The following is a 57,671-nucleotide window of genomic DNA, read 5'->3' as shown; positions in this document are numbered from 1 at the left end:
GGTACTTCTGGTCCTTTACTCTGCTTACGGATAAAACGCTTCACCATACGGTCTTCCAGCGAGTGGAAACTGATCACTGACAAGCGACCCTCTGGAGCCAGTACGTTCAATGCACCATGTAGTGCTGTATCAATTTCTTCCAGCTCACTGTTGATGTAAATACGGATAGCCTGGAAACTACGGGTAGCCGGGTGCTTGTGCTTATCACGGAACGGCGAGACTTCAGCAATCAGTTTTGCCAGCTGAAGAGTGCGAGTCAGCGGTTCATTCTCTTCATTTTCACGATAAGCCACGATGCCACGGGCGATACGCTTAGCAAAGCGCTCTTCACCAAACTCTTTCAGCACCCAGGCGATATCATCGGCATCCGCTTCAGCCAGCCATTCAGCCGCTGATACGCCGGATGTCGGATCCATACGCATATCCAGCGGACCGTCACGCATAAAGCTGAAGCCGCGCTCTGCATCATCCAGCTGAGGCGACGATACGCCCAGATCCAGTAAAACACCATCAACACGACCAATCAGATCGCGTTCTTCCATGTATTTTTCCATACCAGAAAAAGGACCGTGGATGATAGTAAAACGCGGATCATCGATTTTCTGTGCTTCGGCAATAGCCTGCGGGTCGCGGTCGATACTGTACAGACGGCCATTTTCACCCAGTTGTGACAAGATTAAACGGCTGTGGCCACCTCGTCCGAAAGTACCATCAATATAGATACCATCAGGTTTGATCGCCAGACCATCAACAGATTCGTGGAGCAGAACGGAAACGTGCTCAAATTGTTCAGACATAGAAATAAATTCAGCTGTTATGTAGCTCACCAGGAACGCACAGTTGCAAATGCAGCCCCGGTTGAAAAAGTGTGTATTTAAAGGAGGAGATTGCCTGCCAACGAAAGGCTTTAAGCAATAAAGCACACATGTTTATCGTTACTAAACAGCTTATCCCGCAAAATCCCACCGCAAAGTGTACGTATGAGACAAAAAAGTTGTCAAGCAGGAGGTCTGCTTTCTGACAAACAAATGATATTGCCGGGCGCAGATTTAGTTTTGATATTAAAAAGATACGACAATAGTAATTAAATTTCCGCTGTTTTAGTCAAATCTCTGTCATACCAATATCCAGAAATAACCGTTGTGTACTTTTTCAATATCGATAAAAACCTTCATGTGTTTACATTGATATTTAATTCACCATCTGATTTTACCAACTTCACAATATGGAAATGCAGGCATTTCCTTTTTGATGATTGTGTCGATACAGTCTCGGTTTGAACAAAAAACGCACTATATTCTCTGGCACCTAATACTGAGGAATATGCTATCGGGTGTCCATGATAAGTCGCAGAGCAATGCTTCAATCAGGTGATAGCCACGCATCAATCTTAATAATAACAAATAGTGCACCACAAACTGTCAGTCCATCCTCCTCTTTTCGATAGCAATCTTCAGACATCGCCACGTCATTCAGTCAAACCATAACAGGAGTATATGGTGAAGCTCACAATAAGAAATAAAGCTATCTTGGCAACAGTCATTGCCGCCTTGGTGATCATTACCACGATGGGAACCTATTCCTACCATTCAAGCTGGAACATTCTTATCGACAAAACCTTCCACCGCGAACTGCCTGCAGTAATGGGAGAAGTAAGTAATGATTTACATGCCCAGCTCACCGTACCGGTTACCGCCTCGCAAACTCTCGCCGTTTCACCTCTTTTCACTCAATACACAAGCCAAGCTGCAACAGAGGAGATTGCCGCCTTCCTGGCTGATGTAAAGCAGGAGTTCGGCGCGATTAGCGCTTACTTTGTCTCTGCCGATGACCATACCTACTATTATCCTGAAGGTGTACTAAAAATCATGAACCCAGCGAATGCCAGCGAACAGTGGTTCTATCAATTCATTCGCTCAAATAAGCCCTTCGAGCTGACCATTGATACCGAAGGGGCAACAGGGATACCGACCCTGTTTGTCAATTATGCCGTGCTCAGTAATGGCCGCCGGATCGGAGTAGCTGGCATAGGGCTGACACTCGACAGTATTGCAGAGCTGATCAGCCAGTACCGAATTGGTGACAGCGGTATTGTCTTTCTGGTCGACGGACAAGGCATCATCAAAGCCCACCCGCAAAAACAGTTTATTGGACAATCACTCGCAGATTTGGGGATCCGCGATTACCAGTCCCTGCTTAACACTAACACCCCAACGGTGCTGGAAATCGATATCGAAGGCAATCCACAGGTCATTGGTGCCAAAGCGATGCCATCTATCGGCTGGACACTGATCAGCCAGGTACCCAGAAAAGAAGTAATGGCTTATCTGGACAGCTTCAGCCTGAATATGATCCTGATGGCACTGGCTATTGCGGCTGTTTTCATTCCCGTTGTAGCCTGGTCTACCAACAAGCTGCTCTCACCTTTTGCCCGGGTGGCGCAACTACTGGAAAATATCGGCCGCGGCGGTGGTGACCTAACCCAGAGGCTGGATGATGCGCGACATGATGAAGTCGGCCAGATAGCCAAAGGTTACAACCAGTTCGTTGAATACCTTAGTGGCCTACTACAGAACGTCTCTGAGACAGGTAAGGAGATCTCAGACTCCATTGAGAACGTCAATCAACTGGCCAGTTCAATGGAGCAGGAAATCAAGAACCAGACCAGCCAGATTGAACAGGTTGCAACAGCTGTCCACGAAATGGGGGCCAGCTCAGATGAAGTCGCACAAAGTGCTGACGGTGCTGCTGCCAGTGCAAAATCTGCCACTCAAGCCATTGAAACCGGTCATCAGTCAGTGACAGCAACTCTGGCCAGCGTCGAGAATATGAATCAACAGCTGAGCAGTACTAACGAGGTTGTCACTCAACTGGTTCATGATGCCGGCTCTATCGACACAGTTCTTGACGTGATCAGCAGCGTTTCAGAGCAAACCAACCTGCTGGCGCTCAATGCCGCGATTGAAGCCGCACGAGCCGGTGAGCAGGGACGCGGGTTTGCTGTGGTGGCAGATGAAGTCAGAACCCTGGCGTCGCGAAGCAAGGAGTCGACCGAGGAAATTCGCCAAATCATAGAGAAACTGCAACAGCGCACGGATGCTGTCGTCAATGCACTGACCACCAGCCTCGAACTGGGTAAAAGCTGCCAAAATGAAGCCACCCAGTCAGAACACCAGCTCACAGCCATTTCCGTTAGCGTCAATGAAATGAATGCCATCAACATGCAGATCGCCTCTGCGACCAGCCAGCAATCCAATGTGGTGAATGAAATATCCCCTCACGTTGCCAGCATTGCTGACATTGCTCATCAGAGTGACAACATGGTTGAACAGACTGCAAGTGACTGTAACCAGCTAAAACAAAAAGCTGATCAGCTAACCAGTCTGGTTAGCCAGTTTAAGTTTTGATGTTCAGAAATAACATTCAAAGAAGAAAGGATTAAAACAAAAACGGCCTCACACGAATGTGAGGCCGTTTTCTTGAAAGTGGTGAGTTGGCCGATAAGCCGGGTTCTGTCCCGCTTGCGCGGTGGTAACCATTCCTCTAGGCCTGCAATCGCTCACAGGCTCAAGCAACCTACCCGTCCCCAACGCGGGCCACGCCATTAGGGACCTATTTGGTCTTGCTCCGGGTGGAGTTTACCGTGCCACGAACTATTACTAGCCGCGCGGTGCGCTCTTACCGCACCCTTTCACCCTTACCTGTGCCATTCCGAAGAACGGCCATCGGCGGTTTACTCTCTGCTGCACTGGTCGTAGGCTTTCGCCCCCCAGACGTTATCTGGCACCCTGCCCTGTGGAGCCCGGACTTTCCTCCCCCTCGTCAGTCTCCCAAAGGACATCAACGAGGCAGCGGTTACCTGGCCAACTCAGGCGACGGATTGTATAGGACTTGGTTCACAGTTACCAGTGAAAATTCCTACAACATTCCGATACGCCTGAAAATAAAGCAATTGCGCATAAGTCTGGAAGGCTGACACCAACGCAAGAGCTTGCTCAAAACCTCAATTTAATCGAGATTCTCAAGTCCCCACTTATACAGCGCATTCTTCTTGACACCGTGGATCTCTGCTGCCAGTGCCGAGGCCTTTTTCAGCGGCAGCTCCTTTGTCAGCAGCGCGACAGTACGCAACGCATCTGCAGGCAACTCATCTTTCTGAGCTCGGTGACCGGCCACAAGCAGCACCATCTCTCCCCGGATGCGATTACTGTCCTCACCCAGCCATTCAATCAGTTCACCCAGAGGTGCGCCATGAATAGTTTCATAGGTTTTGGTCAGCTCGCGAGCCAGCACCACCTGACGTTCGGCACCAAGCACTTCCAGCATATCAGCCAGTGAATCCATGATACGGTGCGGAGACTCATAAAAGATCATCGTGCGTTCATCATTAGCCAGTTCCTGGAAACGATCTTTACGCCCTTTGCTCTTCGGCGGCAGGAACCCTTCGAAACTAAAGCGGTCTGATGGAAGGCCAGCACCACTCAATGCAGTAATTACTGCACAAGGGCCAGGAAGAGGAACAACTTTGACACCCGCCTGACGGCAACGGTTAACAAGATGGTATCCTGGATCGCTGATCAGCGGCGTACCCGCATCAGACACCAAAGCGATGCTGGTACCTGCTAACAGCTTCTCGATCAAATAATCAGCTTTTTGCTGCTCATTGTGATCGTGGAGCGCAAAGGTGCGGGTTGAGATAGAGAAATGTGTCAACAAGCGTGATGTATGGCGTGTATCTTCTGCGGCAATTAAATCCACATTAGCTAATACATCCAATGCGCGCTGCGTGATGTCAGCTAAATTGCCGATTGGTGTCGGAACGATGTACAAAGTTGCGACATCTACCGCGCATGAATTGGTCTCACTCATTTGTCTAAGATCTCATCTGCAATTAATATAGAGAGTAATTTGTCACAGTTGAATAAAATCAATGCTCAATTTTACCCATAAGCGTAAAAGTGTATCACGACTGTTAGCGCCTGTAGCCCTCGCTTTGATATTAGCGGGCTGTTCTACGCCTACCCAACAACAAGTTGTGAGCGCTGATATTACCGCTGCCGCCACCGACAGCGCTGCAAATTATCTGCTCAAAGCCGAGTCGAGTGAAGGCACTCAAAGCATCGATTGGCACATTCTTGCCCTCAAGGCAATGATCAAGGAAGGTCAATGGATACAGGCTGAGCAACAAGCCAACCGTCTGGGACGAATGACAATGAACCCGCTCCAGATGGCGGAATGGCAACTTGCCCGCGCAACTCTGCGCTACCAGCAGGGACAGCCTCAACCGGCTCTGGAAACCCTGAACTTCCAGCCATGGTGGACCCTAGCTGACAGTCAGTATAAACGCTACCACATGCTGCGTGCCGAACTCCTGAGCCAAACAGGTCAGTCTTTCCTGGCTGCCCGCGAACGAACCGCGCTGGATCAGTTCCTGGCAAACGAACAAAAAGCGGCCAACTGGCAAAACCTGTGGCGTGATATCGCTCAGTACAACAATAACCAGTTACAGTCTGCAACTTTAGACAGTGATGAAACCGTGCTTCGTGGCTGGGTTCAATTGGGCATTCTGAAAAACACCTATTCCCAGCGTCCGGGTAAACTCAAGGCGATGGTCGAGGAATGGCTGAGCCAGAACCCTTATCATCCAGCCAACCAGTACCTGCCAGCCGAGCTGCAGGCCATCATGGAGCTGGAAATCCCCCAGCTGAATAATGTCGCCCTACTGCTGCCACTGAGCGGACGTTTCGAAAACTCAGGCAAAGCGGTCAGAGATGGCTTCATCAATGCCATGCTGGATGATACCGGCCGCGATGCCGACACCGAGCTGACTATCTATGACACCGAGGCCGAACCAATCAGCGCGATCCTCGGCAAACTGGAACAAGATGGTATTGAGCTGGTGATTGGCCCGCTACGCAAAGAAAAAATCACTGAATTCCAGCGCAGCAACGGCACCAATATCGCGATGCTGGCCCTCAATGAGCCGGAGCAACTGTCGATGACTCAGGCCAACGCCTGTTATTTCTCATTGTCGCCGGAACAGGAAGCCGAACAGGCAGCCCAACACCTGTTTGCCAAAGGCCATCAATACCCAATGGTATTGGCTCCGGGAAATGACTTCGGCCAGCGTGTGAGCAGTGCTTTCATCGAACAATGGCAGCAACTGACCGGTAAATCTCCGGCAATCAGCAGCTTCAGTTCCCGTAAGCAGATCCAACAGCAAATTGCGACAGTATTCGGCCTGACTGAAAGCCAGTCCCGCATCAATCAAATGAAACAGGTGCTGGGTATTGATTTGGAAGCCCAGCCACGCAGCCGCCGTGACACGGATGCCGTTTACCTGATTGCCAATAAGACAGAGCTGACCCTGCTTAAGCCATTTATTGAAGTAGCTATCAACCCGGATATCCAACCGCCTAAGTTGTATGCCAGCTCACGCAGCAATCCTGACAGCAGCAACTTAAATGAATTACGCGGTATTGAATTCAGCGATATCCCGCTGCTGGTTGATGCCAACCATAACTTCATGGCGCGATATAATGAGCTGTGGCCAAACGCCCAGAACAAAGATATCCGCCTCCATGCCTTCGGGATGGATGCCTATAAGATGATTGCCGAACTACCGCAAATGCGCGTCGTCGACAATTACTCAACCTCGGGCAAAACCGGTCGCCTGAGTATTGATGATGAATGTGTGATTCAACGTCAGCTCAGCTGGGCTATTTTCTCCGGCAATGGTATTGAACCCGTTCAATAAACGCCGGCAGGGGCAAGCCTATGAGGCCATGGCGGAGCAATTTCTGCACCGCCATGGCCTTGTTCCTGTTTGCCGTAACTTCCAGTGCCGAGGCGGCGAGCTCGACCTGATCATGCGTGATGGCCGCTGTTGGGTATTTGTCGAAGTAAAATTTCGCCAGCGTAACCATTACGGTTCTGCCGCCGAAGCGGTAAACTGGCACAAACTACAGAAGCTGAAGCGAGCTGCTCTGTTTTGGCTTCAGAAACAAGGCCTTTCGGCCGAACACACTGAATTTAGGTTTGATGTCGTAGCCATTGAGGGACACGAGCACCAAATTGAGTGGTTAACCAATGTCTTAGTTGAAGGTTGAACCATGCTAGAAAGCATCAAAGAAAGCTTTACAGAAAGTATTCAAACCCAGATTGCAGCCGCAGAAGCCCTGCCGGATGCAATCTCTCAGGCTGCCCAGCTGATGGTACAGAGCCTGCTTAACGGCAATAAGATCCTTTGCTGCGGTAACGGTGGTTCTGCGGCTAATGCCCAGCACTTTGCTTCCTGCCTGATTAATCGTTTTGAAACCGAGCGTCCGAGCCTGCCAGCTCTGGCTCTGACAGCAGATACCGCGACCCTGACGGCCATCGCTAACGACTATCACAACGATGAAATCTTTTCTAAGCAGGTCCGCGCGCTGGGCCAGAAAGGCGATATCCTGTTTGTTCTGTCAACCAGCGGCAACAGTAAAAACATCATCAAAGCAATAGAAGCGGCCCTGACCCGCGACATGACCATTGTCGCCCTGACCGGTAAAGACGGCGGTGAAATGGCAGGACTGCTGGGCATACAGGACGTCGAAATCCGTATCCCGTCTCAGCGCACAGCCCGCATTCAGGAAGGTCACCTACTAACGGTCCACTGCCTGTGTGACCTGATTGATAAAGTCCTGTTCCCGCATCACGAAGGATAATGATGAAACTCTACCGTGTTTTGCTTGTTGCCCTGCTACTGATTCTTCAAGGCTGTTCAATGCTGTCCCCGTCGGATCCACGTACGGCTAAGCAGCAATGGCTTGATCAGCAAATCGAGATGGAAGTCGGTGGCATTGCCAATAAACCACCTTTCCTGCAGCAATCCCGTATCAATGCTTTTGCTCTCGAAGGTAAGGTGCTGCTGGTCGGCCAGGCAGTTGATCAAGCTACCCGACAACAGCTGGTGGACAAAGTCCGCACATTGGCAAATGTAGAAACGGTTTATGATCAAGTTCAGATCCGCCCACTGCCACAACTTAGCGAAGTCAGTAAAGACAGCTGGATCACCACCAAAGTAAAATCACAGCTGATTGGCAGCAAGAAGCTCACCGATGTTTCGGTTTCAGTCGTCACGGAAGCACAGGAAGTTTTCCTGCTCGGTTATGTTACCCGTGAACAAGGAAATATTGCCGCCGAGATCGCACGAAACGTCTCAGGGGTGAAGAAAGTAGTGAAGGTATTCGAGTATCCGCAATCACAATAACCATGCGAATAGCAAGCAAGATAAACCTGTTAGAGAATTGCAGCCCAAAAAGAAAAACGCAGCCGGATGGGCTGCGTTTTTTTATTTCACGACACGAAGGCTTGGTCGGCCACGAGGACGCGGCGGCTCATCATCTGGGCCGTTGTCATCATCGTTATCAACAACATCAGCGACCGGAGATAATGGCTCACCAGTCACTTCAGAAAGACCACCCATGCTCTCTTCTTCATCATCGATCACTTCGATGTCTGCCATATCAGCAGCATAAGCCGGCTCCGGCTCAAACATAGTTCCAGCACCGTTTTCACGGGCATAGATTGCCAATACCGCATAAAGAGGAACAATTACCGAGTGCGGGCGACCGCTGAAACGAGCGTTGAAGCTGATAGCCTCATTACCCAGTTCCAGGTTTCCAACCGCACGAGGAGCAATGTTCAGCACGATCTGGCCGTCGCTGACAAACTCCATCGGTACTTTCACGCCCGGTAGTGTTGCATCCACCACTAGATGAGGGGTCAGGTCGTTGTCGACCAGCCAATCATAAAATGCGCGCACCAGATAAGGACGGCGCGGCGTCATTTTGTCCATATCCATTCTTATTGACCAGCAAGGCGCATTTCGCGCTCAGCTTCTGTCAGTGAAGCCAGGAATGAATCACGCTCGAAAACACGAGTCATGTATGCTTTCACTTCTTTTGCACCAGCACCGGTCAGTTCGATACCCATTTCAGGCAGGCGCCATAATAGCGGTGCCAGGTAACAGTCAACCAGGCTGAACTCTTCGCTCATGAAGTATGGGAACTCAGCAAATACAGGCGCCAGCGCCAGCAGCTCGTCACGTAGTTGTTTACGTGCCTTGTCTGCTTCTTCTGCAGTGCCGTTATTAACTTTCTCTGCCAATGTGTACCAATTACGCTCAACACGGTACATCATCAGGCGGCTGTTACCACGGGCAACAGGGTAAACTGGCATTAGAGGTGGGTGAGGGAAACGCTCATCCAAGTATTCCATAATAATGCTAGACTGGTACAGAGCAAGTTCACGGTCAACCAGAGTTGGAACCGTATGGTACGGGTTTAGATCTTTTAGGTCTTCAGGCAGGTTATTTGGATCAACCAGCTCGATTTCAACACTAACACCCTTTTCTGCAAGTACAATACGCACCTGATGGCTGTAGATGTCCGAGGCATCAGAATACAGAGTCATCACAGAGCGTTTATTGGCAGCAACAGCCATTAACCCCTCCAGTATACTTAAATACACAAAAAGCAACGGGGGCTTGGGCCCCCATTGCGAGATACTAACCCACTAGATTACCCGATCAGTGGACATCACGCCAATACTCTTTCTTCAACAGTAATGTTAGTACAAAGAATATGACGATAAAGCCCATCACCCAAAGACCCAGACGCTGACGTTCCAGCTTCACAGGCTCGGCTGAATATTCTAGGAAGTTAACCAGATCGCGAACTACTTCATCATACTCTTCTTCATTGAGCTCACCTGTCCCATCCGACCTGATACCGACATATTCCTGCACTTCTTCCCCGTCAACCAAGCGGGTTTCATACACTTTAGCCGGTACTCCCTGAAGCTCTTCCAGTACATGCGGCATACCCACACTCGGGAATACCACGTTGTTTACGCCAAATGGCCTGCTTGGGTCGGCATAGAAGGAGCGCAGATAGGTATAAAGCCAGTCAGTTCCACGAACCCGGGCCACCAGAGTCAGATCCGGAGCCGGCGCACCGAATGACGTTGCCGCATAATCCGTTGAAATCGCATTAGTCATCAGATCCCCGATCTTGGCATTGGGGTCAAAGATCATGTGCTCCTTCATCAGATCTGCCGGGATACCCAAGTCAGTAGCCACCCGCTCATAACGTTGGTACTGGGTAGCATGGCAGCCAAAACAATAGTTCATGAAAGTCTTGGCACCGCGCTGCAGCGAAGCTTTATCCGACAAGTCGTTATTGGCCTCATCCAGCGGTACCGATACGCCCGCCGCCATAGTCAGAGAAGGCAGCAGTGCAAATAGCATTACAATCCACTTCTTCATTTGAATGTCACCCTCTCTGGTAGCGGTTTGGTTGCTTCATTCTTGCTATAGAAGAACAGCAGCACAAAGAACATGAAATAACCGAAGCTGAAAATCCGCGCCAATATGGTATAGGTTGGCGTGGCCGGCAACGCGCCCAGAATTCCTAATGCAATAAAACAAACAGTGAACTGAACAATATTGATCAAGTGAATTTTGCTGCGATAACGGTAAGAGCGAACCTTACAGCGATCCAACCAAGGCAGCAGGAATAGCACTACAATCGAGGCTCCCATCGCTATAACACCGAGCAACTTATCCGGCACTGCACGCAAGATGGCGTAAAACGGGGTGAAGTACCATACCGGCGCAATATGCTCAGGCGTCTTCAGCGGGTTAGCTGCTTCAAAGTTAGGTGGCTCAAGGAAGTAACCGCCCATTTCCGGATTGAAGAAAATGACATAGCTGAACAAGAAGGCGAAGACAGCTATACCGACCATATCCTTCACCGTACCGTACGGATGGAACGGGATGGAATCGATAATGTCGTACTTCTTGCTGTAATACTTATGGAATGGGAACTGGGTTTTGTAGCCCTCCCCCTTAGTACCTTTTGGTAGCTTGGTTTCGATACCGTCCGGGTTGTTCGAGCCCACTTCATGCAAAGCCAGAACGTGCAACACCACCAGCAGCAACAGCACAATCGGCAGGGCGATCACGTGCAGGGCAAAGAAACGGTTCAGGGTTGCACCGGAGATCACATAGTCACCACGGATCCAAAGGGTCAGATCATCGCCGATCACCGGAATTGCACCGAACAGAGAAATGATTACCTGTGCCCCCCAGTACGACATCTGTCCCCACGGCAGCAGGTAGCCCATAAAGGCTTCAGCCATCAGCACCAGGAAGATCAGCATACCGAACAGCCACAGCAGTTCGCGCGGCTTCTGGTATGAGCCATAGATCAGGCCACGAAACATGTGCAGATACACAACAACGAAAAATGCCGATGCGCCAGTAGAATGCATATAACGCAATAACCAGCCGTATTCGACATCACGCATGATGTATTCAATTGAGGCAAACGCCCCGTCACCCGACGGCACATAGTTCATGGTCAGCCAGATCCCGGTAAGGATCTGATTCACCAGTACCAGCATGGCCAGAGAGCCAAACAGATACCAGAAGTTAAAATTCTTCGGCATCGGGTATTCAGATAAGTGCTTCCGATAAGCGTTCATCATCGGAAGACGCTTTTCAATCCATCCGAGTAAAGCTTCCATTAGGCTGTCTCCTCATCTACACCGACCAGAATGGTGTTGTCATCCAGGAACGTGTGAGGTGGAACCACCAGGTTCAGTGGCGCAGGAACCCCGGCAAAAACGCGGCCGGCCATATCGAATTTGGAACCATGGCACGGGCAGAAGAAACCGGCTGTAATGCCGCTCACCTGCTCGTTGAAGGTATCTGGCAGATAGGTAGGGGAACAGCCGAGATGGGTACAGATCCCCACAGCCAAAAAGATCTCAGGCTTAACCGAACGATATGGATTCTGGGCATATTCCGGTTGCTGCGGCTCCTCCGAGGCAGGATCCCGAAGCTGACTGTCATGACCATCCAGTTCACTCAAAACGGCTTCACTTCGACGTACGACCCAGACAGGTTTACCACGCCACTCGACGCGAACCATCTGGCCATCTTCCAACTTACTGATATCAACTTCGACTGGGGCACCGGCAGCCTTCGCCCTGGCGCTCGGATTCCATGATTTGATAAAAGGCACGGCCACAGCGACTGCACCCAGGCCTCCGACAACTGAAGTCGTGGCAGTCAGGAAGCGGCGTCGACCATTACTTACAGGCGCATTGCTCATCCAACATTCTCCCATGTGCTCCCGCTCTGGAATTATTATTATGTCCCTTGGCGTCCCTGGAGCTTACGGCTAACTTTCAATGAAAGAAACAACAGGTTAGGTCAATCAAAAACTGCTGCTTATCGCGCCAAATGATAAATAAAACCCCACATTTTGACAAGATAAAGCTACTTTTCTTTAACAAATGTGAGAGGTATGTTCTTTTTGTTTCAACTTTGAGTCACATTTCAAAAAGACAGGGAAAAGCAGGATTAGGAAGAGAAGAAATAAGGATAACAAACTCGGCATGTTGTTATCAGCAGGACAAAAAAAAGCCCAACCCGAAGGTTGAGCTTTTCTGTACACAGTATCCAGAATAAATTCTGGCAGCGTAAATTAACGCTTAGAGAACTGTGGACGACGACGTGCTTTACGTAGACCAACTTTCTTACGTTCAACGCGACGTGCGTCACGAGTAACGTAGCCAGCTGCACGTAGAGCAGGACGTAGAGTTTCATCGTACTCCATTAGAGCGCGAGTGATACCGTGACGGATAGCGCCAGACTGACCAGTGATACCACCACCTTTAACAGTGATGTACAGGTCAAGTTTTTCAGTCATTTCAACTAGCTCAAGAGGCTGACGAACAACCATGCGAGCAGTTTCGCGACCGAAGTACTCTTCGATGCTGCGCTTGTTGATTACGATGTTACCAGTACCCGGCTTAATGAAAACACGAGCAGCTGAGCTTTTGCGACGGCCAGTGCCGTAGTATTGATTCTCTGCCATTGTCATCTTCCCCAATTAGATGTCTAGAACTTTAGGCTGCTGTGCAGCGTGGTTGTGCTCAGTACCTGCGTAAACTTTCAGCTTACGGTACATAGCACGGCCTAGAGGACCCTTAGGAAGCATGCCTTTAACAGCAGTTTCGATAACCATTTCTGGTTTCTTAGCGATCAGCTTGTCGAAGCTGATAGACTTCAGACCACCAATGTAGCCAGTGTGGCGGTGGTACATCTTGTCAGTACGCTTAGCGCCAGTTACCGCAACTTTCTCAGCGTTGATAACTACGATGTAGTCACCAGTGTCAACGTGCGGAGTGTATTCCGGCTTGTGCTTACCACGTAGACGAGATGCGATTTCAGTTGCTAGACGACCAAGAGTTTTACCTTCAGCGTCAACAACGTACCAGTCACGTTTTACAGTTTCTGGTTTAGCAACGAAAGTTTTCATGCTAATTCTTACCCAAAATTAATTAGTTTCACTTCACTGGAGCAAATTGCTCCATTCTGTACAGAGCCCAGTCATCACCCCTTCGAGTGGTTGGCACTCCCGGCTTTTGCCGTTACAGGTACGGTGGGTCGCAAGATTATAGGGAAGGGTGGAGAAAAAATCACCTTTTTTTCAAAAAAAATTGAGATTTTTTCTCTTTATCGTAATTTGCCAGGAAAGTGGTGTTTTTTCATGACTCTTGAAGCCACAAACTGGCCCTTTTCTCACCAGAAAATCTATGCCAGATGAGGGCGAGCCAAGTAATCATGACTTTGCATTTCGATAAGCCGTGAGCAACAGCGCTTGAATTCAAACTCCAGCCGCCCTCCTTGGTATAGCTCGGCCACTTCTGACTCTGCCGACATGATCAGTTTGACGTTGCGTTCGTAGAATTCATCAACCATGGCAATAAAGCGCCGCGCCGCATCATCGTCTTTCTCCCCCATCCTGCTCACACCGGAAACCAGCACGGTATGGTAAATCCGGGCAATTTCCATGTAGTCATTCTGACTGCGAGCCGTACGGCACAAGGTATGAAAACTGAAATGTACCACACCGTCAGCCTCATGGCGGGTCGGCAGCATCCGGTTATTTATATCGATTTCTTTATCATGGGTGCGCGGCTCAACGCTGAGCTGAGTGAAGTACTGCTCCAGATTGGCTTCAGCCTGTTTATCAAGCGGGAAATGGAAGATTTCAGCCTGCTCCAGTGTTCGCAGCCGATAATCGACGCCTGAATCGACATTGACCACAGTGCAGTGCTGGTGAATCAAATCAATCGCTGGCAGGAAACGAGCCCGTTGCAGGCCATTGCGGTAAAGCTCATCGGGCGGGATATTCGACGTCGCCACCAGGGTGATGCCACGCTTAAACAGCGCATCAAGTAGAGTGCCGAGAATCATGGCGTCCGTAATATCTGAGACAAAAAACTCATCGAAACAAATGATGTCAGTTTCGTCCTTGAAGCGATCCGCCACCAGCTCCAATGGATCAGACTGGGAGTCGAGCTGTTGCAGTTCCTGGTGCACCCTGTACATAAAACGGTGAAAGTGAATCCGCATCTTGCGCCCACGCGGCAGACATTCAAAAAACGTATCGACCAGATAGGTCTTGCCTCGCCCGACACCTCCCCAGAAATACAAACCTTTTACCGGTGTAATTTCAGCCTTTTGCTGCCTCTTAAACCATCGGGATAACAGGCTTTCCTTTGGCTTATACTCTGGTGGCGGCGCCAGCATGCGATGATAGAGTTCATCAAGGTGAGAGACGGCCATCGCCTGGGCGTTATCGGCCAGAAACCCAGGCTGCGCGAGATCCTGCTGATATTTCTGCTGTGGGGTCATTCCTTTGCACCACTCCTTTCTCTCCGTCTTTAGATCCAGATAGTATCATGGCAGCGTGAGTGCATGTATAGTATCTGTACATAACCGATTAATTGCCCATTATTCAGCACTGATTCATATTGCTGATATACAAAGAAACTGTAACGTCGGCTAAGACACCCTGACCATGCCGACCGACCAATTTGGTATTCATTAAGTCACAAGGAGTTTTTCATGACTTGGGTTTATGCGCTTCTTATTTTTGCTGCGGGTGCCATCGTAGGTGCTTTTGGCGCTCGTCTGGGTAACCAAAGCCTGAAACAACAAAAAGAGCTGAAGAAAGAGCTGGATAAATCAAAATACGAACTGGAACAATTCCGCCAGGAGTTGGTTGACCACTTCGCTTCAAGCTCTGAGCTGCTGGATAACATTGCCAAGGATTACAGTAAGCTGTATGAGCACATGGCAAAAACCTCATCCGAGCTGATGCCGAACCTACCGGAACAAGACAACCCGTTTTCCCGTCGTATAAGTTCACTGGAAGCGGTTCATACCGCGACCTCTAGCATTCAAGATCAACCGAGGGATTACGCCAGCGGCGCAACAGGCTTGCTGAAAGATGAAGCTGAACGGGTGGAAGAGCCTAAAGCGAGCTAATCGTCTTTTTTGTGGAACTAAACTCCGGTTTACGAGTCTGACCAATTACCTTCTACTTCTGCTGGTGATTGATTCATAAAGACTTATCGTCACCTTGGAATGGTATAACTACTCGTTAAACCGGAGTTTCAAAGAATGAAAAAAACTTTGCTTGTATTAAGTGCAGTGGCACTTGGCATCAGCTCAGTCATGGCTCCTGCCCCGGCAACTGCCGCGCTTCCACTAACAGTCAATAACCAACAACTGCCCAGCCTTGCACCAATGTTGGAGCAAGTCACTCCTGCTGTTGTCAGCATTGCTGTAGAAGGCAAGCAAGTATCCAGGCAGCACCTTCCCGAAACCTTCCGTTTTTTCTTCGGACCGGATTTCCCGACCGAGCAGCTTCAGGAACGTCCGTTCCGAGGCCTGGGTTCAGGGGTAATTATTGATGCCGACAAAGGCTATATCGTTACCAACCACCACGTCATCAAAGGGGCTGATACTATTCGGGTTCAGTTACACGATGGCAGGGAAATTTCAGCCGAGCTGATCGGCAGTGATGAAATGTCCGATATCGCGCTGTTAAAACTGGAAAAAGCGAAAGACCTAACTGCAATTAAACTCTCAGATTCAGACAACCTTCGTGTCGGTGATTTTGCCGTGGCGATCGGTAACCCGTTTGGTCTGGGCCAGACCGTGACCTCAGGCATTATTTCGGCACTGGGCCGCAGCGGACTGAATATTGAAAACTTCGAAAACTTCATCCAGACCGATGCCGCAATCAACAGCGGTAACTCAGGTGGCGCCTTGGTCAACCTCAACGGTGAGCTGGTCGGTATTAATACAGCCATCCTGGGTCCGAACGGCGGAAACGTCGGAATCGGCTTTGCTATTCCGGTCAATATGGTGAAAAACCTGACCGAACAGATCCTTGAATATGGACAGGTCAAACGTGGCGTCCTTGGTGTACAAGGCGGCGAACTGACATCAGAACTGGCAGAAGCCTTCGGTTACGAAACGAACCGTGGAGCCTTCATTAATCAGGTAATGCCGGACTCTGCGGCAGAAAAAGCAGGACTGAAAGCCGGTGATATCATAGTGTCCGTCAATGGTAAGGAAATCCGTAGCTTTAATGAACTCCGTGCCAAGATAGCAACCCTGGGCGCTGGTAAAAAAGCCACTCTGGGTATCATCCGTGACGGTGACGAAAAGACTGTCAATGTCGTGCTGCAGGAATCCAGCCAGAACAAGGTGAAAGCAGCCAAGCTTCATCGCGGCCTAACCGGAGCTGAGTTTGCAAATACTACAGCTCAAGATGGCGTGAAAGGCGTCAAGGTAACCAATATTGATGAAAAATCCATGGCAGCCCGTTATGGCCTGCAAAAGGGTGACATCATCCTTGGCCTGAACCGCCAGCCAATCCGCAACCTGGGAGAACTACGTAAAGCGCTGGATCAACAGCCAAACGTCCTGGCCCTGGAGATCAAACGCGGAAGCAATATTCTGTACCTAATCATCCGCTAATCAAAAAGCCTGACCGGGCCACAGCGGCCCGGTTTATTACCTTCACTTCTTATTTTTTGCCCGCAAAATTTAGCTTTCTCCCCAAAGTTGAAGCAAGCCGCGCCACAGCCTCTAAGTCCTTTGTTCTGTTTGGTATCCCGACGCTGAAATGATATCCTCATCCGATTATCTTAAGAAAATATGATCAGCGGACTTACGTAATTTCGTTTCAGGGGTATATGCATGCTGGCTTTTATCAGTCGATCCATTCTGCTTGGCGTCGTCACGGCTGTTGCTTTGCTTGCAGTTTTTCCTGAACTCCGCAACGGAATGATCGAAACGCCGGTGTCGTTAAATCCCATCGAGACACCTCAGACCCAGATATCTTTCAACTATGCTGTCCGACGAGCCTCTCCTGCCGTCGTCAATATTTATAACCGCCGCTATGATGCCAATGACCGACTAAAACTCAGCACCCAAGGGCTGGGCTCCGGGGTGATCATGAGTGATAAAGGCTACATAGTGACCAACTACCATGTGGTAGCCGAAGCCGATCAGGTTATCGCCGCCTTGCAGGACGGTCGGATCTTTACCGCCCAGCTGATCGGTAAAGACCGCCGCACAGATATTGCAGTTCTTAAAATCCAGGCAGAAAACCTACCGGTGATCCCGGTCAACCAGGATTACAAAGCCGCAGTCGGCGATGTTGTCCTGGCGATAGGTAACCCATACAATCTTGGTCAGACAACCACTTACGGTATCATCTCAGCTACCGGACGTGCCGGCATGAGCTTCTATGGTCGTCAGGATTTCCTCCAGACCGACGCCGCTATCAATGACGGCAACTCAGGCGGCGCACTGGTCAATACCCGGGGGGAACTGGTCGGGATCAATACCGCTTCTTACCAGCAGGCAACAGATATTGAAACATACGGGATCTCCTTTGCGATCCCTTATGAACTGACGCTGAAAATTATGAACAAACTGATCGCTGACGGTCGGGTGATCCGTGGTTACATCGGTATTGAGGCAAGGGATATTAACCCAGTAATGGCCCGCTTATATGATGCTGACCAAATCAGCGGGATCATTGTTATAGGTATGGATCCAAGCGGCCCGGCGGCTAAAGCCGGTTTCCAGGTACAGGATATCCTGATTGAAATTAATGATAAGCCCGTGACTGATCGCCGTAATGTACTGGATATTGTGACCGAGCTTCGTCCCGGCAACTACGTCAACATGAAAGTACTGCGCAATGGCAAGCCGGTTACTCTCTCGGTACTGATTGCAGATGAGCCGAACCGCTATCAATAAGTACCGGAAAGCGAATTCAAGACATAAAAAAACCAGCCCGAAGGCTGGTTTTTTTCGATTAATCTTCGAAGCGTTCTATCTTCATGCCAAGGGCACTGAATTTATCTTCGATTTTTTCATAACCACGATCAATGTGGTAGATACGATCAACGACCGTTTCACCTTTAGCAATACTACCGGCAATCACCAGGCTTGCTGATGCTCGAAGATCCGTAGCCATCACTTCAGCACCGCTCAGACCGTCTGTATCACCACAAATAACGGTATTGCCTTCAATCTCCGCATGGGCTCCCATACGAATCAGCTCTGGGATATGCATAAAACGATTTTCAAAGATCGTTTCAGTAATAATCCCAGTGCCCTTAGCAACCAGGTTCAACAGAGAGAACTGCGCCTGCATATCGGTCGGGAAACCAGGATGTGGTGCGGTACGGATATTCACCGCATTCAGCTCTCGATCAGTCATATCTAGGCTGATCCAGTCTTCACCGGTTTCGATCTTAGCGCCGGCTTCTTCAAGCTTGGCCAATGCCGCTTCCAGCAGAGAAGGCTTGGTATTGCGGCACACAATCTTGCCGCCGGATACTGCAGCAGCAACTAGGAATGTGCCAGTTTCAATACGGTCAGCCACCACTTCGTGGTAACCACCACCTAAACGTTCAACACCTTCAACTGTAATAGTGTCAGTGCCGGCACCGGTAATTTTTGCGCCCAGTGCATTCAGGAAATTAGCCGTATCGACAATTTCAGGCTCACGGGCAGCATTTTCGATCACGGTCGTACCGTCAGCCAGAGTTGCGGCAGACATAATCGTCACTGTCGCACCGACACTGACTTTGTCCATCACGATGTGAGCACCTTTCAGGCGACCATCAACCGTAGCTTTCACATAACCTTCTTCAAGGGTGATCTCTGCACCCAACTGCTCTAGGCCATGGATGTGCAAGTCAACTGGACGGGCACCGATCGCACAACCGCCAGGCAGAGAAACCTGACCTTCACCGAAACGAGCCACCAGCGGACCAAGAGCCCAGATAGAAGCTCGCATTGTCTTCACCAGCTCATAAGGCGCACAAAAGTTATTCACGCCACCGGCGTCAACATGAACAGAACCGTTACGGCTTACTTTAGCGCCTAGGCGCTCAAGCAACTCCATGGTTGTGTCAATGTCACGCAACTTAGGGACATTAGCAACTTCAACCGGCTCTTCAGCAAGCAAAGAAGCAAACAAAATCGGCAGTGCCGCATTCTTGGCACCGGAGATTGAAACTTCGCCGCACAGCGGGCCACCGCCCTGGATTCGAAACTTTTGCATTATCAACCTCTTAAGACAGTGACATCAGCTTTTTGTCACGAGCCCACTCTTCCGGCGTAAATGTCTTAATGCTTAACGCATGGATGTCGTTAGCCGCGATATTCGCCATCAGCGGAGCATAAATTGTCTGCTGTTTCTTCACACGGCTCATACCTTCGAAAATGGCACCAACAGCAATCACTTCGTAATGGCTGCCATCACCTTTCACAATGATTTCATCAAGCTCCAGAGCATTTTCCAGAATTTGTTTAATTTCAGAGAGTTCCACAAGCTATCCTCTTTCGCTGCTCAATCTGTACAAGCAGCTAACATTGATTCGACATGGCTCAGGCGTAGCAACGTTTTAAGCTGCCCCGGTACATTCAATAATACCAGCTCGCAACCTTTGCTGCGCAGCTGCTGATACACATGAAGCAACATCACCATACCGGCTGAATCCACCCGAACTAAAGCAGACAGGTCCAGCGTTACCTTGGCATCCTGTGGCATCCATTCATGTCGTTGCTGCCAAAAAGCTGGAACTGTGTCACGATCCAGTTCCCCTGACAAGCAATAATAGCCATTTTTCTGAACTCGCCACTCAATCTTTGGCTTATTCATTATTTTTTTCCTCACGACGAATCGGTTTCGCCGCAAGTTGTTTCAGGTTCGCCGTTACAGCATCAACACCTTCGGTTCGCAACTGGCCGCTCCACTCACTCTGCTTGGTAGAGATCATGCTGACGCCTTCGGCAACCATATCGTAACCCTGCCATTCATTAGTCTTCTTATTCTTGCGTAGTTTGAAGTCCAGGCGAATTGGCGGACGCTTGGTGTCCAGAATATCTACGCGAACTGAAACGATTGAGCGATTTGCTGGTACATTTTTACGAGGCTCAATCTCGATATCCTGATCAGTGTACTGAGTCAGCACCTGAGCGTATGAAGCCACCAGGTAATCAGTAAAAGCCGCAACAAAATTGTTACGCTGCTGCTTCGATGTTTTCTTCAGCTGAGGGCCCAATACCTTATACGCCGCGTAGCGGGTGTTAATATAAGGCAGTAACTCTTCTCTCACCACATCACGCAGTACCTCAGGATTATTCTGAATCTTAGGTTGCTCTGCTTTAAGGCGAGCAAAGGTCATTTGCGAGACTTCTCGCATCATCAGGTAAGGATCAGTTTTATCAATAGTGGCCGCTTGAGCAAACAGCGGCAATGACAATAGCATCAACAATATATATCGAACGAATTTCATCACATCACCTATTTATCACTATCACCGCCAATGCTATAAAGCACTTGGCCAATCATGTCTTCCAGAACCAATGCCGACTTGGTGTCTTCGATAAGATCTCCGTCACCGAGCATTTCAATATCTTCATCTACAAAGCCCGGAGATATACCAAGATATTGTTCCCCCAGCAGACCAGAGGTCAGAATTGACGCTGTACTGGTTTCCGGGAAGTAGCCATACTTTTTCTCAATAGCCAAAGTGACAACCGGAGTATAATTTTCAGTATCCAGGTTAATGGCAGTGATTTTACCCACTGTCACACCGCCAACTTTGATTGGCGAACGCACTTTCAGCCCGCCGATATTATCGAAATGCGCCTTAAGGGTATAAGAGTCATTGCCACCGATACTCTGGACATCCGCGACTTTAAACACCAGCACCAACAGGGCAGCAAAACCGGCCAGAACAAAGCTTCCAACCCACAATTCTAATTTTTTAATCTGTTGCATCCGTAATTTTCCCAACGTTCCGTTCGAGTATTACCGCTCGTTAGTTGCCGAACATCAAAGCTGTCAGCACAAAATCCAATCCCAAAACTGCCAACGACGAATTCACCACTGTATTGGTGGTCGCGCGGCTGATACCTTCAGACGTCGGTACCGCATCATAGCCGTTAAACACAGCGATCCAAGTTACAGTGACCGCAAACACCACAGACTTGATGATACTGTTGATAACGTCATAACCCAGCTCAACCGAAGACTGCATTACCGACCAGAAACTGCCATGATCAATACCTTTCCAGTCAACACCGACCAGCTGGCCGCCCCAGATACCGATAGCGCAAAACAGCAAAGCCAGCAGTGGCATAGAGATCACCCCGGCCCAGAAACGCGGCGCGATAACCCGGCGTAGCGGATCCACTGCCATCATTTCCATACTCGACAACTGTTCAGTCGCCTTCATCAGGCCAATCTCAGCCGTCAGCGCAGAACCGGCTCGACCGGCAAACAGCAAGGCTGTGACTACCGGCCCGAGTTCACGCAACAGTGAAAGTGCCACCATTTGCCCCAAACTGGTTTCTGCGCCGAAATCAATCAGCACAATGTAACCCTGTAGGCTCAGTACCATCCCGATAAACAGCCCTGATACCAGGATAATTGCAATGGACAACACACCAACCGAGTACAGCTGCCGGATCAGCAGCGGAAACATTTTCTTCGGCTGAGGCTTACTTACCAAGGCCCCGTAAAGCAATAAACTTGCACGACCAACGGTCTGGCATTTTTCAATACCCCAGCGTCCCTGCCGCGCAATAAAATCCGCAATCATTATTGTTAATAATCCTATTAATTATTTTATGCCGCCTAGCAACTAAAGCTTCTTAGCAGCACCGAACAAGTCTTCACTGATTTCAGTGGCAGGAAACTTAAACGGCACCGGACCATCAGCCACGCCATCAAGGAACTGGCGAACCTGTGGATCCGGATCAGCCCGAAGTTCATCAGGCGTACCCCGACCAATAATCTTGCCGCCGGAAAGCAAATAAACGTAATCGGCGATACTCATCACCTCTGGCACATCATGCGAAACAATCACAGAGGTGATGCCCAGAGCCTGGTTCAGGCTGCGGATCAACTTCACCAGTACACCCATAGTGATAGGGTCCTGGCCGACAAACGGCTCGTCATACATGATCAAATCAGGATCTAGCGCAATCGCTCGCGCCAGTGCCGCACGACGCGCCATACCACCGGACAGCTCGTTAGGCATCAGTTGTGCCGCACCACGCAACCCAACCGCTTCCAGCTTCAGCAGTACTAATGTACGCAGCAGCTCTTCCGGCAGTTCCGTGTGCTCTCGCAACGGAAAAGCCACGTTGTCAAACACTGTCATGTCAGTAAACAGAGCTCCGGACTGGAACAGCATGCTCATCCTGTTACGAGCTTCGTACAGCTCGCTACGTTTTAATGCCGGAATATTCCAGTGCTCAAACCATACCTCACCACTCTCTGGCTGGATTTGCCCGCCGATCAATCGCAATAAGGTCGTCTTACCGATCCCGGATGGCCCCATAATGGCCGTTACCTTTCCTTTAGGTACATCCAGAGATACATCATCAAAAATCTTGCGGTTACCCCGCGAAAACGTCATGTTCTTAATGGAAACAAGCGCTTCAGTCGGTTCCATAGCCATCCTGTCGGCCGCTCGGCCTTCTGTTATATTCAGTTCTCCGGTCAGGAAGACCGAATGCTAAGATAATTAGTCATTTAACCGTTAGAAAGATCGATCATAAGTACATTACGCAACCAACTCAAGATCAACACTGTAAGAACTCTGTAATTTACAGCCCACCTCTTCCATTAAAAATGCATAAAACGGACAGAATAAACCAAGTTTTATTAAGCTAAACTGACCAGATGACAACTTTTGGTCATAGGAACAGCCACTAAGATGAAATTGTCTCGGCTTTTTCTTTCTTTTTAGTCAATGAACCGTCAAAATTGCCCTCTTATACTTCTTTACTAAAGATTTACGACAAAAGGGATAAGAATGCTCGAAGCCATTGTGTTGCTCTGTATTGGTTTGGCTTTACTGGTATGGAGTGCAGACCGACTAGTTTTCGGCGCGGCCGCGCTGGCAAAAAACCTGGGTGTATCACCACTGGTGATTGGTATGACGATACTGGCTATGGGCTCATCGGCACCGGAAATGATGGTTTCTGCCACAGCAGCCCTGAGTGGTAAAACCGATACCGCGGTAGGTAATGTACTGGGTTCTAACATTGCCAACATTGCTCTTATCCTTGGTCTGACTGCCATTCTCAAGCCACTGGCTATCAGCTCAGCAATTATTCGCCGCGAGCTTCCGATTATGCTGGCCGTCACCATGGTTGCCGGCTTCCTGCTTTGGGATGATTACCTAGGCTTCATGGAAGGCATCCTGCTTGTCATTCTTTTTGTCATCTTCCTGCTGGCTATGCTCAAAATCAGCCGCCAGGAAAAAGCCTCCGGTGACATTCTGGCCGAAGAACAAGAATCTGAAATCCCTGACGGTGTCAGCAATGGTGCCGCTATGGTATGGGTCGTGATCGGTCTGGTTCTGTTACCTTATGCCGCCAACATGCTGGTTGACTCAGCGGTGACCATTGCCAAGTACTTCGGCATGAGTGATCTGGTGATTGGCCTGACTATCATAGCTATCGGTACCAGCCTGCCTGAACTGGCCGCTTCCATTGCCAGTATCTACAAGAATGAAGATGATATGGCCGTCGGCAATATCATTGGCTCTAACGTATTCAATATCCTTGCAGTCATGGGGATCCCTGGTCTGCTAAACCCATCGGTGCTGAGCCCGCTGGCTATGGGACGTGATTTTTACGTTATGCTGGCACTTTCCATCGGCCTGCTACTTATGGCTCTTGGAAAGCGTCGCAGAATCAACCGTGTGGAAGGTGCAGTTCTAGTGTGCTGCTTTGTCGCCTATCAAGGTTATCTGTTTTATAATCTAGCGGCTTAACGGAGGCCCACACATGTCTGATACGTTTGATTACTGCGATTACGGTCGCAAAGTTATTGAAATTGAAACAGAAGCTCTACAGAAACTGACCAAGTACATTAACGGCAGTTTCAGCGAAGCCTGTCACCTGATCGCCAACTGCACTGGCAAAGTAATCGTGATGGGAATGGGAAAATCAGGCCATATTGGTAACAAAATTGCTGCAACCCTGGCCAGTACCGGTACCCCGTCTTTCTTTGTTCACCCAGGAGAAGCCAGCCATGGTGATCTGGGGATGATCAAAAAAGGCGATGTGGTTCTTGCAATTTCTAACTCCGGAGAAGCATCAGAAATCCTGACTCTGCTTCCGGTAATCAAACGTCTTGGTATTCCGCTGATCAGCATGACCGGCAAGCCGGAATCCAGCATGGCCAAGCTGGCACAAATCCACCTGCAAATCACAGTTGACCAGGAAGCCTGCCCGCTGAATTTAGCACCGACTTCCAGCACCACTGCAACCCTGGCAATGGGCGACGCTCTGGCCATTGCTCTGATGCAAGCTCGCGGCTTTACCGCAGATGATTTTGCCCTGTCGCATCCCGGCGGAGCACTGGGTCGCAAACTGCTGCTGCGTATTTCAGATGTAATGCACACTGGCAATGCCCTACCAATGGTTGCTGAAGATGCCACTATCAAAGATGCTCTGCTGGAAGTCTCCCGCAAGGGGCTTGGCATGACAGCAATTATTGACTCAGAGCAGAAACTGACCGGTATTTTCACTGACGGTGACCTGCGCCGCCTGCTGGACAAACGCACAGACATCCACAGCACAACTATTGGTGCTGTAATGACCCGTAACCCGGCAACCATTACACCAAACCTGCTGGCAGCAGAAGGTTTGAAACTGATGGAAGATCGCAAGATCAATGGCCTGCTGGTGACTGAAAATCAGCGTCTGGTTGGAGCCCTGAACATGCATGATCTTCTGAAAGCCGGAGTAATGTAATGCAACTCGAAACTATTTACGGGCCGGTATGTCAAACCGTATATAACCGTGCAAAAGACATCCAACTACTGATTTGTGACGTTGATGGCGTGTTCTCAGATGGCCGCATCTACATGGGTAACGACGGCGAAGAACTGAAAACCTTCCACACTCGAGATGGCTATGGAATAAAAAGCCTGATGTCTGCCGGTGTCGAAATCGCCATCATTACCGGACGCAAATCCACCATAGTCGAAAACCGAATGTCAGCCCTGGGAATCAAACATGTCTACCAGGGTCAGGACAACAAACTGGCCGCCTACGCCGACATAGCCAAAAACCTGGGCATTGCCGCAAAAGCGACCGCTTACATCGGTGATGATTTGATTGACTGGCCGGTGATGGAAAAAGTCGGCCTGTCTGTTTGTGTGGCTGACGGTCACCCGCTACTGGCTCATCGTGCTGATTTTGTTACCCGTATCCCGGGCGGCCACGGTGCAGTACGGGAAGTGTGCGACCTGATCCTTGAAGCCAAAGGTGAATTAGATAAACATAAGGGCTTAAGTATATGACCTTTAGAAGTCTGATCTATGCCCTGTTAATTTTTATCTGTGCATGGACTGGCTACTACCTGCTGGACAATTACTGGCAGGAAGATATTCAGGTAGAACCGGATGCAGAAAAACCACTGTTTACCGGCAGTGACATTGTAAATACATCGTACAGTGAATCCGGGCTACGCAGCTACCAGATAGACTCGGACTACCTGGAGCACTTCAGTAAAAGTGGTGATACCGACTTTACCAGCCCTGTACTCTGGGTGTACCGCGACGGCTCTGAAACAGAATGGCGAATCAGTTCTAATACTGCTCGCCTGGATAAAGACCAGGTACTACAAATGAACGGTAATGTTCGCATTTACAACCTGTTACCCGAATCCGCGATCAAAGTGATCCAGACCGACAGTCTGCGACTTGATCTTATAAACAAGGATTTTGATACCCCGGATCAGGTACTTATTACCGGCAGCGCCTTCCAGAACGAAGGAACGGGAATGAAAGGAAACATCGACCGCAGCGTGGCGACCTTATTAAAGAATGTAAAAGGTAGATATGAAGCTTTCCAAAATTAGTACCCTGCTCTGCCTTTGTATCAGTGCATCCAGTTGGGCACTAAGTAACGATACAGAGCAGCCAATTTATATCAATTCTGATAACCAGGAACTGGATATTCAGAAGAATGTCGTCACATTTACCGGCAACGTCATACTGCGTCAGGGCAGTATTGATATTCGTGCGGACAAACTGGTCGTTTCCCGCCCGACAGGTGCCGACGGCAAAGAAACCATTGATGCCTATGGCAATCCGGCGACATTCCATCAGGTAATGGACAACGGAAAACCGATCGACGGTGCCGCACGCAGAATGCGTTACGAAACCGCATCTGAATTCCTGAAAATGACGGATGAAGCGATCCTGATCCAGGAAGGGAGTGAAATCCAGGGTAAAGTCATCAGCTACAAGATTGATGAGCAGAAACTGGTCGCGGAAAGTGGTAAGAAGAAGCGCGTCACCACCATCTTGCAACCGAACCAGCTAAACAGTAACCAGCAGTAAGCGACAAGTATGGCAACGTTAAAAGCAGAACATCTGGCAAAAAGCTATAGCGGCCGCAAAGTCGTATCGGACGTGAGCCTGGAAGTAGAATCCGGGAAAATCGTCGGTTTGCTTGGTCCGAACGGTGCAGGTAAGACGACTTCGTTCTACATGATTGTGGGCCTGGTTGCCCGCGATGAAGGCTCCATCACCATCGACGGCACAGACATCAGCCTGCAGCCGATGCATAACCGTGCCCGTATGGGGATCGGCTACCTGCCGCAGGAGGCCTCAATTTTCCGCCGCCTGACAGTATACGATAACCTGATGGCAGTACTGCAGACCCGTAAAGATCTAAACAAAACCGAACGCATGGATAAACTGGAAGAATTATTGGATGAATTCAACATTCAGCACATTCGTAACAGTTTAGGCATGGCATTATCAGGGGGTGAACGCCGCCGGGTAGAAATTGCCCGAGCGCTGGCTGCTAACCCCAAATTTATCCTTCTGGATGAACCATTTGCCGGTGTTGACCCGATTTCGGTTATCGACATCAAAAAAATCATTGAGCATCTGCGTGATCGCGGCCTGGGTGTACTTATCACCGACCACAACGTCCGGGAAACCCTCGATGTCTGTGAACATGCTTACATCGTTAGTCAGGGCCACCTGATCGCCCACGGCACACCGAGCGAAGTTCTCAATGACGAGCATGTAAAACGAGTCTATCTGGGCGACCAGTTCCGTCTATAGTTATAGATAAGGACGTACCAAGAGCAAGCACCGACTCAACAGTGACGTTTATACCGTGCTTGACGATAAACACCAAAGATAACAACAAGGTACATACACATATATGAAAACCTCGCTCCAGCTCAAACTAGGTCAACAACTGGCAATGACGCCGCAGTTGCAGCAAGCCATCCGCCTGTTGCAATTGTCTACCTTGGATCTTCAGCAGGAAATTCAAGAAGCACTGGATGCTAACCCACTGTTAGAGCTGGACGAAAACCTCAACGAAGTTGCCTCTGGTGATGAGGACAAAGCTAACGGTCAGGATACCGCAGAGCTTTCTGCCGCAGAGCCGGACATTGCCAGCGATCCGGAACCGTTTGATACCTCAGATGCCATCGAAAAACGTGAAATGCCGGAAGACCTCCCGGTAGATACCACCTGGGATGACTTCTACAGCGCCGGTACTGGCAGCACCGGTATCGCAATCGATGATGACATGCCTGTTTATCAAGGCGAAACCACCGAAAGCCTGCAAGACTACCTGATGTGGCAGGTCCAACTGACGCCGTTCAGCGAAACCGATCTGACCATTGCTACTGCCATTATTGATGGTATTGACGACAAAGGCTACCTGACCTGCTCAACTGATGAGATTCTAGAAAGCATTGGCAATGACGAAGTGGAACTGGATGAGGTTGAAGCGGTTCTGAAACGCATCCAGCAATTTGACCCGCTGGGTGTTGCCTCCCGTAACCTGCAGGAGTGCCTGTTACTTCAGCTAGCAACCTACCCGGAAGATACCCCTTGGCTTAACGAAGCCAAAACCCTGCTTAATGACTACATCGACCTGTTGGCAAACAGGGATTACCGCCAGCTGATGCGGGAAACTAAGCTGAAAGAGCCTGAACTAAAACAGGTTATGCAGCTGATCCATAACCTGGAGCCTCGCCCGGGCAACCGTGTAGTGGCTTCTGAAACTGAATATGTGATCCCGGATGTTTCTGTATTCAAGGATCACGGCAAATGGGTTGTTACTATTAACCCAGATAGCGTTCCGCGACTGAAAGTAAACCAACAGTATGCGGCGCTGAGCAAAAATACCCGCAACAGTGCTGACAGCCAGTTTATCCGCTCTCATCTTCAGGATGCCAAATGGCTGATTAAAAGTCTGGAAAGCCGCAATGAAACGCTGCTGAAAGTCGCCCGCTGCATCGTTGAGCACCAGCAGGACTTCTTCGAATACGGTGAAGAAGCGATGAAACCAATGGTGCTAAACGATATCGCACTGGCAGTGGACATGCATGAATCAACGATTTCACGTGTAACGACGCAAAAATACATGCACACACCACGTGGTATCTTTGAATTGAAATACTTCTTCTCAAGTCACGTTAGTACGGATAACGGGGGCGAATGCTCGTCAACCGCAATCCGGGCACTAGTGAAGAAACTGGTTGCCGCTGAAAATCAGGCGAAGCCACTAAGTGACAGTAAAATTGCGACATTACTGGCGGAACAAGGGATCATGGTGGCGCGGCGAACCATCGCCAAATACCGTGAATCCTTAGGAATACCGCCTTCTAATCAGCGAAAACGTCTGCTCTAGTCAGACGCCAACAGGAGGAAGATGTCTATGCAAATTAATCTCACAGGGCACCATGTCGAAATTACACCATCCCTACGTGATTACGTAACGACTAAGTTTGATAAGCTGGAACGCTTCTTTGATAAGATTAATAATGTCCATGTGATCCTGAATGTTGAAAAATTGCAGCAGGTTGCGGAAGCCACTCTGCATATTAACGCAGGGGAAATCCACGCTAAGGCGGATTCTGAAAATATGTATGCCGCGATTGACGCATTAACTGATAAACTGGTCCGTCAACTCAACAAACACAAAGACAAGCTCAATAGTCACTAACCATGCAACTGAGTAATGTACTGAGCCTGGACTGCACCAAAAGTGCAGTCCAATGCTCCAGCAAAAAACGCGCCCTTGAAATCATCAGTGAAGTCGCTGCTGAACATCTGGACCAGAACCCCCAACCATTGTTCGAGTGTATGCTCAACCGTGAAAAAATGGGAAGTACTGGTATCGGCAATGGCATCGCAATCCCCCACGGCCGTATTCATAACAGCGACCACGCTATTGCCGTACTGCTCCAATGTCAGGAGCCCATCCAGTTCGATGCTATAGACAACCAGCCTGTCGACCTTTTATTTGCACTGCTTGTTCCCGATGAACAATGTCAGGAACACCTGAAAACTCTCTCCTGTATGGCTGAAAAGCTAAGCAACAAGCAGATCTGCAAGCAGCTCCGCACCGCAAAAAGCGATGAAGAGCTTTATCAAATCCTTACCTGTGATTCATAATGAGCACCTCTGCCACCTCTTTCGTTAAGGTATGCCAACCATGAAGTTAATGGTCGTAAGCGGACGTTCCGGCTCAGGTAAATCCATCGCCCTGCGCGTATTGGAAGATCTGGGCTACTACTGTGTCGATAACCTTCCGGTAAACCTTCTGCCGCAGTTTGTTACCACGGTTGAAGGCAACCAGCAGGATATAGCGGTCAGCATCGATGTCCGCAACATGCCGGACCGACCGGAAGAAATCCGCCAGACACTCAATTCGCTGAGCAAAAAACTGGATATTAACGTCATCTTCCTTGATGCTGATGACAAGGAACTGGTAAAGCGCTACAGCGAAACCCGCCGTCTGCACCCCCTGTCTCGTAACAACATGAGTCTGGAGCAGGCAATCCAGTCCGAAAGCACCAGGCTGGCAGAACTGAAAGAGCATGCCGATCTGGTGATCGATACCACCAACAAATCCATCCACGACCTGAGCGAGACCGTCCGTAGCCGTGTTCTTGGTCGCAGCAGTCGCGAGCTGGTAATGGTATTTGAATCCTTTGGTTTCAAACACGGTTTGCCTACCGATGCCGACTACGTGTTTGATGTCCGCTTCCTGCCTAATCCACACTGGGTACCAGAGCTCAAGCCGCTGACCGGTCTGGATCAGGGAGTGAAAGAGTTCCTGTCTGGCCATACCGAAGTCAACCAGTTGATCTACCAGATCCGCAACTTCATCGAAACCTGGCTGCCAATGCTGGAAAAAAATAACCGTAGCTACGTTACTGTGGCGATCGGCTGTACCGGCGGCCAGCATCGCTCGGTTTATGTCGCCCAGCAACTGGCCGAGCACTTCCGCACGGAAGGTCATCAGATCCAAATCCGCCACCGCACCCTGGAAGCCAGCTCATGAGCAACCTGAGCCGCAAGCTGTTCATAAAAAACCGCCTGGGCCTTCATGCCCGGGCTGCCATCAAACTGGTCGAGCTAGCTCAGAGCTTCGAGGCAACTGTCACTATCTGCAATGATGAAAAAAGTGCGACTGCCGACAGTGTGATGGGGTTATTAATGCTGGAGTCGGCCCAGGGACAACAAGTATGCGTCAGTGCCGAAGGTAGTGACGCCGAAGCCGCCCTGGCTGCGGTTTCCGAGCTCATTGAAGCCGGATTTGATGAAGAAAATTAATTCCAAACCTGTAAACACGAACGTCGCCAATCTGGCGTGCAACAGGAATGATAATGAGCAAATATTCGCAGAAGATCTTCGTTCCCTTCATCAGCTCTCCTTAAACCACCTCTCACTCCGGATGAAATCTTTATTTCCTCTCAGATTTGGATGAGACAACCGCCCAAGTATTGCGTTAAAATTCAATTTATTGCGCCGCCATACCGAACTGGGAAATCCAGTTCAGCAGCCAGCAGAGCTTCATCACTATTCCCTACCTAACTATCATAGGTATCGCGGCCGGCATCAACGCAATTCGGGGTATCACGACCAATGGCGGATATACAAGAACAAGATCAGACGCATCAGACGCTGCAAGAAGTCAACCAAGCGCTTGAAAACGGCATGTTTGTCCATGTCCGCCGAATGCTCCAGGATATGGAGCCGGAAGATATTGCGCACCTGCTGGAAGCCTCTCCTCCAAAAGAACGTCAGGTTTTATGGCAACTGACCGATCCTGAAGAGCAGGGGGAAATCCTTGACGAACTATCGGAAGATGTAAAAGACGGCATCGTCGCCCAAATGGCACCGGACAAACTGGCTGCGGTGACCGAAGGGATGGAAACCGATGACGTCGCATACGTCCTGCGTAGCCTGCCCGATGATAAATACCGGGAAGTACTGTCGCAAATGGACGCTACCGACAGGCACCGGGTCGAAAAAGCCCTAGCCTATCCGGAGGAAACTGCCGGCGGGATGATGAGTACCGACTTCATCACCATCCGCGGCGATGTGACAGCCGATGTGGTATTGCGTTACCTGCGCATGAAAGGCGAATTACCGGAAGCGACCGACGCCCTGTACGTTTTGGATCAGAATGAAAAGCTGATTGGTCACCTGTCTCTGTCGACTCTGATCACCACCCAGCCAGATACCGAAATCCAGGAAGTGATGGATGATGCGGACGAAGCTATCCCGGTCGACATGGATGACAGTGAAGTAGCTAACCTGTTCGAACGTCGTAACTGGCTGTCAGCACCGGTTGTTGATCCCGATAACCACCTGGTTGGCCGTATTACCATTGATGACGTAGTGGATATCATCCGTGAAGACGCTGAACACTCCATGATGAGTATGGCGGGTATGGATGATGACGAAGATACCTTTGCGCCGGTACTGAAATCAGCCCGCCGTCGCAGCATCTGGCTGGGGGTCAATGTCCTGGCCGCCCTAGCTGCAGCCTCGGTATCCAATATGTTTGAAGAGACACTGGATCAGATGGCAGCCATCGCGATCCTAATGACCATTGTACCGTCGATGGGCGGTGTTGCCGGAAACCAGACTGTCGCGCTGGTGATCCGAGGTCTTGCTGTCGGCCATATCGGTGAAACCAACACCCGCTGGCTACTGAGTAAAGAAGCACGAGTCGGCCTGCTCAACGGTGTCCTGTGGGCCACAATCATCGGCACTGTGGTCGTGGTCTGGAAACAGAACCTACTGCTCGGGATCATTATCGCCGGAGCCATGATGACCAACCTGTTTGTTGCCGGCGTGGCCGGGGTTTGTGTCCCTGTACTGCTGAAAAAATTGAATATCGACCCCGCCCTAGCCGGGGGGATGGCTCTGACCACCATCACCGACATTATCGGACTGTCTGTTTTCCTCGGAATGGCAACGATATTCTTGATATAAAAGCGAAAAACGGCGCAAATACAAAAAAGCGAGAGCCAAGTGGCTCTCGCTTTTTTAATGCATTCAGTAATTGCTGTTATTCGCCGGCAATCTTCATCGTATCCAGCAGAACAGAGCCAGTCTGGATCTGGCTACGGGTTTCAGTGTCCGTACCAATCGCCACAATATTCTGCATCATATCTTTCAGGTTACCGGCAATGGTTACCTCACTGACCGGGAACTGGATCTCACCATTTTCTACCCAGAAACCCGCTGCACCACGAGAGTAATCACCGGTAACGATATTCACGCCCTGCCCCATCAGTTCAGTCACCAGCAGGCCACGATCCATTTTCTTCAGCATCTGCTCATAGCTTTCACCTGTCGACTTAACCAACCAGTTATGGATACCACCGGCATGACCGGTAGGCTGGCGACCCAATTTACGCGCCGCATAACTGGTCATCAGGTAAGTTTGCAGCACACCGGACTGGATAATTTCGCGATCGTGAGTTGCCAGACCTTCGCTGTCGAACGGCGTACTCGCCATACCACGCAGAATGTGCGGGCGCTCACTGATATCCAGCCAGTCAGGGAAAATCTGCTCGCCCAGCTTATCAAGCAGGAATGATGATTTACGGTACAGGTTAGAACCACTGATCCCCATGACCAAATGACCGAACAAGCCGGTAGCAATATCAGCCGCGAACATAATCGGCGCTTCACGGGTCGTCAGCTTCTGCGGGTCAATGCGACCAACGGTTCGCTCTGCCGCATGCTGGCCAACCTTCTCCGGTGTCCATAAATCAGTTACCCGACGAGCTGAAGTGTAGCTGTAATCACGCTCCATCTCACCATTTTTACCTTCAGCAATCACGCAACAACTGGTGCTGTGACGACTGGAAGCATAGCTGGCCAGCATACCGTGGCTGTTACCGTAAACCCGGATACCGTAATGGCTGTCATAGCTGGCACCGTCGCTCTGCTTGATGCGAGGATCGGCATCCAGCGCAGCCTGCTCTGCCCGCGCAGCAATCGACGCAGCACGATCAGGCTCAGGCTCATCCGGGTGGAACAGATCCAAATCCGGAATCTCCCTTGCCATCAGCTCAGCCGGGCCTGGACCTGCATAAGGATCCTCTGAGGTGTAACGAGCAATATCCAAAGCAGCAGCAACCGTCTGAGCAATCGCGTTTTCACTCAAATCCGACGTTGAAGCACTACCTTTTCGCTGACCACGGTAGACTGTGATACCAAGCGCACCATCACTATTAAATTCCACATTCTCAACATCACACATACGAGTAGACACGCTGATGCCTGTGGTTTTATTAATAGCAACTTCCGCGGCGTCAGCCTGTTTTCCTGCCAGCTCCAATGCTCTTGCAACTGCAGCTTCAAGCTCAACGCGCTGCTGTGCGACCTGTTCTCTTACGTCCATACCTTCTACTTTCTCAGGGAATATCAATAAACTTTCAATACGTTACCAAATGCTATCTGACAAGTAACTTATTGAGACGGGGGATCTTGAAAATGCCTGGCACCGATTCATCATTCAATGATGGGTGCGCAATTTAGTATTACCTATAGGATAACACCGCCTGACAGGAATTTGCGCCCCAAATCATGATTAAACTGATAAAATAGAGCCATTAACTTCTTTAGTGAGCCCGTTATGAGCCGTAAAAACAAAAAAGCCCCTTGGGAAGAGGAAGAAGAAATCATCTGGGTAAGTAAATCCGAGATGAAGCGTGACATGGAAGAATTGCAGAAAATTGGGGAAGAGCTGGTTGAGCTTAAGCCCAATGCTCTGGCAAAGATCCCACTGGATGAAGATATGCTGGATGCGATCCGCGATGCCCAGCGTTTCAAGACAGAAGCCCGCCGCCGCCAGCTGCAGTATATCGGTAAGCTGATGCGTCAGATTGATGTTGAGCCGATTCAAGCAGCGCTGGATAAGCTTCGCAACAAGCACTCACAGGCAACAGTGCAGTTACACAAGCTAGAGCAAAAACGTGACAAGCTGATCGAAAACGGCGACAGCATGATTAACGCGATCCTGGTTGATCACCCGGATGCTGACCGCCAGCGCCTGCGCCAACTGGTACGCCAAGCTAACAAAGAGAAAGCGCAGAACAAACCGGCTAAAGCCTACCGTGAAATCTTCCAGTACCTGAAAGAACTATACATGGAAGACTGATCGCCACTTTGCGGTTTCTGAATACAAAAATGCCAGCACCTGTGCTGGCATTTTCTTTTTTGATTGTGGTTCTGGCAAAAGAAAAACGTTACTGAGTACCGCCCACGGTCATCGAGTCGATCTTAAGCGTCGGCTGGCCAACACCGACAGGAACACTCTGACCCGCCTTACCGCAAACACCGACACCGCGGTCAATATCCAGGTCATTACCGACCATAGAAACTTTCTGCATCGCTTCGATACCGCTGCCAATCAGGGTCGCGCCCTTGATTGGACGAGTCACTTTACCATTTTCGATCAGATAAGCTTCTGATGCCGAGAAAACAAACTTGCCAGAAGTAATATCAACCTGGCCTCCGCCAAAGTTCGGAGCATAAATACCTTGCTTCACACTACCGATAATTTCTTCCGGTGTATGCTCGCCCGGCAACATATAAGTGTTGGTCATTCGTGGCATCGGTAGATGTGCATAGGATTCGCGACGACCGTTACCAGTCGGAGCCACGCCCATCAGACGGGCATTCAGCTTATCCTGCATATAACCTTTTAGCTTACCGTTCTCAACCAGCACGTTATATTGGCCTGGTGTGCCTTCATCATCAATATTGATCGAGCCTCGGCGATCTGCCAGCGTACCATCATCAACAATAGTACACAGAGATGAAGTCACCTGCTGGCCCATCTGACCGGAAAACATCGACGAACCCTTACGGTTGAAGTCGCCTTCCAGGCCATGGCCAACCGCTTCATGCAGCAGAACCCCCGGCCAGCCAGCACCAAGTACAACCGGCATTGTACCTGCCGGCGCAGCATCAGCATCAATATTCACCAGCGCCTGGCGAATCGCTTCATCAGCATAATTCAATGCGATAGACTTGCCGTTTTCCTCTGTCAGGAAATACTCGTAACCATATCGACCGCCACCACCGGCACTACCGTGTTCACGTTTGTCCCCTTTTTCAATCAAAACACTGATAGAAAGGCGAACAAGCGGGCGAATATCGGCTGCATATGTTCCGTCAAGAGCGGCCACCAGCACCTGCTCATGAACACCATTAATGCTGACAGAAACTTCTTTCACCAATGGTTCTTTGGTGCGGATATAACGGTCAATTTCTTCCAGCAATGCAATTTTCTGGTGTTTATCGAAACTTGCCAGCGGATCAACCGGAGCATAAATACCGGAAGGTGAAACAGGGCTGAACGCCTGCACCTTACCGTGACCACCACTGCGGACAATACCCCGGGCAGCTTTCGCACTCTGAGTCAGTGCCAGCTGATTGATTTGATCGGAATAAGCGAAACCGGTTTTCTCACCGGATACCGCTCGAACACCGACACCACGATCAATGTTGAACGAACCGTCTTTGATAATACTGTCTTCCAGCACCAAGGATTCGTGCCAGCAAGACTGAAAATAAATATCGGCATAGTCCACATCCCGAGCCGCAATCAGCCCCAGAATTTGGCTTAATTCATCACGCCCCAGCCCGGATTGGGCCAACATGGTATTTTCTACAGTTTCCAGAGTCATTTATTTTGCTCTTGTAAGATATTTATCGCTGGTGAACGCCTAAACGCGCATGCCTGACCAGCGGCATATTTGTTCTGATAGTCTGGCTTAAACTTAAATCCAGATCGGCAGTCAGGACGCCTATCCCTTCTTTCTGACAGGCTACTACCTGTCCCCAGGGATCAATAATCATCGAATGTCCCCAGGTTTCGCGTCCGTCACTGTGTTCCCCCCACTGAGCCGCAGCAATAATCCAGCACTGAGTCTCAACCGCCCTGGCCCGCAGCAACACATCCCAGTGAGCTCTGCCGGTAACCTTGGTGAACGCAGCAGGAACCACAATAATATCAGCGCCTTGTTCTCTTAACGCAGCATACAGTTGAGGGAAGCGAACATCATAACAGATTGATAATCCAATGTTACCAAACGGCGTCGACACAACTTTGACTTCCTGTCCCGGCTGGAAAGTATCAGACTCACGATAGCTATGGTGCTGATCTTCCACCTCGACATCAAACATGTGCATCTTGTCATAATGGACCTGACATTGCCCCTGATCATCAAACAGCAATGCCGTAGTGGTGATGGCACCATCCGGCTGGCGAATCGGCATTGAACCAACCAGTAACCAGATCCCCAGCTGTTTGCTCAGGGCCGCCAGCTCGGCCTGCAAAGGGCCATCACCCAAGGGTTCTGCATGGCGATGGTAGTCAGCACGGGAGCCAAAAACCAAGCAGTTCTCTGGTGTTACCACCAGCTTAGCCCCCTGTAGCTGTAATCCCTTGAGTTTCTTTTTCAACCGCCGAAGATTTACTTCCGGATCGGTGCCTGAATTCATCTGTACAACACCTACTTTCGCCATCTTTCATGTCCTTTATTACATCTGGTGACAATCCATTATTACTGTGAAAAATGTCGTTTTTCTTACTTCCTCAGCTTTTCAGGAACTGTGTATTCGCCGGTGAAGCGGGATTGCTCGGTCACGACAGGTGAGTCAATCGGGCCTTTCACGACATAGTTAACCTGAGTAAATACATCTAACACCGGCGAAAGCGCCGTAGAGATAGCAAATACATAGATTGCAGTATGCGGAGCTACTGCAAAGGCAGTCAGAACCGGAATACCAGAGGTAAAGTCAGGAATAAACTTCACTTTGGCATCAACCGTTTCATCTACAAGGTTAGCACTTCCCTTGATAAACATATCACCGGCAAGAGCCTGCATCTCAATATCATCAGTTTCGAACAAACCATTTTCAATCCGACCGGAGCCCTTGATGTAGTTAAACGCCAGGCCGTCATCAAAGATACCGGAAAAATCGAGCTGCATTTTGCGCACAATCGAGTCAAGGCTGAACAAGCCGAGCAGTCGTCCGGCACCCCCGATATCACTGATAACACCTTTACCCGTTTCTGTTTTCAACTCACCGGTCAAAGTTTCACGGTGCATACGCCACGGTGCCCCTTTCCACTGGATAGAAGCATAACTGCTGAACTCCGCGCCCTGAATACCACCGGACACACCAAACCGTCCCATAAGATCCGAACTGTTCTCGCCCTCAATATCAAACGCAATCTGGGTTTCGTTCTGATCGCTGTCCAGCGTCCAGTGCCCATCCAGGCTAAGCATCGTTGTACCGGAATCAACCACAAAGTTAAGCAGCTCCAGTGTGGTACCTTCCCGCCGCAACTTACCTGTCACTTTTCCAAGACGATATCCCTGCAACCAAGCATCTCCCAGTACCAGATCTATCTCTGGCAGATTAGCCATCATGCTGCGATCGAAATCAGTAGCAGGCGGGATATCACTCTGCGGCACATACTTTTCTTTCGCCATTGGGTTATCAACATTTTCCAAATCAACACCCGGCAAATTCAAGTGCATGCTTTCCAGCGACAGGTTCAATGGCTTACCGTCTGGCCAGAAGGCTTCACCTTTCAGCTCACGGCTGCCAAGAAGCATATGCCAGCGATCAGGCTGCCTGCGAATCGCAAGATCCACATCATTCCAATTCAATGTTGCCAGCTTCAACTTCTTGATCCGACCATTTACTCGAGTAGGCAGAGGCAGTTCCGGCATTACCGTCGGGTTCCCGGCCTGTGCCAACTCGCTGGCCTTTTCCTCAATATCATCAGCCAGTTCCAGCCAACGGTCAGCATCCACAGTATCACTTTGAATACGCGCCACATGGCTACCTAATGACAACTTTCGCAGCTCACCGCTACCCACCACCAGCTCGCTGGCATCAATTATCAAGCGCTCGAGACGCAGATTAATGCGGGCCTGATATTTCGCATCCGGAACCGTGACTTTCCCAGTCAGAGACTCAGCATTCCCAGCAACAGTGACATACGCCTGCGCCTGAGTACCTGACTGCAATGTCAGCGGATATGGGAGTTTACTGTCAACCGCAGCAAGGTTGGCTTTTAAATCGACGGCATAATCAAACCCGGTATCGTAAAGGTTTACCCCGATCCCCGCTTTCCATGGGCTTCTTCCGGATACGTGCGCCAACAACGGATCGTCTATCTGCTGCTGTAGCTTCGCAACCTGCCAGTCACCATCAACATTAATGTCAACGCGGTAACCGGTATCAACACTGTTACCGGCAAAACCAAAACTCACAGGCTGTGCCAGCAGATTACCTTTCAGCCCCTGAGCCTTAATTACATCATTGTCAAAGCTCAAGCTGCCGTTAACCTGCTCAATTCTGAGCGGCGGTGTATCCATTTCCAGCAAGTTATCTTTAAACTGCGCATCACCCGAGGCACGCACTTCACTGCCATCAAATGGGATATCCAGATTAAAACGGGAAGTGACCGGGCCGCTGACCTGAACTGTGGTCATCGCCGCCCCAACAGTATCCACAAGAGGGGTTGCCATCATATAATCACGGATCTGAGGTCCATCAGCCGCCACATCCAGCGTTAACTTCAAATGACCGTCTTCACTCAGTTCCGCACCACCGGTAACCTGAGATGCTGTCGCACCCATGGTTTTGGCATGACTGGCATCAAGGTACATAAAGTCATTTTCAAACATCAGGTTCAGTTTAAGCTCAGTCAGCTCCGGCCAGGCAGTATCAAAGCTAAAACGGCCCTGACGCAGCGGAACATAAGCCTGAAAGACACCGTCATGTTTGGAATAAGGAAAATCCCCCAGCTCGCCGTACCAAAGCAATCGAGCCCTATCCGCCTTACCGCCCCGAATAGCTGAAGACAGGTAGTCAGTCAGCTCTTCTCCCAGAGCCAGTGTCGGCAGGTAACGCCAAGCTTCACCAGCGTCGCTAGTTGACGCCTCACCATAGAAAGACAACCAGGCTGGCGCATCTGCCGGAAAATCTAACCGGAATTGGCCGTCAGCTTTGATATGGGGCGAAGTTACAGAAAGATAATCGCTCCACAAGCGCCAGCCGGCCTCATTGACCTGCCAGTAAGCGGTTACTTCGCCTTTGTTAATCATCAGCGGTGCCTGAAACACATCACCATATGGCAGGGTATCATCAGCCAAATGCAGCACAACTTTCCCCCCTTCCAGATCACCTGACACGCTGGCATCAAGCTTATGGACTTCAGGCAACAACTCCCATTGCTTCATTCCAAACTGTTTCAGCCCAACAGAAAAGCGAGGGGACTGACCATTCTTTGCGGCAACCCGGATATCTTCCAGCAGACCGGAAGGTTTCAGAGAATACAGTATTTCAGCTAACTGACTGTCTTCCGGCAGGAAGCTGACAAAAGGCAGCAAATGATCCAGAGACAAACGACTCAGTGCCACCTGCCATTGCGACGGCTGCCACTGAGCGGCCACATCAAACGCAGGCCAAAGTACTTTATCGGTTTGGAGGATAAGCTGATCACTGTCAAGCCGCCAGCCGGTCTGACCGTTCGCCAGTGACAGTGGTCTCAAACCAACCTGCCCCTGGCGAATTCGAAATTCGTGTTTTTCTTTTCCGCGTTGCCAGCGAAGATAACTGTCATCAAGCCGGGCAAAGCTGTTCATAACAATACCGCTTTGCAGGTTAAGCCAGACTTCAGCATTAATATTGCTGCCGGTAACATCAGCACCGCCAAGCAGCTGCTGGTTCAGCCACGGGGTGATTGACAGGTTACGGGTTTGAACATAAACGCTGCCGGACATTTCCGGCAGGGAACGCTTAGCAGATAAGTTAGCAATCACTCGCATCTGGCTAAAATGAGTATCAGCCACGCTGATCACCCCTTCCGCAAGGTGCTGGCGACCGGTACCGTCCCATTTCAACTCACTGATATCAATGCGCTGCTTATGGCCAGCTGGGGATATCATGGTGATATCGGAATTCCGAAGTGAAAACTTACCAAGCTGGACAAATATCAGCTCTTCAAGCCGGGCGATCGTGTCAGCCTGGTTGTTATCTTCAGCAACTGGCCCCGAACTCTGACTGAAAACCGAGCCCGGCAGCCGGGTCAAATCCAAGCTCAAGCGATCAATCCGAATATCTTTAAATACTGGGCGCATTTCAAATGCCGATCGCAGCATATCAAACTGCAACTCAACATCACCGACCCGAACAATGGAGTCCGGCTCGTCAGAAGCAGCGACACTCACTCCCTGCAACAGCAGTGAAGGGCCGAAGTTGCGCCAATGACCTTCAACATGAGCAACCTCAAGGCGCATCTCAGCCTGTTCAGACGCCCATTGTCGGATAGGCTCACGGTATTCGTTAAGCTGGGGAAGGAAAAAACGCAGACCACTAATAGCAATAGCGGCCAGTACCAACATAGTCAGTACCAGCCACATTAATCCACGCGCCAGACGAACTGGAACTGTTGTCACTCAATAGCCTCGCATCGGTTATTACATCATTACTACGTCAAACTGCTCTTGAATGTATAAAGGCTCGGCTTTAATTTTCACCTGCTTACCAATAAATACTTCCAGCTCAGCCAGCGCATGGTACTCATCTCCAGCCAGTGCTTCAGCGACTGCCGGCGACACATACACTACAAAACGATCGGCATCGTAGGCTCGGTTGACCCGGGTGATTTCGCGTAGGATCTCATAGCAGACACTTTCGACAGTTTTCACCGTGCCACGGCCCTCACAAGTCGGACAGGTGCCACACAGCACGTGTTCGATACTTTCCCGGGTGCGCTTACGGGTCATCTCTACAAGGCCAAGTTGAGTAAAACCGTTAATGTTAGTCTTCACCCGATCATAAGACAGCGCTTGTTCCAGAGCTAACAGTACCCGACGGCGGTGATCTTCATGGGCCATATCGATAAAATCGATAATGATGATCCCCCCCAGATTACGCAGTCGCAACTGACGAGCAATTGCCTTGGTCGCTTCAATATTGGTATTGAAGATCGTCTCTTCGAGGTTACGTCTGCCAACGAAAGCACCGGTATTGATATCAACCGTCGTCATGGCTTCAGTCTGGTCGATGATCAGGTAACCACCTGATTTCAGCTCAACCTTACGATCCAGAGAGCGCTGGATCTCACTTTCGGTATCATACAGGTCGAAAATCGGTTGCTCACCGGCATAGTAAAGTAGCTTATCGCTGATCTCCGGCACGAACTCATCAGTAAATTCTTTCAGGTTTTCAAAACCAAGGCGGGAGTCAACCTGAATACAGTCCAGCTCAGTGCCAACAAAATCACGCAGAATACGCTGTGCCAGGCCCAATTCACCGTAAAGCATAGATTTCGGTTTGTATTTTGCTTTACGCTCCAGCACCTTACGCCACAAATGCTTCAGGAATGCCGCATCCTGAGCCATTTCTTCCGCTGTCGCACCTTCTGCAGCAGTACGGATAATGAAGCCGCCCAGCTCGTCACAGTACTCATTGACAATCGACTTCAGGCGCTCACGCTCTTCTTCACTATCAATACGCTGAGACACACCGACATGGCCAGCTCCCGGCATAAAGACCAAATAGCGAGAAGGCAACGTTACATCCGTGGTCAGGCGCGCGCCTTTGGTACCCAGCGGATCTTTAACTACCTGAACAACCAAGTCCTGGCCCTGACGAACCAACTCAGAAATATCACGAACCTGGAACTGCTGCTTTTCATTTTCAGCCACACACTCAGTATGAGGCACGATATCGGATGCATGAAGGAATGCCGCCTTATCCAGACCGATATCAACAAACGCCGCCTGCATTCCCGGCAACACCCGGCTTACCCGGCCTTTATAAATATTACCGACAATACCGCGTTTTGATTCTCGTTCTATATGTACTTCCTGAAGGTTCCCTCCTTCAATCATTGCAACGCGCGTTTCACTCGGCGTTACATTAATTAGCAGCTCTGTGCTCATGATTGCCTCTGAATTTACAAACTTAAAAAGTCCTGAACCATGATGTCGGTCTCCATTAACGGTAACCCCACCACAGCGTAATAACTGCCATCGATGCGCTCAATAAACTTGCCACCGAGCCCCTGAATACCATAACTGCCCGCTTTATCCTGCGGTTCACCACTTTGCCAGTAGGATTCTATTTCTTGTTCGGACAAAGCCTTGAACCACACATCAGTAACCACAAGTTTGGTTTTACTTCGGATCGATGTTGCCAGCGTTACAGCCGTCATCACCTGGTGCTTACGCCCTGACAACAGCCTCAACATCCGCTGCGCATCTGCAAAGTCTTTCGGCTTCTCTAAAATTTTGTCATCTACTACAACAATAGTATCTGAACCCAGCACGGGTATATGGCCATCGGTTTCCTGCACCCCGGCTATCGCCTTATCTTGTGAGAGGCGCTGCACATAATCAGCAGGACTTTCACCCACCTGATGGCATTCTTCGACATCAACCACAACCCGCTCAAAGGAATAGCCGAGTTGCGTTAAAAGCTCTTTACGACGAGGAGAGCCTGATGCCAGATAAAGCTGAACTGCAGACATGATGATACCATTTACTTAAATATCAAGAAGATCCACTCGGTGCGCTGGACTTACTTAATCACAACCTAACACCGAACAGACCTTGTTTGAAAAGTTATTTAACGAATTGAGAACTTACGACGCATTCGCCGCAGTAATAAAAACAGCCACGGCCAGAGCAAGAAGTTTAGTAAAACCGCCCATAACCGTTGCGGTTCAAATGTGATCACTGAGACCAGGTATTCGGCCCAAAACTCAATCAGCTTGCCACCGAGAGAGAGCAGAGCCACCAGCATCGCCTGCTGCCACAAAGACAGGTTGCGCATAACCTGGAAGTTCAGCGCCACGATATAACACAGCACCGACATCATCAGCCCTCGTACACCGAGGGTTGAGCCAAGCATCAGATCCCACAGCAAGCCCAATGTCAGTGCCGTACCAACATTTACCCGGTGTGGTAAAGCCAGTACCCAGTAGAAGGTGACCAGCAGCACCCAGGATGGCCTGAACAATTCTAGTTGCCCCGGCCAAGGCGCAGCCTGAAGGATCAGCGCCACAATAAAAGACAGCCAGATCAATAAGCGGCCATTCGGTCGACTATTCGCCACTGTTGATCTCCCCTGCGATTAAGGTTTCCCTTGGTGTCGGCCATACCAACAGCAGGTAACGCAAGCGGTCAAACTGCACCGTCGGTCTGGCTTTGATTTGTGCAAAAGGACGTTTGTTATCAAATGAAAACTCGGTGACATGCCCTACCGGATACCCTTCAGGGAAACGTCCTCCCAAGCCGGAAGTCACCAGCAAATCCCCGACCTGAATATCGGTACTGCTTGGCACGTGTTCCAACTGGACTTGATCGATCTGACCACTGCCAGATGCGATCACCCGGATATCATTGCGAACCACTTGAACCGGAATAGCATGAGTCGGATCAATCAGCAGCAGCACCCGGCTGTTATGCGCCCCGACATACGAAACCTGACCGACGATCCCTTTTTCGTTGATCACCGGCTGGCCTTCATAAACGCCATCCGTCCGGCCTTTATCTATCATCACCTGATGACTGTATGGATCAGAATCCACAGCCATCACTTCCGCAATCAGTTTTTTTTCATCACGGACAAACGGCGAGCCCAACAACTCCCGCAAACGCTGGTTTTCCTGCTTTAGCTGGTCGAGCAGCAGCACATCGCTCTGCTTAACCAGTAACTCACGCTTAAGTGCTTTATTTTCTGCCAACAAACGCTGATGGGAGCTCACCTGACCAGACACACCGTCTAACAAATCTCGTGGCAAGTTAGCAGCATACTGAAGCGGTGCAATCGCTGAGTTCAACAGGTAACGTACGTTGGCGAAGGCATCTAGGCGGCTGTCGGCCAGCATAAGACTAACCGACAGTAATATGGCAAGAAACAGGCGCAGTTGCAGGGAAGGCCCCCTGCCGAATATAGGTTTCATCTAACGCTATAACCTGTTTTATCTATTGCCAGAGCTGGCATTATTCGTCGCTGAACAGATCGCCACCGTGCATATCGATCATTTCCAGAGCTTTACCGCCGCCACGCGCAACACAGGTCAGCGGGTCTTCAGCGACAACAACTGGAATACCGGTTTCTTCAGTCAGCAGACGGTCAAGGTCACGGAGCAGCGCACCACCACCTGTCAGTACCATACCGCGCTCAGAAATGTCAGAAGCCAGTTCCGGCGGACACTGCTCAAGTGCAACCATAACAGCAGATACGATACCTGTCAGCGGCTCCTGCAGCGCTTCAAGAATTTCGTTAGAGTTCAGGGTGAAGCTGCGAGGCACACCTTCAGCCAGGTTACGACCACGAACTTCAATTTCACGAACTTCATCGCCAGGGTAAGCCGAACCGATTTCATGCTTGATGCGTTCAGCGGTTGCTTCACCAATCAGGCTGCCGTAGTTACGGCGAACATAGTTAATGATCGCTTCATCAAAGCGGTCACCACCGATACGAACAGATGATGAGTACACAACACCGTTCAGAGAGATCACGGCAACTTCGGTAGTACCACCACCGATATCGATCACCATAGAACCGGTCGCTTCAGAAACCGGCATACCGGCACCGATAGCTGCTGCCATCGGCTCGTCAATCAGATACACCTCGCGAGCACCGGCACCCAGTGCAGATTCACGGATCGCACGACGCTCAACCTGAGTTGAACCGCAAGGTACCGCAACCAGAACTCGTGGGCTTGGACGCAGGATGCTGTTGTCATGCACCTGCTTGATAAAATGCTGAAGCATTTTTTCTGTCACATAGAAATCGGCAATCACGCCGTCTTTCATCGGACGGATGGCTGCGATATTGCCCGGCGTACGGCCCAGCATCTGTTTGGCGTCATGACCGACGGCCGCAACACTCTTAGTTGCACCGGCACGATCCTGACGAATCGCAACTACTGATGGTTCATCTAGAACGATGCCCTGTCCTTTGACATAAATAAGGGTGTTGGCAGTACCCAGGTCAATAGACAGGTCATTAGAAAACATGCCACGAAGTTTTTTAAACATAGTCTTCGGCTAATCCTGCAAGCTCACAAAATTCGTTAAATTGGGCTAAATGTACCAAGGGGCAAGGATCGAGACAAGGTAAGGATTGTCAAACCTGCCACAGATCCGCATTTTATTTAATGAAGTCACGACTTTCCCACCGTAACAAGAGGGTAAATGTTTATTCATTATTACTTCCACCTGATTCATCAAGCTGTTAGTTGTTTTTCTCCCGCCACCATATTATTCGATCACTTCCACGGTATAAACCAAACTGGATTTGCGCTTTTTCATTATCATCAAACACACCGTTCCCAGTCTGATCGACTCTTAGCCAGGGGTAACCCGCTTTGTTTAAATCCAGCTCCGGTGTAAGTACACCTTGGTTACCAGAACCCGGCGCGGTGAAATTTAATGCCCCTTCTCCACTTGTCAGCGCGTCGAAGGTCACTTTTGTGGTGCCTTTCCCAACAGGTAGAGCTGATTTATCCGTACCTTCTTTGAAGATGAAATCGCTCAACGCAATGTTAGTACACTGATCATCTTCGCTAATGACGAAAGAATCAGGACTAGCATAATACTCAACAAAAAACGGAGCACTAATTGGCGCGATCTCCGGGCCGTAAGCATCGGTTAACCGAACCCGGCCCCAGCGGAAAATCAAATCACCAGCCAATTTTGTAGCACTGTGCGCAGAACCTCCCGGTTCCCCCGGATTCTCATTTAATGGTGACAAGGGAACATTATCCGGCCCTTTGCCTTCTAAACTTAAAACAAAGCTATTATAGGGGATATGTGGTGCTGCATGTTTAATTACTTGATAATACCATGAAGTCGTCATTACCCCTTGAGCCCAACTAAAGGCTGAACTGCTCCGCTTGATTTGATCTTTTAGCGCATTGCCATCATCACTGTCTTCACCGTTTAAATTGAAATCTTTATCGACAGCTACGGCTTTATAGCCCTTCATAAAGTCATAATTTTTAGTTGTTTGACCTTGTTCATTCTTGGCCGTCAGTGTAAATCCAATCGTGCTGTTATTATTGCCAAAATAATTAAATACAGAGCAGCTATTTATCGGTTTCATCGCCGAAACCGATAAATTTTTAGGGTAAAAACGCCCGATATTCCCGTAGGTATAAAATGGCACGGAATTTCCACTAATCAGGTAATTATTGGCAGCAATACCTCCCAACTTAAAGCTACCGACTTCACCATAAGATGCCTGAACAGCAGTTGGAGACTGCCCGGATGAATAAGACAACGAGCCTGGGAACACCAAAGTTCCGGCTACCCCCGATCCCGGAGTAATATTTTGCGCCTTAGCTGCTGCCGAGAAAGTTCCTTTGAAGCCAGGCGTCACCACAATATGAGTAGGATCGGATGTCGGCAGGCCAGATGAATCGGATTTACTTCTTTCCCACTTCACGGCCTTATAAGTTACATTAAAGGGAGAGCCCGCAGCTTTGAATGCTTTATCAGTATCAGCAGCTGTACCGTATTTATTTCCGGCAACATTGGTTACCACCAACCATGGACTGACATTAATTACGTGCTGAGCCAACCAGTTCTTACTTGGGTCATCAGGCTCGACAACATCCTCAGCCTGTTTGACGGTAAGTTGAATAGCACCGGCATCGGCATAGTTAAATGCAAAGTCAGCGACCCCTTTAGTAAACGTCATCGCCAGTGTCGTATCCGCTGATAGTTTAAGGTTATTACCATTAATTGTTGGAATAACATTACCTGTAGACGGGTTCTGGTAGTCGAAACGAAACGTTATATCTTTTTCATTCGCAAATGCTTCAATTGGCTTGCACTGCCCTTTCGCCGTCGGGTCTTCAGTTACCGCAGATAGCTGATAGGTGATTGGCTTATTGGCTATCGCTGATTTCCGCCCGTAGGGAAAAGAACCTTTTCTCACCAACTTAAGTCCTTCAGCTTTGAAAGTGACCTCATTAGTACGGTTTAGCTCTTCACCGGAAGAGTTACTCAAAATAACAGCAACGTTACCTACATGCAGATAGCTCAGAGTAAAAGTGGCACTGCCCTGATCCTGCTCTACGAACTGATAGCTGGCATTCCCCGAATCCACGTTACCGGAAACAAAACTACCGTTACCGGTTTCCAATACCCAGTCACCATTTCCTGTCGTGGTAGCCAGGCCGATTTGCCCGACATAATCAGTAATTGGGTTATTATCTTCATCCACAACATTCACGGTAAAACTGACCGGTGTACAAGTCAGTGCCGAGTTTGGATACGGACCGAATTCAAATGAAGGCTGTTTTTCATTTGAATCAATGGAAAACGCCATATACGACACATCTTCAGGCTTGTGAGAACGCTCTTCATCAAAATCTTGGTCCTCATCCATAACAATGCTCATACGCTTGCTATCACGATGACACCGTCGGATCCAGCCCCCGTTACTACCGGTCCTGGATAATTTCCCGACCACCATAACAGGCGCTGTCGTGAATTTAGTATATTTAAAATCTGTCGTCTCTTCGCATCGAACCTTAAAGTTTTGTGCTTGTTCAATAAATCCAGAGCGAGCATGCTGAAAGTCATAACCGACGGTTCGACCAAAAAGCTCAAACTCACCCGTTCCCGGTAAAGTTGCCAAATAAGCAATCGTTTCAGGTAAATCAGCATTACCACCTCTGACTTCAGATTGCTCCAATGCGACTTTAAAACCATTCTGTGTCACTTCATTACCGGCTACAGTCAACCAACGTGCATTCCCCTGACTTTGCAGCTCAAGCATCAGAGTCGGTTTTTGTGAAAACTGCCCTGATGGAAAATCAACCGTCCGCCAACCACGCTGTTCTTTTGGGCTGCCATTTCTGGCTCCTTGCAGCACTTTATCCTCTGTTGAATTCCGCAACATTACCGTTCCGGCATAGAGTTCATGATTATTTGAGAGGGTAGTTTTCCCAGGAAGGACAGCAACATAGTCGATGTTGGACATCAACTGGCTGGGTGTCTTATGGGAAGGCGGAGCATAAGGCTCCTTCTGCTCCACAGTAAAACCGACATTAGTTATATTGGTCAATCTTAAGGTGGAAGGACCATCCTGATCTGGTGTAGAGGCATTAATTGTCGGGGCCAGAAAAACTAGGGGAGTCTTGCCGAGAGGAAATGGTTTTTCAAATACAACAGTTGTAGCTTTAACCGCAGTTACCACACGACCATAGCGGAAACCGGGATCATCAGCCGCACTCTCACACAAATGACGCTCGCGTGCCAGTTCTGCAATTTGTTCATCGTTCAGCGCTGTATTAAACACCTTAACTTCATCAACATTACCATCAAAATAATGAGTGGCATATCCATGATCCTGCCCAACCTGGAAAGGAAGAGTGTTTCGAGCTGCTTTGAATTTAATTCTTGCAGTATTATCTAGTCGGCCATTAATAAAAATCCACTGACTGGTTTTATCCCACCCTCTCGCTCGCTTGTAACGAACGGTAATATGCGTCCACTTATTGAGCGGGATATCACTTCGACTAACTAGAGTATGCGATTGTCGGTTTCCCTGCTGCTCCCACCACCAACTCAACTTCCCGTCTGGATTAATATTTATTTCATAATTCGTGTCTTTGGAGATAACCGTTCTCAGGCTACCTAAATGAGGATAAGCCGTCGGTTTCACCCAAGCTGAAATAGTAAAATTATCGTCAAAGCTTAGCTTGTCATCATGAGTAACCTCAACATACTGCCTTTGGCTACTTGAAAACTCCCCATAATTACATGTCCCAGTAAAACTGCTGTCGATTGGCAGAGCTGGTGCATCACCCGCCGTATTTGAATTATTATAAGCAGTGCCATGCAAATTACTGCCGGACGAGTCCTCAACCCTGTTACTACCATTCGTCCATGACGACTCATCCATCGACCAGGCAAGTACAGGCAAAGGAGCACAAGCATTTTCAGGTTCACTTCTTGGTCGGCAGTAACCAAAAACTTTGCTGTCTTCTTTGACTTCGACAACCTGATGATCGGCTGCATCAACATTACCCTTGATTGTCGAATCCTCAAGCTCCACCTTTCCCCAGCTGCTAGTGATATCACCGATAATATCACTGTCTTCAATTTTCACTTCACCACCGGAAGACAAACTACCGATAACACTTGTATCTTCAATCGTTATTTTGGAACTGCGGCTAGTGATATCGCCCGTAACCTGATCACCTTCAATTTTTACCTCGCCTTCTGCGGTAACACTTCCACTAATATCTGAAGACTCCACCTCAACTTTATTGTTTTGGCTTTCAACACTTTGCGTTATCGAACTCTCTTCGATTTTTACTTCTGCCGAACCAGTTACAGCACCACTTATAGTTGAGTCATCAATAGTTACTTTATTGTGTTCACTTACAACATCACCGCTTACTGAGCTGTCTTTAACTTCGACTTCAGCAGAACCACGAATCTCACCACCGGTCGAGCTTCTTTCAGTAAGGGAAATACTCCCGTCACGACTTACGATTGATTCCGATACCGATGTTTTCTTAATATCGATATCTCCCCCCACGTCAATAAGCCCGATTATCGTAGAATTTTCAATATCAACCCCACCGGAGACTGTGGCTAGTTTGCTATAAACATGGTTGGAGTTTTTAACTTCTATCTTGCCATTATGAGTTTTCAAATGAATGGAGTTAGCGGCGGAGCCAACTTGGTTGTTATTCAGCTTTATCCCTTCATTGGCAAGCAGGGTATATTCATGATTGGAACGAATTTTATCACCACTTTTCAATTCCATTTTGCCGTTACAGGTAAAAGTGGAACCATTTTTATTCCAACGTCCATCACTACAAGGCGGATATTTTCTGGAATTATCCAAGTTATACGTTTTTGCCACTACAGGCATGGAAGCAAACGCCAACAAACAGGCGAACCATAAAGCATACCCGGGAAAACATTTTTTATTTTTAGTCATTATCTTCCTCATCCCCGACTAAACCGACCTCAATTACCCGTTTGATAGTTTGATTACCAACAGCACAAAAGCCCTCACTTTCTATTCGGTAAATAGTCTGTTGTTTTTTGTTTTGCCCCAAAACTCGACAGCTGACTTCCGCCCGGCAATTACGTAAACCATCGCCAGTGAAGTTATAAACCTGTTTCTCATCCTTCTGGCATGAGCCGGTATCTTCACTTTGATACAACGCGCTGATATCAATCTGAGCTCCAGAGCGAGCAGCCATATCTGCGCGAGTTCCGATAACTTCATGAACCAAAGCATCGCTGCTACGCTCAAGGTTTCTCAATCCCAAAGCGGCTAGAGAACCAAGCACCACAATAGCAAACAGCACCATTACCAGCGCCGCTCCTTGCTGAGTACTAGGTGAAGAAGAAGGTAAATTATTACGGGGCATTGGCAATAAAGGCATCTTGATCAAAACGAACCGTCTCCCCGCGGGCTGTCATTTCCAAACTAAACTTCACTAGCCCGTTACGGGTCAGTGTGGCATGGTCAACATTGAAATTTAGTGCCGCTACGTGTTCGGCCATCAAAACCCGACGGACACCATCACCACTAAAATCAGGCACAGTCAGGTTTTCCCGCTCAGGCTTATAATTGCTGTAACGCCAAATCTGAGTCCCTTCAAGGCAATAAGCGACAGGCTGGTCATAAATATAGAAACGGCTGGCAGGCGATCCCGCCGGAAACTGGGTCTGCTGAGCGAACGTCAACTCCACCATATTTTCATTTTCAGCCGGAGTAAAATTGAGGTCAGCCGCAACAATCGCTACGTTATTTTCTCCACCTGCTGGTATTGTTTTAGCAAAAATATTATCCGGCTTCACCGGATAAATAACAGCCCTCTGATTTGCCTGTATCGTGCCGTCGGGGATGACCGTTAGCTTGTTTGTTGCTGCCAGCGGTATATCAGAATATATCCCGGAAGCTCTCACCGGTACCCACTCCAGGCAGCGGTCATTTTGAGAGAGCAGCACACTATTTGGAACCGCAAGGCGCACCTCCCGAACTAAACGCTCGGCGACAAAGCGTCCTTCCTGAAGTAACAGTTCCCTCGCAGCCGTATCGACATAAATCAGCGAGCTCTGAGATATAATGCTGACCATAGACAAACCAACGACGGCCAACAGCACCATCGTCATGATCATCTCAAGCAAAGTAAATCCGCGAGCTGTCATCAGAAGTTCCCCCGGTAGACCGCAAAGTCATAGCGATTGCCTGCCGGATCTGTGACCCTGACATTAACCCGTTTAATATCCCCTTTTTGAGGATCTGCCGTCCCATCCCGATTTACGTCATAAAACACACTAACGGCAACAGAAAAGTTGCTATATCGTTCCGTCAGATCACCACCGATAACATCTTGCACCTTGCCAGTTAAGCCATGGTAATCATCAATATCATTAAACACAGTCCTGCCGTCATCAGCTTTTTCAGCATTGGTGTCCGGCCCTAGCTGAGCAGGATCTGTACATCGTTTTTCGCCCACCTTCAGAGCATCATTGGTACTGATACAAACCGGCAGTCCACCCAATTCACCACTGTTATGGTCAAACTTCCGGCTCAGGACTTCATCCAATACCGCATGACCCAGCTCTGCGGCTCGGGATGCATGTACAATTTGTGCACTTTGTCGCGACTGCGGATAGAGCGCCGTTGTAATGGCTGTCACAACAATGCCAATCAATACAATCGCAATAATCAGCTCGATCAGGGTAACGCCACGATTAGCACGCATGAATATAGCCCTCAGACTCAATACAGATAGCCAATGTATCAGATCCACTGACAGTCACACGGCATCCATCTGAGCACTTCTGGATTCGGCCAAAACTATCAAAATCTAAAGCATATGGAAGTGTCTGTGGTGCTCCGTCAGCAGTAATCGTAAAACGAGCATTCAGTTTATTACCGACATCAATTGCCGTCTGATCATCCCAAAAAGTCGCTTTACCTGGGAAAGTGGAGGTATTACAGGTAGCTTGCGAGATATCTACCTGCCGGGCTTTGGTATTGCCAAGCAGCCAGCGATGGCAATTATCCCGGGTCTGCATGGCTCGCATCTGAGTGAGGCGCATTGAACTGATCAGCTGATCACGATAAACCGGGGAACTGATACTGCTCATCCCGGAAAAGCGTGATGCTGCCGTCACACTGATAATACCAACCAGTATGATCACCACGATAAGTTCGATTAAGGTAAAACCGCGCTGACTGCCGGGCATGAGCCACCCTAAATGAATTGTTATAATAATGAGGTTCTATTTAATAAAGGCACCAGAGGATAGCACCCTTATTAAATAGAGCTCCGAAGAGCTCTATTTATTATTAATTACCAGTAGGTGTACAAGCTTCGCCAGTAGTAATTGTTGTTATCGCTGGAGTCTCTGCATCTACAGCCTGGGTGTAAGTAACAATACATTTAGTCTTATCACTATTACCTTTGTAGGTATATACAACGGTAGTATTTGTTTCTTTTACAAACTCCCAATCTTCAAGGCCATTAACTGCCGCTTTCAGAGCCGCAGACGTCGCTTTCGGATAGCCAAATGCAACAGGGATACCGTTTACTTGTGTATTGGCTCCAGCTGACGTCGCTTCAACGCCATTGATCGCTGCTTTACCGTAAACAATACCAGCCGCACCATCAATTGCACCTTTCAAACCTTTAAGCGCAGAGTCACGAGCATCATTTTGCAGATTCATAAAACGTGGTGCAGCTGTTACCGCTAGGATACCCAGAATAACAATCACCACCACGAGTTCAATTAGCGTAAAGCCGCCTTGACGTTTCATAACTTACTCCTAATTATTTTAAATAGACTTCGACCCGGCCCTGTGCCGGTTTATATGTAAATGAATGTCCTGCCTCAACATTGACCGAGCCAGAGCCATCCGTACCGGCCGAGGCCAGTTGGTAGTAACGACAAAGCTTTTCAGAACCGTTTCCTTCAGCTTTAACGTAAAACAAGTAGTTACCACTTGCCGCACCTGTCTTATTGGTTGTGGCCAGGGGTGGGTTTTGTAACAGATTATCAAGCAATGAAAGGCAGTCAGTTTCACTGATAACATTTAAGTTCAGTGCACCATCAGTAAGTGCATACGGGTAGCCGTCGCGTACACTGTCATCGTCTGTCGCCTTCGTTAACCAAAAATCAGTACCATCATAATTTACCTGGTTTTGGTTACCGGCATTTACCGGACGACCATAGGCTTCCCACTGAGCGCGGGCAGACAGCACCGCGGTAGCAAACCCGCCGGCCACACCTTCTATCGAGGCTTTTTTGGCTTCATCGGTTACCTGCAGAAAACGTGGTAATGCAGTTGCCGCGAGCAATCCAACAACAATGATGACAATCACCAACTCTACAAGGGAAAAACCGCTTTGCTTTCTCATTATGTTTCTCTTTCTGTCAAAAAAGCGACTCTTAATCCGTCAAAAAGCCGTTCAGGCGTATTCTCTCATGCTTGAAAAATAATTCCATCCAGTTACTGCCGGTTATTTGATAAAAACAAGAATTATATTGTTCAGATCTCATTCCCTTTTCTGTGTAAAACCGAATGTAATGAACACTTCTTTCTCGTGAAGCCAGAAGTTCCCACATACTCTCACAGTCAACCTGCCCGTTGTGTAGCACAATCGGCCAGCCCAGCGCAGTAAAACCAAGCTGAATGCCATCAACATTGAGCTGTTTCGGCTTATCTTGTAATTCCCATTCTTGTCTAAAGCTGGATGCACTTTTAAAAAAAGTCTGCTCCAGTTGTCTGAGTTGTGTCTGTTCGGCTTTTTTCTCTATTTTCTGCCACTGCACCAACATAACACCGGCAATAAACAACACAGCACTGAACCAAAGAAAGAACCGAAAGCGTTGCTTTTGCTGCCGCTTAAACACCTCGGGCAACATCAAGCAAACTCCACATTGGCAAGAAAATACCCAAAGCCAGAATCAACACCATCCCAGCCACAATTAACAGCAAAATCGGTTCTATTCTTGCTGTCAGTGTTTTCAGATCGTAATCCACTTCACGATCGTAAAAGTCAGACACTTCCAGCAGCAGGTTATCAACCTGACCAGTCTCTTCCCCGACCGCAATCATCTGCAGCACCAGTGGGGTAAATACGCCTGACTGGCTGGCTGTACTGGCAATACTGTTACCGCCCTCGATGCCGTTCTTCATCTCAATCAGACGGTTCTCCAAAAAGCGGTTACCCAGGGCTTCTGCGGACATCTGGATCGCCTGGTTGAGTGGCACCCCGGCTCTGAGCATCAGAGAAAACGTACGGGAAAAGCGTGACAGCTGTGCCCGATTAATGATGCCGCCGACAATCGGCATTCTCAGACGCCAGCGATCCCACGTTTCATGCCCGCCGGGCGTTCGTCGCCATGCCCGCAACATGACCCAACTGACCACCAGCGTACCAAGCATCAGCGGCCAGTAGTGCACAAAAAAGTTTGATGTTGCGATCAGTATCCGAGTCGGCAGTGGCAGATCCACACCAAAGCGGCTAAACATTGATGCAAACTGCGGAATCACCTTAATATTCAATACCGCCATTGCCAGAAAAATGGCCGATAACACAAAGATCGGATAACGCATTGCCGACTTGATCCGGCGACGAGTTTCCATCTCCTGCTCGTAATAGTTAGCCAGCTGCAATAGCGACTCATCCAGACGACCGGTATTTTCGCCAACGTGAATCATGGAAACAAATAACTCATCAAAAACCCGAGGATGCTGCTTCATCGCCACCGACAGTGGACGGCCATTAGTCAGCTCCACAGACACTGTTTCCAGTGTTTCCTGCATGAGCGGATGAGCAGCACTCTGGCTCAGGCCTTTGATTGCGCGCAGCAATGGCACGCCAGCCTTAGTCAGGCTATAGAGCTGACGACAGAAAATCACCAGCACATCCAGTGGCACATGGCTTTTAAACATCGACTGAAGATCCAGCCCCGCCCCCTGCGCCTTACCCTGACGAATTTCCAGCGGAATGATCCCTTGGCGGATCAGCAAATCGGCTGCCGCATCCTGAGTTGCTGCTTCTATCTGACCACGCTGGAGAGCACCTTTGCTACCACGACCGCGATAATTAAATACCGGCATAATTTACTCCTGACCGTTATAGCAAGATGCCATCATGGAAATCGCCTTCACCCAGCATTAATACTTCTTCAAGACTGGTACGTCCTTCCAAAGCCAACTCCATTGCGGATTCAATCAATGGTTTATATCCGTCAGCTTTTCTGGCTATCTGACTGAACAGCACGGCATCATTACCACGCAGGGCATCCATCATCGGCTGATCCAATTCCAACAGCTCAAATACACCGATCCGTCCCTTATAACCGGTAAAGTTACAGCTCTGACATCCCCGGCCACGATGGAAATCACGGTACTGATGCTGTGGAAATCGCGCCATCAACCATTGCTGTTTAGATGTATCCAGCTCGTCACTTTCTTCGCAATCTTTACATACCCGGCGCACCAAACGCTGTGCCAGCACAGCACGCACCGCACTGGCAACCAGGTATCCCGGCGCTTCCATGTCCATCATTCGCAGGGCACTGTCGATTGCATCATTGGTATGCAGAGTTGACAGAACCAGGTGGCCGGTCAGTGCCGAACGCAAGCCAATTTCAACCGTCTCCTGATCACGCATCTCACCAACCAGAATAATATCGGGGTCCTGACGCAGGAAAGTTCTCAGGATCGATGAGAAGGTCAGGCCAATCTTGCTGTTCACCTGTACCTGATTCACCCGCGGCAATCGGTATTCCACCGGATCTTCAACAGTGATCAATTTCTTGCCCGGCTTATTGAGTTCACTCAATGCACCATACAAAGTGGTGGTTTTACCCGAGCCTGTAGGACCGGTTACCAAAATCATCCCGTGCGGACGCTTCAACTGACGACGAAAGCGCTGCAGCAAATCATCCGGCATGCCGATCTCTTCCAGGCTCAGGATCCCTGCCGACTGATCAAGCAGACGCATTACAACAGATTCACCGTGCTGAACTGGCATGGTTGATACACGGACATCGACCGAGTGACCGCGAACCTTGACGTTGAAGCGGCCATCTTGCGGCAGACGTTTCTCGGAGATATCCAGCCCGCTCATCAATTTAAGGCGCAACACCAATGCAGCCGATACGCTGGTTTCATTGAGCAGGGTTTCGTGCAGTACACCATCAATACGCTGGCGGATCCGCAGCACATCGGCATCTGGCTCAATATGGATATCCGAAGCGCCAACCTGAATCGCATCCTCAAACAGGGAATTGATCAGCTTAACAACCGTCACTTCCTCGTTATCGTTGTCATCAAAGCCGAAACTGAAATCAGAACTGTCCTGATGCTCAGCCTGCAACTGCTCGGCAAACGACACAATTTCCTGAGTCCGGCGATAATAGCGATCGAACGCGGCAATCAGCTGGCGCTCCGGTGCAATAACCAGTTCAACCCGGTACTGTGCCAACTGGTTGTATACCGCTTCCTGAGCCGCCAAGTCCGCCGGATCACTCATGGCAACACGGACAGTATCACCGCGACAGCCAATCACCAGCGCACGCAAACGGCGGGCATGAACTTCTGACAACAGGGACACGGATTCAATATCAACACTCACCCGGGTCAAATCAACTAACGGAATATCCAGCTGACGCGACAGGAATGACAGCATTTGCTGTTCAGTCAAAAAGCCCATGCTGATGAGGGTATCCCCCAGCTTACGACCGGTTGAACGCTGCTTGTCCAGAGCCTGCTCCAGCTGCTCCTGAGCAACAATACCTTCTTCAACCAGCAAGTCGCCAAGGCGCTTTCTCAAACGGATTTGCATGGTACTTAACCTTCCC

General features: G+C 49.3%; 58 protein-coding genes and 1 other RNA gene (2 of these 59 running past the window's edge). 21 read left to right on the top strand and 38 right to left on the bottom strand.

From position 1 onward, the window contains the following. A protein-coding gene (gene rsmH, locus AACQ93_RS02230) for a 16S rRNA (cytosine(1402)-N(4))-methyltransferase RsmH (protein ID WP_064601859.1) crosses the window boundary here: on the bottom strand, positions 1 to 797 show its 5' portion. It extends 151 nt beyond the left edge of the window; the window shows 797 of its 948 coding nt (coding positions 1–797); it begins with the start codon at positions 795 to 797; the stop codon falls past the left edge of the window. A 699-nt stretch (positions 798 to 1,496) separates the two neighbouring features. Here rsmH and AACQ93_RS02225 point away from each other — a divergent pair. Beyond that, on the top strand, positions 1,497 to 3,407 hold the full coding sequence (locus tag AACQ93_RS02225; protein WP_064601857.1) for a methyl-accepting chemotaxis protein: 1,911 nt from the start codon (positions 1,497 to 1,499) through the stop codon (positions 3,405 to 3,407). Between the two features lie 78 nt (positions 3,408 to 3,485). On the opposite strand, the gene rnpB is transcribed toward AACQ93_RS02225, so the two are convergent. Beyond that, an RNA gene (gene rnpB, locus AACQ93_RS02220) (RNase P RNA component class A) lies at positions 3,486 to 3,871 on the bottom strand. Positions 3,872 to 4,008: 137 nt separating this feature from the next. Then, entirely contained in the window at positions 4,009 to 4,869 is an 861-nt protein-coding gene (gene rsmI / locus AACQ93_RS02215) for a 16S rRNA (cytidine(1402)-2'-O)-methyltransferase (protein WP_007464387.1), read from the bottom strand. A 166-nt stretch (positions 4,870 to 5,035) separates the two neighbouring features. Here rsmI and AACQ93_RS02210 point away from each other — a divergent pair, with 166 nt between their 5' ends. The 4 genes from AACQ93_RS02210 to AACQ93_RS02195 are packed head-to-tail and all read left to right on the top strand — an operon-like array spanning position 5,036 to position 8,248. Continuing rightward, positions 5,036 to 6,757, top strand: coding sequence for a penicillin-binding protein activator (locus AACQ93_RS02210; RefSeq protein ID WP_232323272.1), 1,722 nt, complete (start codon positions 5,036 to 5,038; stop codon positions 6,755 to 6,757). Continuing rightward, the gene (locus AACQ93_RS02205) at positions 6,735 to 7,109 is read left to right on the top strand and encodes a YraN family protein (RefSeq protein ID WP_064601853.1); all 375 of its coding nucleotides are present in this window, start codon (positions 6,735 to 6,737) and stop codon (positions 7,107 to 7,109) included. Before AACQ93_RS02210 ends, AACQ93_RS02205 begins: the two co-directional genes overlap by 23 nt. 3 nt (positions 7,110 to 7,112) lie before the next feature. Continuing rightward, on the top strand, positions 7,113 to 7,703 hold the full coding sequence (locus AACQ93_RS02200) for a phosphoheptose isomerase (RefSeq protein ID WP_007464381.1): 591 nt from the start codon (positions 7,113 to 7,115) through the stop codon (positions 7,701 to 7,703). 2 nt (positions 7,704 to 7,705) lie between these two features. Continuing rightward, the gene (locus AACQ93_RS02195; RefSeq protein WP_007464379.1) at positions 7,706 to 8,248 is read left to right on the top strand and encodes a BON domain-containing protein; all 543 of its coding nucleotides are present in this window, start codon (positions 7,706 to 7,708) and stop codon (positions 8,246 to 8,248) included. Positions 8,249 to 8,329: 81 nt separating this feature from the next. Here AACQ93_RS02195 and sspB read toward each other — a convergent pair whose 3' ends face one another. From sspB to zapE, 8 genes are all read right to left on the bottom strand, one after another. Then, positions 8,330 to 8,842 (bottom strand): ClpXP protease specificity-enhancing factor, encoded by a 513-nt coding sequence (sspB, locus tag AACQ93_RS02190; RefSeq protein ID WP_007464377.1) that lies wholly within the window; start codon positions 8,840 to 8,842, stop codon positions 8,330 to 8,332. A gap of 2 nt (positions 8,843 to 8,844) precedes the next feature. After that, positions 8,845 to 9,483 (bottom strand): stringent starvation protein SspA, encoded by a 639-nt coding sequence (gene sspA / locus AACQ93_RS02185; protein ID WP_007464375.1) that lies wholly within the window; start codon positions 9,481 to 9,483, stop codon positions 8,845 to 8,847. An 85-nt stretch (positions 9,484 to 9,568) separates the two neighbouring features. Beyond that, entirely contained in the window at positions 9,569 to 10,306 is a 738-nt protein-coding gene (locus AACQ93_RS02180) for a cytochrome c1 (protein WP_064601851.1), read from the bottom strand. Continuing rightward, a complete protein-coding gene (locus AACQ93_RS02175; RefSeq protein ID WP_064601849.1) occupies positions 10,303 to 11,568 on the bottom strand; it encodes a cytochrome b in 1,266 nt (421 codons plus the stop codon). The genes AACQ93_RS02180 and AACQ93_RS02175 overlap by 4 nt, the downstream gene beginning before the upstream one ends. Further along, positions 11,568 to 12,158 carry a ubiquinol-cytochrome c reductase iron-sulfur subunit gene (gene petA, locus AACQ93_RS02170; RefSeq protein WP_007464369.1) on the bottom strand — a complete coding sequence of 197 codons (591 nt, stop codon included), beginning with the start codon at positions 12,156 to 12,158 and terminating at the stop codon, positions 11,568 to 11,570. Before petA ends, AACQ93_RS02175 begins: the two co-directional genes overlap by 1 nt. Before the next feature lie 375 nt (positions 12,159 to 12,533). Beyond that, positions 12,534 to 12,926 (bottom strand): 30S ribosomal protein S9, encoded by a 393-nt coding sequence (gene rpsI / locus AACQ93_RS02165; RefSeq protein ID WP_007464367.1) that lies wholly within the window; start codon positions 12,924 to 12,926, stop codon positions 12,534 to 12,536. A 15-nt stretch (positions 12,927 to 12,941) separates the two neighbouring features. Then, positions 12,942 to 13,370, bottom strand: a complete 429-nt coding sequence (gene rplM, locus AACQ93_RS02160; protein WP_007464365.1) for a 50S ribosomal protein L13 — start codon at positions 13,368 to 13,370, stop codon at positions 12,942 to 12,944. A gap of 275 nt (positions 13,371 to 13,645) precedes the next feature. Beyond that, positions 13,646 to 14,752 carry a cell division protein ZapE gene (zapE, locus tag AACQ93_RS02155; RefSeq protein ID WP_064601847.1) on the bottom strand — a complete coding sequence of 369 codons (1,107 nt, stop codon included), beginning with the start codon at positions 14,750 to 14,752 and terminating at the stop codon, positions 13,646 to 13,648. A 213-nt stretch (positions 14,753 to 14,965) separates the two neighbouring features. Between zapE and zapG the strand changes: the two genes are divergently transcribed. The 3 genes from zapG (at position 14,966) to degS (ending at position 18,184) form a co-directional block, all read left to right on the top strand. After that, entirely contained in the window at positions 14,966 to 15,388 is a 423-nt protein-coding gene (gene zapG, locus AACQ93_RS02150; protein ID WP_064601845.1) for a Z-ring associated protein ZapG, read from the top strand. A 135-nt stretch (positions 15,389 to 15,523) separates the two neighbouring features. Continuing rightward, positions 15,524 to 16,891, top strand: a complete 1,368-nt coding sequence (locus AACQ93_RS02145) for a Do family serine endopeptidase (RefSeq protein WP_064601844.1) — start codon at positions 15,524 to 15,526, stop codon at positions 16,889 to 16,891. A 222-nt stretch (positions 16,892 to 17,113) separates the two neighbouring features. Then, positions 17,114 to 18,184: an outer membrane-stress sensor serine endopeptidase DegS gene (gene degS / locus AACQ93_RS02140; protein ID WP_064601842.1), complete on the top strand. Its 1,071-nt coding sequence runs from the start codon at positions 17,114 to 17,116 to the stop codon at positions 18,182 to 18,184. A 58-nt stretch (positions 18,185 to 18,242) separates the two neighbouring features. Here the strand turns inward: degS and murA are convergent, their stop codons facing one another. Genes murA through mlaF form a run of 7 tightly spaced genes read right to left on the bottom strand, consistent with a single transcriptional unit; the run spans position 18,243 to position 22,905 of the window. Then, entirely contained in the window at positions 18,243 to 19,499 is a 1,257-nt protein-coding gene (gene murA, locus AACQ93_RS02135) for a UDP-N-acetylglucosamine 1-carboxyvinyltransferase (protein WP_064601841.1), read from the bottom strand. 10 nt (positions 19,500 to 19,509) lie between these two features. Then, the gene (gene ibaG, locus AACQ93_RS02130) at positions 19,510 to 19,767 is read right to left on the bottom strand and encodes a BolA family iron metabolism protein IbaG (protein WP_064601840.1); all 258 of its coding nucleotides are present in this window, start codon (positions 19,765 to 19,767) and stop codon (positions 19,510 to 19,512) included. A gap of 20 nt (positions 19,768 to 19,787) precedes the next feature. Beyond that, complete coding sequence (locus AACQ93_RS02125; RefSeq protein WP_064601839.1) at positions 19,788 to 20,099, bottom strand: STAS domain-containing protein; 312 nt, start codon at positions 20,097 to 20,099, stop codon at positions 19,788 to 19,790. Beyond that, a complete protein-coding gene (gene mlaC, locus AACQ93_RS02120; protein ID WP_064601837.1) occupies positions 20,092 to 20,736 on the bottom strand; it encodes a phospholipid-binding protein MlaC in 645 nt (214 codons plus the stop codon). The genes AACQ93_RS02125 and mlaC overlap by 8 nt, the downstream gene beginning before the upstream one ends. 8 nt (positions 20,737 to 20,744) lie before the next feature. After that, a complete protein-coding gene (gene mlaD / locus AACQ93_RS02115) occupies positions 20,745 to 21,224 on the bottom strand; it encodes an outer membrane lipid asymmetry maintenance protein MlaD (RefSeq protein WP_064601835.1) in 480 nt (159 codons plus the stop codon). Positions 21,225 to 21,264: 40 nt separating this feature from the next. After that, positions 21,265 to 22,047 (bottom strand): lipid asymmetry maintenance ABC transporter permease subunit MlaE, encoded by a 783-nt coding sequence (gene mlaE, locus AACQ93_RS02110; RefSeq protein WP_064601833.1) that lies wholly within the window; start codon positions 22,045 to 22,047, stop codon positions 21,265 to 21,267. Between the two features lie 42 nt (positions 22,048 to 22,089). Continuing rightward, the gene (mlaF, locus tag AACQ93_RS02105) at positions 22,090 to 22,905 is read right to left on the bottom strand and encodes a phospholipid ABC transporter ATP-binding protein MlaF (RefSeq protein ID WP_064601832.1); all 816 of its coding nucleotides are present in this window, start codon (positions 22,903 to 22,905) and stop codon (positions 22,090 to 22,092) included. 363 nt (positions 22,906 to 23,268) lie between these two features. On the opposite strand from mlaF, the gene AACQ93_RS02100 reads away from it, so the two are divergent. From AACQ93_RS02100 to mgtE, 12 genes are all read left to right on the top strand, one after another. Beyond that, complete coding sequence (locus AACQ93_RS02100) at positions 23,269 to 24,234, top strand: calcium/sodium antiporter (protein WP_064601830.1); 966 nt, start codon at positions 23,269 to 23,271, stop codon at positions 24,232 to 24,234. 13 nt (positions 24,235 to 24,247) lie between these two features. Continuing rightward, on the top strand, positions 24,248 to 25,219 hold the full coding sequence (gene kdsD / locus AACQ93_RS02095) for an arabinose-5-phosphate isomerase KdsD (RefSeq protein ID WP_064601828.1): 972 nt from the start codon (positions 24,248 to 24,250) through the stop codon (positions 25,217 to 25,219). Continuing rightward, complete coding sequence (gene kdsC, locus AACQ93_RS02090; protein WP_064601827.1) at positions 25,219 to 25,770, top strand: 3-deoxy-manno-octulosonate-8-phosphatase KdsC; 552 nt, start codon at positions 25,219 to 25,221, stop codon at positions 25,768 to 25,770. Before kdsD ends, kdsC begins: the two co-directional genes overlap by 1 nt. Further along, positions 25,767 to 26,330 (top strand): LPS export ABC transporter periplasmic protein LptC, encoded by a 564-nt coding sequence (gene lptC, locus AACQ93_RS02085; protein WP_064601825.1) that lies wholly within the window; start codon positions 25,767 to 25,769, stop codon positions 26,328 to 26,330. The genes kdsC and lptC overlap by 4 nt, the downstream gene beginning before the upstream one ends. Then, the gene (lptA, locus tag AACQ93_RS02080; protein ID WP_064601824.1) at positions 26,311 to 26,814 is read left to right on the top strand and encodes a lipopolysaccharide transport periplasmic protein LptA; all 504 of its coding nucleotides are present in this window, start codon (positions 26,311 to 26,313) and stop codon (positions 26,812 to 26,814) included. The genes lptC and lptA overlap by 20 nt, the downstream gene beginning before the upstream one ends. 9 nt (positions 26,815 to 26,823) lie before the next feature. Then, entirely contained in the window at positions 26,824 to 27,549 is a 726-nt protein-coding gene (gene lptB / locus AACQ93_RS02075; RefSeq protein ID WP_064601822.1) for an LPS export ABC transporter ATP-binding protein, read from the top strand. Positions 27,550 to 27,652: 103 nt separating this feature from the next. Continuing rightward, complete coding sequence (locus tag AACQ93_RS02070) at positions 27,653 to 29,137, top strand: RNA polymerase factor sigma-54 (RefSeq protein ID WP_064601820.1); 1,485 nt, start codon at positions 27,653 to 27,655, stop codon at positions 29,135 to 29,137. A gap of 27 nt (positions 29,138 to 29,164) precedes the next feature. Continuing rightward, positions 29,165 to 29,452 carry a ribosome hibernation promoting factor gene (gene hpf / locus AACQ93_RS02065; protein WP_064601809.1) on the top strand — a complete coding sequence of 96 codons (288 nt, stop codon included), beginning with the start codon at positions 29,165 to 29,167 and terminating at the stop codon, positions 29,450 to 29,452. A gap of 2 nt (positions 29,453 to 29,454) precedes the next feature. Further along, a complete protein-coding gene (ptsN, locus tag AACQ93_RS02060; RefSeq protein WP_064601807.1) occupies positions 29,455 to 29,904 on the top strand; it encodes a PTS IIA-like nitrogen regulatory protein PtsN in 450 nt (149 codons plus the stop codon). A gap of 40 nt (positions 29,905 to 29,944) precedes the next feature. Then, positions 29,945 to 30,796: an RNase adapter RapZ gene (gene rapZ / locus AACQ93_RS02055; protein WP_064601804.1), complete on the top strand. Its 852-nt coding sequence runs from the start codon at positions 29,945 to 29,947 to the stop codon at positions 30,794 to 30,796. After that, positions 30,793 to 31,068 (top strand): HPr family phosphocarrier protein, encoded by a 276-nt coding sequence (locus AACQ93_RS02050; protein ID WP_064601802.1) that lies wholly within the window; start codon positions 30,793 to 30,795, stop codon positions 31,066 to 31,068. Before rapZ ends, AACQ93_RS02050 begins: the two co-directional genes overlap by 4 nt. A gap of 312 nt (positions 31,069 to 31,380) precedes the next feature. Continuing rightward, entirely contained in the window at positions 31,381 to 32,739 is a 1,359-nt protein-coding gene (gene mgtE / locus AACQ93_RS02045) for a magnesium transporter (RefSeq protein ID WP_064601800.1), read from the top strand. Positions 32,740 to 32,815: 76 nt separating this feature from the next. Here the strand turns inward: mgtE and pmbA are convergent, their stop codons facing one another. Then, a complete protein-coding gene (pmbA, locus tag AACQ93_RS02040) occupies positions 32,816 to 34,159 on the bottom strand; it encodes a metalloprotease PmbA (protein ID WP_064601799.1) in 1,344 nt (447 codons plus the stop codon). Positions 34,160 to 34,393: 234 nt separating this feature from the next. Here pmbA and yjgA point away from each other — a divergent pair, with 234 nt between their 5' ends. Then, a complete protein-coding gene (yjgA, locus tag AACQ93_RS02035; protein WP_064601797.1) occupies positions 34,394 to 34,918 on the top strand; it encodes a ribosome biogenesis factor YjgA in 525 nt (174 codons plus the stop codon). Positions 34,919 to 35,006: 88 nt separating this feature from the next. Here the strand turns inward: yjgA and tldD are convergent, their stop codons facing one another. From tldD to AACQ93_RS01940, 19 genes are all read right to left on the bottom strand, one after another. Beyond that, positions 35,007 to 36,452: a metalloprotease TldD gene (gene tldD / locus AACQ93_RS02030; protein ID WP_064601796.1), complete on the bottom strand. Its 1,446-nt coding sequence runs from the start codon at positions 36,450 to 36,452 to the stop codon at positions 35,007 to 35,009. A gap of 22 nt (positions 36,453 to 36,474) precedes the next feature. Then, entirely contained in the window at positions 36,475 to 37,293 is an 819-nt protein-coding gene (locus tag AACQ93_RS02025) for a carbon-nitrogen hydrolase family protein (protein WP_064601794.1), read from the bottom strand. A gap of 62 nt (positions 37,294 to 37,355) precedes the next feature. After that, on the bottom strand, positions 37,356 to 41,246 hold the full coding sequence (locus AACQ93_RS02020; protein WP_084418913.1) for a YhdP family protein: 3,891 nt from the start codon (positions 41,244 to 41,246) through the stop codon (positions 37,356 to 37,358). 21 nt (positions 41,247 to 41,267) lie between these two features. Further along, a complete protein-coding gene (gene rng, locus AACQ93_RS02015; RefSeq protein WP_064601788.1) occupies positions 41,268 to 42,737 on the bottom strand; it encodes a ribonuclease G in 1,470 nt (489 codons plus the stop codon). Positions 42,738 to 42,751: 14 nt separating this feature from the next. Beyond that, positions 42,752 to 43,324, bottom strand: coding sequence for a Maf family protein (locus AACQ93_RS02010; protein ID WP_064601786.1), 573 nt, complete (start codon positions 43,322 to 43,324; stop codon positions 42,752 to 42,754). A 98-nt stretch (positions 43,325 to 43,422) separates the two neighbouring features. Further along, complete coding sequence (mreD, locus tag AACQ93_RS02005) at positions 43,423 to 43,911, bottom strand: rod shape-determining protein MreD (RefSeq protein ID WP_064601784.1); 489 nt, start codon at positions 43,909 to 43,911, stop codon at positions 43,423 to 43,425. Further along, positions 43,901 to 44,761 (bottom strand): rod shape-determining protein MreC, encoded by an 861-nt coding sequence (mreC, locus tag AACQ93_RS02000; RefSeq protein WP_064601782.1) that lies wholly within the window; start codon positions 44,759 to 44,761, stop codon positions 43,901 to 43,903. The genes mreD and mreC overlap by 11 nt, the downstream gene beginning before the upstream one ends. Before the next feature lie 40 nt (positions 44,762 to 44,801). Beyond that, positions 44,802 to 45,845 carry a rod shape-determining protein gene (locus AACQ93_RS01995; RefSeq protein ID WP_064601780.1) on the bottom strand — a complete coding sequence of 348 codons (1,044 nt, stop codon included), beginning with the start codon at positions 45,843 to 45,845 and terminating at the stop codon, positions 44,802 to 44,804. Between the two features lie 196 nt (positions 45,846 to 46,041). Further along, complete coding sequence (locus AACQ93_RS01990) at positions 46,042 to 50,772, bottom strand: DUF6701 domain-containing protein (RefSeq protein WP_064601779.1); 4,731 nt, start codon at positions 50,770 to 50,772, stop codon at positions 46,042 to 46,044. Then, positions 50,765 to 51,211: a hypothetical protein gene (locus tag AACQ93_RS01985; RefSeq protein WP_064601777.1), complete on the bottom strand. Its 447-nt coding sequence runs from the start codon at positions 51,209 to 51,211 to the stop codon at positions 50,765 to 50,767. Before AACQ93_RS01985 ends, AACQ93_RS01990 begins: the two co-directional genes overlap by 8 nt. Further along, positions 51,201 to 51,995 (bottom strand): PilW family protein, encoded by a 795-nt coding sequence (locus tag AACQ93_RS01980; RefSeq protein ID WP_064601775.1) that lies wholly within the window; start codon positions 51,993 to 51,995, stop codon positions 51,201 to 51,203. Before AACQ93_RS01980 ends, AACQ93_RS01985 begins: the two co-directional genes overlap by 11 nt. Beyond that, positions 51,995 to 52,555, bottom strand: coding sequence for a type IV pilus modification PilV family protein (locus AACQ93_RS01975; protein ID WP_084418903.1), 561 nt, complete (start codon positions 52,553 to 52,555; stop codon positions 51,995 to 51,997). The genes AACQ93_RS01980 and AACQ93_RS01975 overlap by 1 nt, the downstream gene beginning before the upstream one ends. Continuing rightward, positions 52,545 to 53,042 carry a prepilin-type N-terminal cleavage/methylation domain-containing protein gene (locus AACQ93_RS01970; protein WP_064601771.1) on the bottom strand — a complete coding sequence of 166 codons (498 nt, stop codon included), beginning with the start codon at positions 53,040 to 53,042 and terminating at the stop codon, positions 52,545 to 52,547. Before AACQ93_RS01970 ends, AACQ93_RS01975 begins: the two co-directional genes overlap by 11 nt. 103 nt (positions 53,043 to 53,145) lie before the next feature. Next, a complete protein-coding gene (locus tag AACQ93_RS01965) occupies positions 53,146 to 53,613 on the bottom strand; it encodes a type II secretion system protein (RefSeq protein ID WP_064601769.1) in 468 nt (155 codons plus the stop codon). A gap of 13 nt (positions 53,614 to 53,626) precedes the next feature. Next, positions 53,627 to 54,217, bottom strand: coding sequence for a prepilin-type N-terminal cleavage/methylation domain-containing protein (locus AACQ93_RS01960; RefSeq protein WP_304441020.1), 591 nt, complete (start codon positions 54,215 to 54,217; stop codon positions 53,627 to 53,629). A 28-nt stretch (positions 54,218 to 54,245) separates the two neighbouring features. Then, entirely contained in the window at positions 54,246 to 54,722 is a 477-nt protein-coding gene (locus AACQ93_RS01955; RefSeq protein ID WP_064601765.1) for a hypothetical protein, read from the bottom strand. Next, the gene (locus AACQ93_RS01950; RefSeq protein ID WP_064601763.1) at positions 54,703 to 55,923 is read right to left on the bottom strand and encodes a type II secretion system F family protein; all 1,221 of its coding nucleotides are present in this window, start codon (positions 55,921 to 55,923) and stop codon (positions 54,703 to 54,705) included. Before AACQ93_RS01950 ends, AACQ93_RS01955 begins: the two co-directional genes overlap by 20 nt. A 16-nt stretch (positions 55,924 to 55,939) precedes the next feature. Next, positions 55,940 to 57,655, bottom strand: a complete 1,716-nt coding sequence (locus AACQ93_RS01945) for a GspE/PulE family protein (protein ID WP_064601761.1) — start codon at positions 57,653 to 57,655, stop codon at positions 55,940 to 55,942. 5 nt (positions 57,656 to 57,660) lie between these two features. Next, a protein-coding gene (locus tag AACQ93_RS01940) for a tetratricopeptide repeat protein (RefSeq protein WP_064601759.1) crosses the window boundary here: on the bottom strand, positions 57,661 to 57,671 show its end. The gene runs 1,225 nt beyond the window's last position; only the last 11 of its 1,236 coding nucleotides appear in the window; its start codon lies beyond the right edge, outside the window — the gene reads right to left on this strand; the stop codon is at positions 57,661 to 57,663.

Source organism: Photobacterium sp. J15, assembly GCF_963870815.1.
Lineage (GTDB): Bacteria > Pseudomonadota > Gammaproteobacteria > Enterobacterales > Vibrionaceae > Photobacterium > Photobacterium marinum.
This window is presented reverse-complemented; position numbering and strand designations above follow the sequence as displayed.

What these genes read in the sequence shown, in the direction of transcription:
- AACQ93_RS02025 (WP_064601794.1), bottom strand. Translation starts at nt 37,293, where the DNA reads ATGGCGAAAGTAGGTGTTGTACAGATGAATTCAGGCACCGATCCGGAA.
- AACQ93_RS02175 (WP_064601849.1), bottom strand. Translation starts at nt 11,568, where the DNA reads ATGGAAGCTTTACTCGGATGGATTGAAAAGCGTCTTCCGATGATGAAC.
- AACQ93_RS01970 (WP_064601771.1), bottom strand. Translation starts at nt 53,042, where the DNA reads ATGCCCGGCAGTCAGCGCGGTTTTACCTTAATCGAACTTATCGTGGTG.
- mreC (WP_064601782.1), bottom strand. Translation starts at nt 44,761, where the DNA reads ATGAAACCTATATTCGGCAGGGGGCCTTCCCTGCAACTGCGCCTGTTT.
- rsmI (WP_007464387.1), bottom strand. Translation starts at nt 4,869, where the DNA reads ATGAGTGAGACCAATTCATGCGCGGTAGATGTCGCAACTTTGTACATC.
- AACQ93_RS02050 (WP_064601802.1), top strand. Translation starts at nt 30,793, where the DNA reads ATGAGCAACCTGAGCCGCAAGCTGTTCATAAAAAACCGCCTGGGCCTT.
- zapG (WP_064601845.1), top strand. Translation starts at nt 14,966, where the DNA reads ATGACTTGGGTTTATGCGCTTCTTATTTTTGCTGCGGGTGCCATCGTA.
- kdsC (WP_064601827.1), top strand. Translation starts at nt 25,219, where the DNA reads ATGCAACTCGAAACTATTTACGGGCCGGTATGTCAAACCGTATATAAC.
- rplM (WP_007464365.1), bottom strand. Translation starts at nt 13,370, where the DNA reads ATGAAAACTTTCGTTGCTAAACCAGAAACTGTAAAACGTGACTGGTAC.
- mgtE (WP_064601800.1), top strand. Translation starts at nt 31,381, where the DNA reads ATGGCGGATATACAAGAACAAGATCAGACGCATCAGACGCTGCAAGAA.
- murA (WP_064601841.1), bottom strand. Translation starts at nt 19,499, where the DNA reads ATGCAAAAGTTTCGAATCCAGGGCGGTGGCCCGCTGTGCGGCGAAGTT.
- AACQ93_RS02100 (WP_064601830.1), top strand. Translation starts at nt 23,269, where the DNA reads ATGCTCGAAGCCATTGTGTTGCTCTGTATTGGTTTGGCTTTACTGGTA.
- ptsN (WP_064601807.1), top strand. Translation starts at nt 29,455, where the DNA reads ATGCAACTGAGTAATGTACTGAGCCTGGACTGCACCAAAAGTGCAGTC.
- AACQ93_RS01980 (WP_064601775.1), bottom strand. Translation starts at nt 51,995, where the DNA reads ATGACAGCTCGCGGATTTACTTTGCTTGAGATGATCATGACGATGGTG.
- AACQ93_RS01950 (WP_064601763.1), bottom strand. Translation starts at nt 55,923, where the DNA reads ATGCCGGTATTTAATTATCGCGGTCGTGGTAGCAAAGGTGCTCTCCAG.
- degS (WP_064601842.1), top strand. Translation starts at nt 17,114, where the DNA reads ATGCTGGCTTTTATCAGTCGATCCATTCTGCTTGGCGTCGTCACGGCT.
- sspA (WP_007464375.1), bottom strand. Translation starts at nt 9,483, where the DNA reads ATGGCTGTTGCTGCCAATAAACGCTCTGTGATGACTCTGTATTCTGAT.
- hpf (WP_064601809.1), top strand. Translation starts at nt 29,165, where the DNA reads ATGCAAATTAATCTCACAGGGCACCATGTCGAAATTACACCATCCCTA.
- mlaD (WP_064601835.1), bottom strand. Translation starts at nt 21,224, where the DNA reads ATGCAACAGATTAAAAAATTAGAATTGTGGGTTGGAAGCTTTGTTCTG.
- AACQ93_RS02180 (WP_064601851.1), bottom strand. Translation starts at nt 10,306, where the DNA reads ATGAAGAAGTGGATTGTAATGCTATTTGCACTGCTGCCTTCTCTGACT.
- AACQ93_RS01945 (WP_064601761.1), bottom strand. Translation starts at nt 57,655, where the DNA reads ATGCAAATCCGTTTGAGAAAGCGCCTTGGCGACTTGCTGGTTGAAGAA.
- AACQ93_RS01975 (WP_084418903.1), bottom strand. Translation starts at nt 52,555, where the DNA reads ATGCGTGCTAATCGTGGCGTTACCCTGATCGAGCTGATTATTGCGATT.
- yjgA (WP_064601797.1), top strand. Translation starts at nt 34,394, where the DNA reads ATGAGCCGTAAAAACAAAAAAGCCCCTTGGGAAGAGGAAGAAGAAATC.
- AACQ93_RS02010 (WP_064601786.1), bottom strand. Translation starts at nt 43,324, where the DNA reads ATGTCTGCAGTTCAGCTTTATCTGGCATCAGGCTCTCCTCGTCGTAAA.
- mlaC (WP_064601837.1), bottom strand. Translation starts at nt 20,736, where the DNA reads ATGAAATTCGTTCGATATATATTGTTGATGCTATTGTCATTGCCGCTG.
- AACQ93_RS01995 (WP_064601780.1), bottom strand. Translation starts at nt 45,845, where the DNA reads ATGTTTAAAAAACTTCGTGGCATGTTTTCTAATGACCTGTCTATTGAC.
- AACQ93_RS02125 (WP_064601839.1), bottom strand. Translation starts at nt 20,099, where the DNA reads ATGAATAAGCCAAAGATTGAGTGGCGAGTTCAGAAAAATGGCTATTAT.
- AACQ93_RS02200 (WP_007464381.1), top strand. Translation starts at nt 7,113, where the DNA reads ATGCTAGAAAGCATCAAAGAAAGCTTTACAGAAAGTATTCAAACCCAG.
- AACQ93_RS02195 (WP_007464379.1), top strand. Translation starts at nt 7,706, where the DNA reads ATGAAACTCTACCGTGTTTTGCTTGTTGCCCTGCTACTGATTCTTCAA.
- lptB (WP_064601822.1), top strand. Translation starts at nt 26,824, where the DNA reads ATGGCAACGTTAAAAGCAGAACATCTGGCAAAAAGCTATAGCGGCCGC.
- zapE (WP_064601847.1), bottom strand. Translation starts at nt 14,752, where the DNA reads ATGACCCCACAGCAGAAATATCAGCAGGATCTCGCGCAGCCTGGGTTT.
- AACQ93_RS02145 (WP_064601844.1), top strand. Translation starts at nt 15,524, where the DNA reads ATGAAAAAAACTTTGCTTGTATTAAGTGCAGTGGCACTTGGCATCAGC.
- AACQ93_RS02205 (WP_064601853.1), top strand. Translation starts at nt 6,735, where the DNA reads ATGGTATTGAACCCGTTCAATAAACGCCGGCAGGGGCAAGCCTATGAG.
- AACQ93_RS01955 (WP_064601765.1), bottom strand. Translation starts at nt 54,722, where the DNA reads ATGTTGCCCGAGGTGTTTAAGCGGCAGCAAAAGCAACGCTTTCGGTTC.
- tldD (WP_064601796.1), bottom strand. Translation starts at nt 36,452, where the DNA reads ATGACTCTGGAAACTGTAGAAAATACCATGTTGGCCCAATCCGGGCTG.
- AACQ93_RS02225 (WP_064601857.1), top strand. Translation starts at nt 1,497, where the DNA reads ATGGTGAAGCTCACAATAAGAAATAAAGCTATCTTGGCAACAGTCATT.
- mlaF (WP_064601832.1), bottom strand. Translation starts at nt 22,905, where the DNA reads ATGGAACCGACTGAAGCGCTTGTTTCCATTAAGAACATGACGTTTTCG.
- rpsI (WP_007464367.1), bottom strand. Translation starts at nt 12,926, where the DNA reads ATGGCAGAGAATCAATACTACGGCACTGGCCGTCGCAAAAGCTCAGCT.
- AACQ93_RS01965 (WP_064601769.1), bottom strand. Translation starts at nt 53,613, where the DNA reads ATGAAACGTCAAGGCGGCTTTACGCTAATTGAACTCGTGGTGGTGATT.
- AACQ93_RS01990 (WP_064601779.1), bottom strand. Translation starts at nt 50,772, where the DNA reads ATGACTAAAAATAAAAAATGTTTTCCCGGGTATGCTTTATGGTTCGCC.
- rapZ (WP_064601804.1), top strand. Translation starts at nt 29,945, where the DNA reads ATGAAGTTAATGGTCGTAAGCGGACGTTCCGGCTCAGGTAAATCCATC.
- kdsD (WP_064601828.1), top strand. Translation starts at nt 24,248, where the DNA reads ATGTCTGATACGTTTGATTACTGCGATTACGGTCGCAAAGTTATTGAA.
- AACQ93_RS01985 (WP_064601777.1), bottom strand. Translation starts at nt 51,211, where the DNA reads ATGCCCCGTAATAATTTACCTTCTTCTTCACCTAGTACTCAGCAAGGA.
- rng (WP_064601788.1), bottom strand. Translation starts at nt 42,737, where the DNA reads ATGAGCACAGAGCTGCTAATTAATGTAACGCCGAGTGAAACGCGCGTT.
- pmbA (WP_064601799.1), bottom strand. Translation starts at nt 34,159, where the DNA reads ATGGACGTAAGAGAACAGGTCGCACAGCAGCGCGTTGAGCTTGAAGCT.
- sspB (WP_007464377.1), bottom strand. Translation starts at nt 8,842, where the DNA reads ATGGATATGGACAAAATGACGCCGCGCCGTCCTTATCTGGTGCGCGCA.
- AACQ93_RS02070 (WP_064601820.1), top strand. Translation starts at nt 27,653, where the DNA reads ATGAAAACCTCGCTCCAGCTCAAACTAGGTCAACAACTGGCAATGACG.
- lptC (WP_064601825.1), top strand. Translation starts at nt 25,767, where the DNA reads ATGACCTTTAGAAGTCTGATCTATGCCCTGTTAATTTTTATCTGTGCA.
- petA (WP_007464369.1), bottom strand. Translation starts at nt 12,158, where the DNA reads ATGAGCAATGCGCCTGTAAGTAATGGTCGACGCCGCTTCCTGACTGCC.
- lptA (WP_064601824.1), top strand. Translation starts at nt 26,311, where the DNA reads ATGAAGCTTTCCAAAATTAGTACCCTGCTCTGCCTTTGTATCAGTGCA.
- mlaE (WP_064601833.1), bottom strand. Translation starts at nt 22,047, where the DNA reads ATGATTGCGGATTTTATTGCGCGGCAGGGACGCTGGGGTATTGAAAAA.